Raw genomic sequence first — 49,489 nt, forward strand, 5'->3', positions numbered from 1 at the left:
CCCCCCAGGTCGTAGGCCAACCCTTTGGAAGCTTGCGTCCTACGCCAAGCACTTTCCTCACCGCGATTTCGTCCTCGAAGAGGGCTTCGAACTCCGGATCCATGCAGACGGCGAGTAGGGAGCCTTTGCCTAGACGAGGGGGCGCGAGGCGTTCTGAAGGAGAGGTACGCGCCTCCAGCTCTGCAAGACGCTCGCTCGCTCGCGTACGGAATTCCTCGGGAAGACGGGCCGAGTTCTTCATCGACCGATAAAAGCGCAGCGTCTCCTCCCATCGACAGACCATGGCGTTCGTGTCCCAAGGAGGTAAGAGGTCGAATGCAACGATGCCAGCGTCAAAAGGCTCTCGCGTAACTTCGATGCGGATGAGCTCATCGAGACCGACATTCATCGCAGGTGAACGGCGCAAGCCATCCTTTTGATCCAGCGTTGTTAGTTGACCCTTGTGGAACGGAATCACGCGCACGAACGGCTTCAGGCCGAGAGCGCCAGCTAGCCGGTCGCGCCAGAGAATGTCCAACCAAGGTCGGCCCGACCGATCCTGCTCACCGAGACTGCCCTCCACGAATAGTGCCACCTTGAACGTCATGAGGACTGCTCCAGGTTCACGTACCGAGCCCCGGGGGGGATGTCAGCAGAGAACGCTTTGAACTCCTCCGTGTCGGCTGCTCGGTAGTAGCGAGTTTCGCCCACCTCGCGTTTCACCAGGAGAACATCCGACATGGGCACGTGATCGAGGAGCCAAGGAGAGTGAGTTGTCACAATCACCTGGATGCCATTCAGCGTTGCCGCTCGTAGCTTTCCCAGAACATTGAGGGTCGTCCACGGATCGAGTCCGTTTTCGATTTCCTCGACGCAGAGTAGGCTTGGCGGCGGATCGTGGTTGAGGAGCGCGAATAATGCGGTGATACGGCGAGTTCCTTCCGAAAGCATCCACGCTGGGATCTCGAACGTACCCCGTCCCTTGCGTCCGACGTACGGCATCTCCTCAAGCAACGAAAAGTGAACCCGCTCTTCGCGAGATCTACGAGGTTTCGTGACGCGAAGTCCCTTGATGTCGTGCAGCACCTCGTTGACATCCGCGACCACTCGTTTGAGCTTTGCTGCCGAGAGTTCGGACAGCAGGGCGGGCAGCATGTGGCCCTCTTCATCGAGGAGTGGTTCGAAGGAAGCCCGTCGCGCGAGCGACCCTCCGGCAAGGCTGCTTGGGCTCAATCGGAGGAACACTGCGCGGTCCCAAAAATCCTTGAGCCGTTGGAGTTCTCCTAGCCCCCCTGCCTCGCTCGTCCGCCCGAGACGTCCGAGGACGAGACGGTCCGGATCGTCGAAGACACCCTTTCGCAGCTTGTCCTTCGGTAGAAGTACGCGCTCACCGGGCCGGAGCAACGCCGCATCGCCTTCCCGCGTGGTGTCGATGAGAGGAGTTCGGCGGCCCTGTGCAATGGCCGTTAATTTTTCCCTGTGAATTAACGGAGAGGCATCTTTGCCCTCATCAACTTCCAGGAGGTAACGTAGGGTGTTGGTCGACTCCTCCTGCTTCTCCCATGTCATCTCAAGGCCGAAATATCTGCGCTTCGTCTGAGACCGCACATTGATGATGTCGTGAATGCCTTGGTAGCGCTCACACGCGCGACGTGCGTCTTCTCTTAGCGTGCGATCAACCCACTGGAGCGCTTCCAGAAAGGTGCTCTTGCCAGAGCCGTTCCGCCCGATGACGACCGTGAACGGGGTGAGCGGAATCGGATCTGGCGTGAACGCTGCCTTGAACCGCTCAAGCCGTACCTCGCGAAGGAGGAGCGGCTCGGTTTTCTTCCTAGCCATGAACAAGACCTCATCTGAGCGACAGGGAGGGACACGATAGGCGCGCGCTCTTGCCCGAACAAGAACGCTGTTGTCCTCCTGCGTTCAGATCTAGTTGTTCCCCTTGCGCTGCATATTTGTGCTGCGCTATTGCGAATGGTGGCGCTTGTTGTCATCCAGAACGAACCTGCAGATGGATGATAAACCTGATCGCCTTGTTACTTCTCCATCCTCCCATAGAGCTAATGGGAGGCCCGTTGAGGGGATGGGATGGTTCTGATCCTCCAGCCAGGCGAGCTCTAGCCCACGGCATCCATCGGCGCCAGACTCCGGACTGGGAGAATGCGGTGGTGGAGCTGACGGGCGGGCGCGGCGCGGACCACATCCTGGAGATGGTGGGCGGTGACAACCTCGGGCGCTCGCTCAGCGCGCTGGCACCCGCGGGACGTGTCACGCTCATCGGCGTGCTGGACGGCTTCGACATGCGCTTCCCGGTGCTGCCGTTGTTCCAGACCCAGGGCACCATCCAGGGCGTGACGGTGGGGAACCGGCGCGGGCTGGAGGACTTCGTGCGCGCGGTGGATTCATTGCGCCTGGAGCCCGTGGTCGACGCGACGTACGCGCTCAACGAGTTTCCGAAGGCGCTCGAGCACCTGGACCGCGGGCCCTTCGGCAAGGTGGTGATTCGCGTCCGCGAGTGAGCGCGGCGGTGCGGCGTCTACCGGAACGCGGGCCAGGTGAAGGTCGGTGTTCCCGCCCAGCGCTCCACTAGTTGCTCTTCCAGCGCGGCGAGGGTGCGAGAGAGGGCGGGGACCAACGTCGTGGGCCCGCGCAGGACGCGGGAGCGCGCGAGGTGGCGCAGCAGGGCGGCGCGCTCGGTGTAGCCGGGCGCCCAGTCCCTGTCTCTCTCCAGCGCCTTGGGCGACAGCCACTGGAACATGTTCACCGTGCGCGCCGTGGCAACGAGGGCGCGCGCGTGCGTATAGGTGGCGTCCGTCTGGGCCGCCTCGCAGACGGGGGCCAGGGTGATGCGGTAGGTGAGGTCCGCGCGGGTGACGAGCTCGTCGGGCAGGGGCACCACGAGCAGCCACATCAGCGCGTCGTACAGCGCGTGGCGCATGCCGCAGTACTCGAAGTCGAGCAGGCGCGGGCCGCTGGGAGTGAAGAGGGTGTTGCTCGGGGCCATGTCCCCGTGGGTGAGCGCGAGGAAGGGACCGGGCTCGGCCAGCTCCCGCGCGAGCTGCTCCACGTCTTCCTGCGTGCCGGGGACCAGGGGCGTGCCCACGGCCTCCGTCCAGCGCCGCAGCCGGTCCGCGTGGTCCAGCAGATAGCGGGCGTTGTCGATGCGGACGCGCAGCGGGCGCGGGTTGAGCGAGTGGCGGAGCAGGTCGAAGTCACCTTGCAGGCCCCGGGTGCGCGCGTGGAGCTGGCCGGTGAGGCGGGCCACGGCGAGCAGTCCTCCGGTGGCGGCGCTCGCGTCATCGGCGTTGAAGAGGTCTTCCAGGCTGGGGCCGCTGCCCAGGTCCTGGAGGACGAGCAGGCGGGAGTGGATGTCTCCGGCGATGAGGCCCGGGGCGGTGGTGAGGTTGTGGCGGCCGAGCAGCTCCAGACCGGCCCACTCGTCCAGGCCGAGCACGGGGTCTTCGTGGAAGTGCTTGAGGATGACGGTGGGCACGTCGCCGCCGCGCACGCGGGCGCGCACGACATGGCAGCGGGACTGGGTGCGGAGGACCTGGGGCTCCGCGAGGAGCACGGGGCGTCCCCACGCGGCGGAGAGCGAGCGAGCGCCGTCGGCGAGCAGTTGCTCCAGGTCCAGGGCGCTCAGGGGAGCCGCTCCACGGTGGCGCCCGAGCGTTCCAACAGCTCGCGGTACCACGCGAAGGCGCGCGCGGTGCGGTCGCCCAGGCTCTTCGCGCCCCAGAGAATGGTGAGGGTGCGGCGCGTGTCAGCGTTCGTCTTGGTGCGCTGCGCGTCCTTCACCGCGTTGGCGCAGGGGCCCTCCGCGTCGAAGAGGCACAGCAGGCCCGCGAGGTCGATGCTCTGCCCGGAGGCATTGAAGACGTACTGCGCGCCCTCGGGAGCGATGGCCACGCGGAAGGGAGCCGTGGCGCGGTCCAGGTCGACGACGCTGACGGGCAGCCCGCTGTGCAGGGACACCGCGTTGCACAGATCCACCGCGGTGTTGATGGTGCCGAGCGAGCCGTCGCCCGCGGCGCGCACCAGATACTCGGAGGCGGGCTTGCCTCGGCCGGTGGGCTTGTAGCCGCCGTGGCGGAGCATGTCGCGCACCGCGCTTCGCACGGAGTCGTCGCTGGAGAGCGGCGCGGAGGCCGCCGACTTCAGCAGCGCCACCAGCCACTCCGGCGAGGGAAGTGAGCCCAGCGGTGCGGGGAAGGTGGTGGTGAAGGCCAGGGTGTCCAGGGACGGATGCGGTTCGACGGTCAGCACGGCCGGGCACTCTACGCCACACGGCGCGCCCGTGCTGGCGGTGGTGAGCGCAAACGGTGGTGATGCCGCCTAAGCCACATGCGGAGCCTGTCTGTGCCGGCGGCGGTGCGTGCACATGGCGGTGATGCCGCCTAGGTCACATGCGGAGCCTGTACCGGTGGCGGTGCGCGCAAACGGCGGTGATGCCGCCTGCGCCACATGCGGAGCCTGTGCTGGAGGCGGTGAGTGCAAATGGCGGTGATGCCGCCTGCGCCACATGCGGAGCCTGTGCTGGCAGCGGTGCGTGGCCACGGGCGCGAGGCCCATCCCTAGATGCGTGAGCGACCGGTGTCGCGCCGCCAATGAAGGAGGACTGGCACGGAGCCAGTTTCGCAGTGCGAGTCGTTCCAGACCGCTCGGCGCTGAACCGGTGCGGTGGGAGTGTCGTCCTCGCGCCAGAGTGGAAGGCTCGCGTGGAGGCAACGGGCGCCCTCGGGTGTGCGTGGTACGGTCGCGCCTTCCGAGCTTTGGCGCCCGCTCGTGCCCCACGACGCGTGGCGAGGAGGAACAATCGATGGCAGACGCGAACCAGCGGACGATGCGGGCGGCGCGCTTCGATACGGCCGCGCGGACGTTGACGGTGACCGAGGTCCCCGTCCCCCAGCCGCGTCCGGGCGAGGTGCGAGTGCGAGTGAAGGCGTGCGGCATCTGTCTCTCGGATGCGCATCTGCTTGACGGCTCGCTGCGCTCCCCGCTGCCGATGGTGACGCCGGGACATGAGTCCTCGGGCGTCATCGACGAGGTGGGCGTGGGCGTGCCGCGCTGGCAGGCGGGACAGCGTGTCGCCATGGCGGGTGGCAAGCCCTGCGGTCGCTGCGCGAAGTGCTCCAACGGCCAGCCGACGGACTGCCTCGACTTTCAAATCATGGGTTTCCACTACGACGGCGCGTGGGCCGAGTACGTCGTGGTGCCGTACTTCGTGCTGTCGTCGATTCCGGACCACCTGCCTTTCGAACAGGCGGCCATCCTCGCGGACGCGGTGGCCACGCCGTACGCGGGCCTGCTGGACAGCGCGAAGCTGAAGCCCGCGCAGTCGGTGGGCCTGTGGGGCATCGGTGGGCTCGGCGTCCACGCGGTGCAGATTGCCCGGATGATGGGAGCGACGCCCATCATCGCGTTCGACACGAACGAGGCCGCGCGCAATCGAGCGCTGGAGTTCGGCGCGGACGTGGCGTTGGACCCGCGCTCCCCGGACGTGCGCGCGCAGGTGCTCCAGCACACGCATGGACTGGGCCTGGATGTGGCGGTGGACCTGGTGGGCGCGAACTCGGTGCTGGCGCAGGCGGCGCTGTGCCTCGGGCGCTACGGGCGCGTGGTGATGGTGGGCCTGTCACCGGAGCAGATTCAATTGGGCGCCGGCGTGAACTTCGGCCTGCGCTCCCAGACGCTGCAGGGACACCTGGGCTACGAGAAGAAGCACCTGGACCAGCTCGTGTCGCTGGTGAGCACCAAGCGCCTGGATGTCTCGCGCTCCGTGACGGCGACGCTGCCGCTGGAGGACGTGGCGAAGGGCGTGGAGCGGCTGGTGAAGAAGGACGGCAACCCCATCCGCCTCGTCATCACGCCCTGAGGCACGGCTGGGGAGCGGGCGGCCGGGCACCTGGGACGGTGTCCGCCCCTCGTGTGGATCCGCTCACGGTGGAATGAGGGCGACCCATGTAGGTCTCCCTCCCGGCTGCGAGGCGAACGCCCCCCTGGTGGGCAGCCCTCGGGCATGGGAAGCGGAGGTCGAGGGTTCGGAACAGTCCTCCTTCGGCGTCCCCCATGGCATAAGGGCGCCGCGCCCGCCTTCCGGGCAACCCCCTACGCACATGATTCGTCTCGACAACATCAGCAAGCAGCACGGCCAGCAGATTCTGTTCATCGAGGCTTCGGCCGCTCTCCACAAGGGGGAGAAGGTCGGGCTCGTCGGCCCCAACGGCGCCGGCAAGACGACGCTGTTCCGGATGATTACCGACCAGGAACACCCCGACGAAGGCCAGGTGGCCGTCGACCGTGGCGTCACCATCGGCTACTTCAACCAGGACGTCGGCGAGATGTCCGGCCGCAGCGCCGTGGCCGAGGTCATGGACGGCGCGGGCCCTGTGAGCTCGGTCGCCGGGGAGATGAAGTCGCTCGAAGCGGACATGGCCGACCCGGACAAGGCCGACGACATGGAGAAGCTCGTCGAGCGCTACGGTCTGGTGCAGGCGCGCTTCGAGGAGCTCGGTGGCTACGCGCTGGAGGGCCGCGCGCGGGAGATTCTCGCGGGCCTGGGCTTCAGCGAGGAGATGATGGACGGCGACGTCGGCGCGCTGTCCGGCGGTTGGAAGATGCGCGTGGCCCTGGCGCGCATCCTGCTCATGCGCCCGGACGCGATGCTGCTCGACGAGCCGAGCAACCACCTGGACCTGGAGAGCCTCATCTGGCTGGAGGGCTTCCTCAAGGGGTACGAGGGCGCGCTCCTGATGACGTCGCACGACCGCGAGTTCTTGAACCGCATCGTCACCAAGATGGTGGAGATCGACGGTGGCTCGCTGACGACGTACTCGGGCAACTACGACTTCTACGAGCAGCAGCGCGCGCAGAACGAGAAGCAGCAGCAGGCGCAGTACGAGCGCCAGCAGGCCATGCTCGCCAAGGAGCTGAAGTTCATCGAGCGCTTCAAGGCCCGCGCCTCGCACGCCGCGCAGGTGCAGAGCCGCGTGAAGAAGCTGGAGAAGATTGAGAAGGTGGAGCCGCCCAAGCGCCGCACGACGGTGCTGTTCGAGTTCCAGCCCGCGCCGCGCTCCGGTGACGACGTGGTGAGCCTGAAGGCCGTGCACAAGGCCTACGGCAAGCGGACCATCTACGAGGGCATGGACTTCCTCGTGCGCCGCGGCGAGCGCTGGTGCGTCATGGGCGTCAACGGCGCGGGCAAGTCCACGCTGCTGAAGCTGGTGGTGGGCTCGACGACTCCGGACACGGGCGCGGTGACGGTGGGTGGCAGCGTGAAGCTGGGGTACTTCGCCCAGCACGCCATGGACCTCCTGAACGGCGAGCGCACGGTGTTCGAGTCGCTCGAAGACGCCTTCCCCCGCGCGGGCCAAGGCTCGCTGCGAGCGCTGGCCGGGTGCTTCGGCTTCTCCGGCGACGAGGTGGAGAAGAAGTGCCGCGTGCTGTCGGGTGGTGAGAAGGCGCGCCTGGTCATGGCGAAGATGCTCTTCGACCCGCCCAACTTCCTGGTGCTGGACGAGCCCACCAACCACCTGGACATGGCGACGAAGGAGATGCTGATTACGGCGCTGGCCCGCTACGAGGGGACCATGCTCTTCGTCTCGCACGACCGTCACTTCCTGGGCGCGCTGTCCAACCGCGTGCTGGAGCTGACGCCGGAAGGCATCCACCAGTACGGCGGTGGCTACACCGAGTACGTGGCGCGCACGGGCCACGAGGCGCCGGGCCTGCGCAGCTGAGCGACGGCGAGCGGCCGCGCTCCTTCGGGATGCGCGGCTACTCGAACAGGCGGCTGGCCAGTCGCGCCAGCTTCCGCGCCTTGCCGGTGTACGGCGGGAAGAACAGGTTCGCCAGCGTCGTACGGCCCTGGCGAAGCACCGCGCGCTCGTGGCTGAAGGTCCTGAAGCCCGTCTCGCCGTGGTATGCGCCCACGCCGCTCGCCCCCACGCCGCCGAAGGGCAGGTTCGGGTTCACGTTGTGCAACACCACGGTGTTGATGCACGTGCCGCCCGCGCTCGTCTCCTGGAGCAGCCGCTCCACCGCCGCGTCGTCGTGGCTGAAGACGTAGAGCGCCAGCGGCTTGCCGCCCGCGCGCACGTGCGTCACCACCTCGTCGAGTGACTCGTAGCGCAGCACCGGCAGCACCGGCCCGAAAATCTCCTCCTCCATCAGCGGCGCATCCGGCGCCACGTCCGCCAGCACCGTCGGCGCGATGAAGCGCGTCTCCGCGTCCACGCCGCCGCCCACCACCACCCGCGCCCCCGTCGCCACCGTGCGGTCCAGCAGCCCGCGCACCCGCGCGAAGGCGCCGTCATCCACCATGCGGCAGAGGTCCGTGCTCGCGCGCCGCGCCTCCTCGGAGCGTCCGTAGAAGCGCTCCAGCGCCACCTTCAGGGCCGCGAGGAACGCCTCCTCCTTCGACGCATGCACCCAGACGTGGTCCGGGGCGATGCACGTCTGCCCGCCATTGAGGAACTTGCCCCAGGCCACGCGCTCCGCCGCGGCCTCGATATCCGCCGTCGCGTCGACGATGGCCGGCGACTTGCCGCCCAATTCCAGCGTCACGCTGGCCAGGTGCTTCGCCGCCGCCTCCATCACCCGCCGCCCCACGCGCGGCCCTCCGGTGAAGAAGAAGTGGTCGAAGGGCAGTCGCAAGAGCGCCTCGCCCACCTCCGCGCCGCCCTCCACCAGCGCGACTTCATCCTCGGGGAACACGTCCCGCACCAGCGCCGCCAGGAAGCGCGACGTGTTCGGCGTCTTGTCGCTGGGCTTGCACAGCACGGTGTTGCCCGCCGCCACCGCGCCTATCAGCGGCAGCATCAGCAGGTTGAAGGGGTAGTTCCACGGGGCCAGCACCAGCACCACGCCGCGCGCCTCGTGGCGCACGTGGCTGGAGGTGCCCGTGAGCACCAGCGGCGTCGTCACCTTGCGCGGCTTCATCCACGCCTTGAGGTGCTTGCGCACGTGCTCCAATTCCATGAGCACCGGGAGGATTTCCGTCGCCTCGACCTCCGCGCGGGGCTTGCGGAAGTCCGCGTGGATGGCGTCCGCGAGCGCGTCCCGCCGCTCGATGATGCGCGCCTTGAGCTGCTCCAGCTTCGCCAGTCGCTCGTCGGGGCCACGCCGCGCCACGTCCCAGCGCCGGGCCCGCAGGCGCTCGTACGCCTCCTGCAAGCCCCGGGGAATCAGCTCCTCCTCCTGCTTCACCACGCGCATCCCGGCTCCTCTGGCTGTCTGGCCTACTCCAACAGCCGGCTGGCGCGGGAGGCCCATTCCTGCGCCTTTCCGCGGTACGGCGGGAAGAACACCGCCGCCAGCGACTTCATCCATTGAACCGACACGGCGCGCTCGTGACTGAAGGTCCGGAAGCCGTAGACGCCGTGGTAGTGCCCCAGGCCACTCATTCCCACCCCGCCGAAGGGCAGGTTGGGGTTCGCCACGTGGATGAGGACGTTGTTCACCACCGCCCCTCCGGACGTCGTGTTGCGGAACACGTCCTCGACGGCCCGCTTGTCCTGGCTGAAGACGTAGAGCGCCAGCGGCTTGTCCCCTCCCTGGATGTGCGCGTACACCTCGTCGCGCGAGCGGTACGTCATCACCGGCAACACCGGCCCGAAGATTTCCCCCTCCATGACGGCCATGTCCGGCGTCACGTCCGTCAGCACGGTGGGCGCCAGGTAACGCGAGGGCCCGTCCGCCACCCCGCCCACCTCGACCTTCGCCCCCGCCGCCACCGTCCGGTCCACCAGGTCCTTCACCCGCCGCCACGCCGCCGGGTCCACCAGCCGCGAGAAGTCCGCGCTCGCCTGACGCTCCGGCTCGGTGGCCCCGTAGAAGCGGGCGATGACCGCCTTGAGCGCGTCGATGAAGGCCTGCTGCCGTGACTCGTGCACGAAGACATAGTCCGGCGCGACACAGGTCTGTCCGCCGTTGATGAACTTGCCCCACGCGAGCCGCTCCGCCGCGGCCTGCACGTCCGCCGTCTCGTCGATGATGGCCGGCGACTTGCCGCCCAGCTCCAGCGTCACGCTGGCCAGGTGCTTCGCCGCCGCCTCCATCACCTTGCGGCCGATGCGCGGGTTGCCGGTGAAGAAGAAGTGGTCGAAGGGCAGCTCCAGCAGCGCCTCCGCCGTCTCCGCGCCACCCTCGAACAGCGCGACTTCGTTCTCCGGGAAGACGTCCCGCACCAGCCGGGAGAGGAAGCGCGCGGTGTGCGGCGTCTTCTCGCTGGGCTTGCAGATGACGGTGTTGCCCGCGGCGATGGCGGCGATGAGCGGCGCCATCAGGAGCTGGAAGGGGTAGTTCCACGGGGCCAGCACCAGCACCACGCCGCGCGCCTCGTAGCGCACGTGCGCGGAGGAGCCCGCGAGGAGCAGCGGCGTGCCCACGCGCGTGGGCTTCATCCACGACGACAGGTGCTTCACCGTGTGGTTCAGCTCCTCCAGCGTCGGGTGGATTTCCGTCAGCTCCACCTCCAGCGCGGGCTTGCGGAAGTCCTGGTGGATGGCCTCCGCCAGCTCGTCGCGGCGGGCGATGATGGCCTCGCGCAGGCGCTTGAGCCGGGCGATGCGCTCGGCGGTGGTGGTGCGTGACATCACCCAGCGGTTGGCGCGCTGGGCCTGGAAGGCGGCCTGGATGCGCGCGAGGTCCGCGGCGGGCTTCGACTCGGTGGTGACGGGGACGAGCTCCAGCATGGTTGGCTCCTGGGGTGTGCGGGGTGCTTCAGCGGGCCTCGAGCCCGCGCAAGAGGGTGGTGAGCGCCGCGGTCAGCTCGGCGGTGAAGTCGATTCGCAGGGGGGCCATGTGCGGCGAGGCCAGGACTTCGCGCGCCACGGGCGCCACGTCCGCCATCTGCCGCAGGCCCGTCACCAGTGCGTGCAAGTGCACCAGCACGCGGGGGCCCTCGCCGGGCCGCAGGAAAGACATTCGCGATTCCAAGAGCGCGCCGATGTGCAGCATCGCCTGCAGCAGCCGCTCCTTGAACCGGCGCGCCTGCTCCACCGTCACGTTCTGCTCCAGCACCGTCTGGAGCATCGCGAGCAGCCGCGTGAGCGACGTCTCGCCCTCCAGCGACTCCGCCACGGTGCGCGCCAGCCACGGGCCCGTCCACGGCGCGTCCGGCTGACCCAGCCGCGTGTCCAGCCGGGCGAACCAGGAGAAGAGCAGGTCGTCCAGGAGCGCCAGGAACAGCGCCTCCTTGGTCGGGAAGTAGAGGAACACCGTGCCCTTGGCCAGCCCGGACCGCTCCGCCACGTCCGCCATCTTCACCTCCGCGTAGGAGGTGGCCTCGTAGAGCGCCCGCGCTTCATCCAGCAGCAGGCGCCGCCGCGCTTCCTTGTCCTCGTCCTTGCGCGCCCGCTGCGGCGTCGCCCGTTCCGCCTTCACGCCCGGGTTGCTGACCATGGGTCATCAATAGGTGACCATGGGTCAGTCGTCAAATGACTGGAAGTCAGTTTCCCCGGGTTAACAACGGCCCCCGACTGGAGGGTGGTGGGTATGTGTGTGAGGATGTCTCCATGCGTCCCATCCAGGCGGAACTGCTGTCCGGCAGCGAGCTGTACCGGGAGGTGGTGCTGGAGAAGCTGCTCCACGCGCGCGAGTCGGTGTGGATTGCGACGGCGAACGTGAAGGCGATGTACGTGGAGTCGAAGGGGCGCTTCGTTCCGCTGGTGGAGGTGCTGGATGGGCTGTCGGCGCGGGGGTTGTCGCTGCGGCTCCTGCACGCGGAGCTGCCGAGCCGTCCGTTCCGCGCGGCGTTCGACGAGCGGGCGCGGCTGGTGGCGGGAGGGCTGGAGCTGAAGGTGTGCCCGCGCGTGCACTTCAAGGCGGTGGTGGTGGACGGGGCGTGGGCCTACCTGGGGAGCGCGAATCTCACGGGGGCGGGCCTGGGCGCGAAGGGCGACGCGGTGCGCAACTTCGAGCTGGGGTTCGTGACGGAGGACTTCGACGTCATCGACCGGGTGACGGCGCTCTACGAGGCGGTGTGGAGCGGGGCCGAATGCAGGGGGTGCAAGCTGCGGGCGGTGTGTCCGGACCCGATAATCCCCGCACCCAAGGGGTTGGGGGAGATGCGAAGCTCTCGCGGCGGCGTGCGGCTGGGCAAGACTCGCCGGCTCAAGCGACACACCTCGGAGTCCCGACGACGATGATGAAGCTCTACTTCGCCCAGAAGACGCGCGCCACGCGCCCCCGCTGGCTGCTCGAGGAGCTGGGCGTCCCCTATGAGCTGGTGCCGGTGGATCTGCTCCAGCGAGAGCACAAGAGCCCCGAGTACCTGCGCGTGCACCCCATGGGCTCCATGCCCGCGCTGGAGGATGACGGGCACACCGTCTTCGAGTCGGCCGCGATTCTCCTGCACCTCGCCGACAAGTTTCCGGAAGCGGGCTTCGCGCCGGCGCTCGGCACCGTGGAGCGCGCCGAGTACTACCAGTGGATGATGTTCTGCATGGCCACCATGGAGCCGCCCCTGTCCGCGTACTCCGCGCACAGCCGCTTCCTGCCGGAGCACGAGCGCGTGCCCGCGGAGGCCGAGCGGGGCCAGAAGCGCTTCACGGACATCGCCCGGATGCTGGAGGAGAAGCTCAAGGGGCGCTCGTTCGTGGTGGGCGAGCGCTTCACCGCGGCGGACGTGGTGATGGCATCCATCCTCAACTGGGGTGGGGGCATGGGGCTGCTGGAGGACTTCCCCGCCCTGCGCTCCTACGTGGAGCGGCAGATGTCCCGGCCGGCAGCGCAGCGCGCCCAGCAGTAGGAAGTCCTCCGTGCATCAATCCGTCGTACCCGGTCCTCAAGCCTTCGAGCTCGAAGCCCATCTGCGCTTGAAGCGCCGGGGCTTCGCCGTCTCCGCGGGGGTGCTGCTGCTCTCGCTGGCCACGCACCCGTTGCTGTTCGGCGCGTTCGTCCCGGAGGTGGCCCTGGTCCATGTGGGCTGGGCCGCCATCCTCGTCGCGGCGGCGCTGGTGACGGGCGCGTCGTGGATGCCGCTGCAGCGGGCCAGCACCCTGAGCGGGGTGTTCAGCCTGGCGGCGATTGCGTTGGACATCCACTTCACCGGAGGGCTTTCGAGTCCGCTGTTCCCGCTGCTCTTCGCGATGCCGCTCATCATCGCCGTCTTCACGCCCGGGGACCTCATCACGCTGTGGGCGACCATCGTCCTGACGCTGGTGGGCGTGGTGGCGGCGACCTGGCTGTCGGGAGGTTCGGAGCGGCAGGTCATCGGTCAGGTGACGGTGTTCCTGTTCATGGCGTGGATTGCCGTCTTCGGCGGGAAGCTGTTCCGCCGCATGCGCGACACCGAGCGCGAGGCCGTGCAGGCGCGGTTGTCGGTGCTGGAGCGACTGGCGCACAGCGAGCGACTGCGGGTGGACGCGGAGCGCAGCCGCGCGGAGATGGAGCGGCTGGCGCTGGTGGGACGGCTGGCGGCGGGCGTGGCGCACGAGGTGAACAACCCGCTGGCGTACGTGAAGTCCAACCTGGGCTACCTGGGTGACGTCATCGAGGACGCGGCGCCGGACCTGGAGGAGATTCGGCGCGTGCTGGAGGAGACGCAGCAGGGCGTGCTGCGCATCCAGCAGATTGTCACGGACCTGCGGCGCTTCTCCCGGGACTCGGCGGACGCCGAGGAGGCGTGCGGCGTGGTGGATGCGCTGGATGAGGCGGAGCGGCTGGCGTCGGTGCGGCTGCGGAGCCTGGGGCAGGTGGTGCGCGAGGTGGAACCGGACCTGAGCCGGGTGCGGCTGGGGCAGCGCCAGTTGGTGCAGGTGGTGCTGAACCTGCTGCTCAACGCGGCGGATGCGGTGGACTCGGCGCAGCCGCCGCGTGCCGCGCGCATCGTGCTGCGTGCGCGTGAGGAGCAGGGAGGCGTGAGGCTGGAGGTGGAGGACAACGGCGCGGGCATTCCGGAGGCCGTGCTGGCGCGCCTGTTCGAGCCCTTCTTCACCACCAAGGCGCCCGGCAAGGGCACCGGCCTGGGGCTGGCGCTGTGTCGCGAGTACCTGGCCCGCGTCGGAGGAACGCTGTCTGTGGCGAACCGTCCCGAGGGAGGGGCGTGCTTCACGTTGCACCTGCCCTCGGCGCCCGCGGCCACGGCGCCGGAGACGCATACGAACCCGAGCTGAGCGGGCGGCGCGGTTACTCGCTCTGGGGCCCTTCGCCGCGATTCGCCGTGGCGGCGATGGCGGGCTCCTGGGCCGGGGCGCTCGCCTCGGCGGACGCCTTGCCCTGCTGTCGCTCGCGCCACGAGCTGGGGGAGTCGCCCACCAGCTTGCGGAACAGGCTGCTGAAGTGCTGGAGCGACGCGCAGCCCACCTCCACCGCGACAGCGGTGAGCTTCATGTCCGTCTCCAGCAGCAGCGCCTGCGCCATGCGCACCTGCACCGAGTTCAGCTCCGCCTGGAAGGACGTCCCCGCTTCCTTCAACCGGCGCTGGAGCGTGCGCTCGGACATGCCCATCTCCCGGGCCACGTCCGACAGGTTGATGTCCGGCAGCTTGCCGCGCATCGCCTGGTGCAGCTCGCGCAACAAGGGCGACTGGCCCGTGGCCTCCGCCACCAGGTCATTCAGCTTGGACAACAGCGGCGCCGCCCGGCCCTCCGGCTGGCCCAGCCACGCGAGCGCATTCGCGGGGTCCGTGAACACCTTGCTGGGATAGGCGCCCGTCAACAACGTGTAGAACCCGCCGACCACCGCGCCCGCCACGCCCTCCGGACGCACCAGGGCCTGTCGCTGCACGGAGGTGCTGAACGACTTCTCGCGCGCCTGCATGTACTTCACGAGCACCGCGAAGGCGGCAGGGTCTGCCGCCTCCAGTCGCCGCGCATCCACGAGCGACGCATGCGGCGCCGCGGGGGCCAGCTCCACGTCGAGCACATGCACCAGCCGGCGCACGTGAGCCTCGGCCGGCCGGCCCCACAAGATGAAGCCGCACAGGTCCGCCGAAGCGTACCAATGCAGGAAGCCTTCCCCGACTAGGTAACGGCCGTGGGGGTCCCTGAAGTAATCGTCGACGCCGTCTGCCGATCGCACGGCTCGGCAGAATAGCGCTTCGCCACCTTGGCCACCCAGAAGGGATTGATGGGGGCCAGCGAAGTGACCAACTCCGCCCGGACCAGCGCCGTGCCAGCCAGCTCGGCGGTCACCACCGGCAGCTCCCGCCAGGCCACCTGGGGCTTCACGTGGTGGGCCTGGTGATAACCGGCATTGAAAAAGAACAGGTTGTACAGACGGGAGGTGGACGTGGTGCCCAGGGCCGCCTTCTGGGTGGAGTCCGTCTCGAAGTGGGCCGCCAGGTTGAGCCAGTGGATGCAGACCTGGCCCACCAGCAGCACCCCCCACCACGCCAGCCCCAGGGCCGGGCGCCAGAGGATGACCGCGAGGATGCCCCCGTCCACGACGAGGAAGTCGAGGACGAGCTCCGTGCGCTGGTTGCGCTTCTTGGCCCACCGCCACACGTTGGCCACCGCCTCGAACGGCCAGAACCACGGCGTCAGCGCCGAGCGCAGGCAATAACGCAGGGCGCCTTCACCCGGCCGCCGCTGACCCCAGTCCCCCGGGCCGTCGTTGTACCGGTGATGGTTGAAGTGGTGGATGTAGTAGCCCCGGTAGGGGAACCCACACGCCAGGCCGAGCGTCCGGGACACGACCCAGTGCAGCACCTTGGGGCGCGCCATGGACACGTGCATGTGGTTGTGCAGGACGGCGTAGTTCCAGAACAGCACCGCCCAGCCGATGACGCACATGCCCACGCGGCCCCAGAGGCCCAGGTGGTCCCAACTCAACAGGAAGGAAGGGAACCACACCCACCACAGCGCGTGTACCGCGAGCTGCGGCAAGTCGAGAGCGGGGCCGGGGGAGGGGCGAGTCATGAAGCACGAAGGTAGGCTTGCGCCTGCCTCGCCGCTTCATTCCATGCGCCAAGCGCTTGCGAAAACGCGCAACCTCGAGCGTCGTCCCCCTCAATCCGTTGCAACCCGGGTCCACCCGGCCCCGGTACTGATTCCGCCCGCGCTCGCTGTCTTCCACGGATGAGGAATGGAAGCAGCGCGTCGCGGGCGTGCTGCGGGGTTCACGTCTCGAGCGCGTTGGCGACCTGGCCCAACAGCCGGAGCCGGGGCGCATCCAGCTTGCGCACGGTGCGCAGCAGCCGGCGCACCTCGGGACGCTCGCGGTACTCCGGAGGGTCCTCGGCGAGCGTGGGCGCGCCTTCGACGCCGGACATGCCGAGCAGCACGTCCGACGAGCAGTTGAGAACCAGACACAGCTTCCTCAGCGTGCGGACGCTGGGGAGCATGTGGCCGCGCTCCAGCCGCCCGTACACCTCGGTGGCGATTCCCACGCGCTCGGCCACGTCGGCCTGCGTGAGCTCCAGCCGCTGCCGCGCCGCGCGAACTGCATTTCCAATGATGGTGGCCAATCGTTGTTCCATGGCGTGCGGAAACCTGTCGAAAAGAGGGCTTCACCCCCCGCGCTTCGGCGGAGAGGTACCGGGGAGAAGTGCCTGCGGGCTCCTGACCTCGTGGAACACAGACTACGGGTGGGGTCTGACATTCAGGTGCATCCAGAAGGGCGTGCGAAAGCGCTTGAACGCGAAGGTGTTTCGGACCCTGTCGGGACACGTGTCCGAGGCCCCTCGCGGAGGGCTCCGGAAGTGGGGTTCCGGCGTGCTCGGGAGGCACCGGGCGGGCGGTGGACGCGGAAGGCGTCGGATGCCGCGGGAGGCCGAAAAATCGGCTCCGGGGAGATCGGCGCCTGTCGCGTGTGGATCAACACGGCGCGCGTGCGGGTGGGCCTTCACGCGGAGCGTTTCCAGGACGCGTCGGGCTCACCGCGAACGTCGCTCCGACGTGACGTCCGGTGCTTGACGTCACCCGCCGCGCGGCCGCACTCACGGTGCAGGTGTTCAGCGGGCCTGGCGCGTCCGTTTGCGGGTGGCGCGAAGACGGTGTTCACCGCCGAGGCCGAAAAGTCGGCCTGCGCGGCGTTGTCAATGGAGAGGCCGGGAGTTGCAGGGAAAAGCCCTGGTGTTTCCGTGGTTTACGAAGGCGGGACGTCTGACGTAGGGTGGGCGCCCCCCGGTGGGTCGGGGGTGCACCGCGCTGCCTCGCGGGGAGGGCCGTTGAGGTCGTGAGCGACGAGCGTCCGGACGCGCTGCTCAAGAGCGCACTCGAGAAAATTGTCTACTTCGAGGCGCGCGCGGAGCAACTGCTCAGCGAGCTGGGTTCGACGCGCGAGGAGATGGAGCACCTCAAGCGTGAGCTGGCGGAGGCGCATCAGCGGGAGCTGGAGCTGCGCCGCGAGGTGGCGGCGCTGGAGGTTCGCGCCGGGCGGTTCCAGGCGGAGCGCGAGGAGTCGGTGCGGCTCACGCAGGCGCTGCGCGGCGAGCGCGACCAGCTCATGGACCGGTTGCTGAACGCCAGTCGGTTGCGCACGTCGACCAAGGACGGCGAAGACGAGGATGACGACCTGGGGTTCGACCTGGCGTCGTTCATCTCCCAGCTTCGCAGCGAGGCGCTGCTGCATGGGGAGTCGCAGCGCGGCGTGGCCTCGCCGGTCGTCAAGCTGCCGATGCGCGGGCCGGCCGTGCCGCTCGCGGATGGTTCAGCGAAGGCGCAGGCCGCCGCGGCTTCCGCTCCGAGCACGCCCGTTCGAGCCGCGTTGCTGGAGCCCTTGTTGGAGGGGCTGTCGCCGGTGGCTCGCGAGGCCCAGCGCTTCTTCCAGGCGGGACGGCTCGGCGTCAGCCAGGCGCAGCTCGCGGAGCTGTCCGGACAGGGTGGCGTGGGGGCCGCGACGGACGAGACGCTGTTCGGGTTCTCCGTGCGCGAGCTGTCCGCGCCGGACCCCGCCGCGCGGATTCGTGCCGCCGAGCGACTGAAGGCGCTGTCCCAGCCGGCGGCGGCTCCGGCGCTGGCCAGCGCGCTGCACGCGGAGACGGACTCGGCGGCGCAGGTGGCGCTGCTCCAGGCGTTCGCGGCGCTGTGCCGTGAAGAGGGCGCCCAGGTGGTGTCGCCGCTGCTGGCGTCGCCGGTGCCGGAGGTGCGCATCGCGGCGCTCAAGGCCCTGCTGACGCTGGCGCCTCGGGACGCGGCGCCGCACCTGGCGCAGGCGATGAAGGACCCGGACCGCTCCGTGCGTCGCCGGGCGTCGCTGCTGGCGCTGGGGTTGGAGGGTGAGACGGCGCGGCGGCTGGGCGAAGAGGCCATCCACGACACGGACTCGGAGGTCCGTTCGCTGGCGGCGCTCGCGCTGGGCGCGGGGAGTGGGGAGAACGCTCGCGCGCTGTTGCTGGAGGCGCTGGGCGACCGCGAGCCGCGCGTGCGCAAGGCGGCGGCGCAGAGCCTGTCGCGGATCCTGGGACACGACGTGTCCGCGGTGGTGTCGCTGGATGACACGCACCGGCGCCGCGAGATTCGCCGGCTGGCGACGCTGCCCGTGAAGCCCGTGCGAGCACGGCTGGAGGATGCGACGCGCCCGATGGTCGCGCGGTCCCTGGTGGTTCCGGTGCAGGCGGTGGCTCCCGTGCAGGTGGCTGTGCAGGAGATGGCCTACGCAGGAGCTTCCGTCGCTGCGCCGCAGGCGGTGGCCGTGGTGGGCGCTCGGCAGGGCGCGGCTCCGGCCTTCGTGGGGCAGGGGGGCGTTCCCCTGGCGCAGGGCGTTGCTCGCGCTCCGGTGCAGGCCGGCGGGCCTCCGTCCTCGGCGCTTCCCCCCACCGCGCAGTCCGGCCAGCGCTCGCCGGGCCAGTCCGCGACGGGCACTCCCTCGCAGCCGACGGCCGCGCCGACGTCACAGGCCCGGCCCGCCGCTCCTCGACTCTCCCCTGTCCAGGCGGCCCTCGTGGCCATGGGTGCCCCGGCGCCCGTGCCCGCCGCCGCTCCTGCTCCGCCCGCGCGAGCCGCGGAAGCGCGTCCCCCCTCGGGCCGCCCGGGTGCCTCACCCGTCGAGACCCTCTGTGGGCAGATGCTGATGGAAGTCCGCGTCGCGGTTCGCGGTCGCTCGCTCGCCGAGCTGACGACCGCCCTGGGGGCCCCCGTGGAACTCGCCCAGGAAGCACTCACCCTGCTATCAGCCCGAGGTTCCGTGGTCCGAAGGGGACACAAATACTTCGCCGCTTGAGGCAAGGTCTCCGTCCCGTACGTCTTTCGAAGGGTCGTTCATGGAAGCGCCGACATACAGCTCGAAGCAGGTGGCCGAGATGCTCGGCGTGTCTCCGAAGGCCATTCCGGAGGACGCGAGGAAGGACGTGTACACCCCGGACGACGTCTGGGATTTGCGCACCACGCTCAACCGCTTCCCGGACAAGATTGGCCACCGCCGTCAGCTCTTCCTGAACTTCAAGGGCGGCACCGGCAAGACGTCCCTGTCCACCTCGTACGCGTGGCGAATCGCGGAGCTGGGCTACTCGGTCCTCCTCATCGACCTGGACAGCCAGGGCCACGCCACCAAGTGCCTGGGCTACGAGGGCGAGGACTTCGAGAAGACGCTGCTCGACGTGCTGGTGCGCAAGACGCCCCTGGCCAAGGTCATCCAGAAGTCCTCCCTGCCCAACCTGGACTTCGTCCCGTCCAACCTCAGCATGTCCACCATGGACCTCTCGCTGATGCCCATGGCCGGCCGCGAGTTCAAGCTGCGCAACGCCCTCAAGGACGTGGAGGCCCAGTACGACGTCGTCGTCTTCGACGCGCCCCCGTCCTTCGGCCTGCTCAACCTCAACGCGCTGATGGCGGCGAACGACTTGTTCGTCCCCGTGCTCGCGGACTTCCTCTCCTTCCACGGCCTCAAGCTGCTGTTCGAAACGGTGCAGAGCCTGGAGGAGGACCTGAATCACGTGCTCGACCACGTCTTCATCGTGGTCAACTCCTTCAACGCCACCTTCAAGCTGGCGAAGGAGGCGCTGGAGGCGCTCCAGAAGCACTACCCGGAGTTCCTCCTGCCGACCATCATCCGGCAGTGCACCAAGTTCGCCCAGGCCTCCAGCGAGGGGCGCCCCGTCTTCGTCGCGGACCCCACGTCGAAGGGCGCCAACGACATCCAGGCCATGATTGACAACGTCCTGCCGCGCCTCGTCGCCGCGGCAGCCGCCGCCCCGAAGAAGGGCACCCAGCAGGCCGGCTGAGATTCGCCATGAAGAAAGCCTTCGAACAGAACGTGTCTCGCGCCAAGCCGCGCCTCCGCTTGGGCGCGTTCACCGGCGTCGCCGACCCGGCCGAGTCCTCCCCCTCCGAGTCCCCGGAGCAGGAGCCCTCCGCCTCGGCCCCGCCCGAGCCTCCTTCCGCGGACCTGTCCGCCGAGGTCCGCGCCCGAATCGAGCGCGCCCGCGCCCCGCGCCCCACCGCCGCCGAGGCGATGGAGGTCGCGTTGGGTGCGCAGGAGCCGCCGCGCGCCCGGGAGCCGGTGTTCACCTCGCAGGTCTCCGAGCCCGTGACGTACGCGTCTCCAGCGCCGGAGTCGGCCCGCTTCGACGACGAGCTCGGCGAAGCGCACGTCACCTTCGCGGCGCCCCCCCCCACTGCGTTCCATCTGGACGGCTTCTCTGCCGGGCACTCCCAGGAGGCCCACCCCATGACGCAGGGCTCGTCACACGCTTCGCTTCCCCATGTCACCGCGATGGTCGCCGAGCCGGTGGCGCGCGTCGAAGCTCCGCCCCAGGAGGTGGAGGTGCAGACGCCCGCGCCTCCGCGTGAAGAGGATGACTCCGACGCGCGCCGCGAGCGGCTGAAGGCCCGCCTCAAGGCGGTGCGCGAGAATCCGCGTCCGGAGCCCCTGCCGGCGACGGTGGCCGAGGCGGGTCAGCGCGCGGTGGAGCGCATCACCCACCTCCAGGCGGAGCTGGTGAAGGTGAAGGCCGCCAACCTCTCGCTCACGCAGGAGCTGGAGGTGGCGCGCCGTCAGGCGGAGAAGGCCACCGAGGAGGCCCGCCTGCGCATGGACGAGGCGCGTCGGCTCTCTTCCGAGATGGAAGGCCGCGTGAAGCTGCTGGCGGACCTGGAGCGGGAGCTGGCCGCGCTGGAGGGTGAGCGCGACGAGGCGCTCCTGTCCCTCCAGGAGAACCGTCAGGCGCTCCAGGCCTCCGCGAAGGAGCACGAGGTCCTCGAGGAGGCCGTGGCTCGCGGCAAGCAGGCCCTGGTGGACAGCCTCGCCGAGGAGGAGCGGCTCGCCGGTGAGCTGGAGTCCGCCAAGGACGAGTCGACCTCGCTGCGCCGGGCGGTGGAAGCGCTCCAGGGCGAGCGGGACGTGCTGGCCCAGCAGGTGGCCTCACTCACCGCCGAGCGCGCCGAGCTGCTCGAGGCGCGCAAGGCCCTGGAGGCCGTGCACCGCGCGCTGAGCCAGGCCGCCTCGCGCTGAAGTCGCTCCAACCCGGGGCGCCCTTTTTCGGGCGCCCCGAAGGAGCCCCTACTTCCCGTCCTTCGCCACACCGCCGCGCGAGGCGCTCTTCAGCGCGGCGACGAGCTCCGGCTTGAGCGGCGGGTTGTGCAGTCCCTCCAGCGACAGCTCCGCGAACTGCCCCTGCGTGGGCTTGAGCCCTGCGAGGAACGTGACGAGGCGCTTCTCGCGGTCCGCCTTCTTCGGGTGCCGTGAGCCCAGGCTCGAGCTGTCCGTCGTCTTGCGCAGCAGCACGAGATACGCGTTCGGGTCATAGCCGGCGGAAATCATCATCCGCGCCGCGAGCTGGTCCGCCGCGTACTCCTGCTCCTGGTCGTTCCCGCTCTCCGCGAGCTCGATGACCTTCTCCGTCAGGCTGCCGAGCAGCGCCGAGTCGCCGTCCAGGTCCAGGTTGCCGCCGCTGTCCGTCGAGGCGATGAGCTGGCCGGAGCCCGGAAAGCCGGCCTCCATCGTGACGGCCGTCTTGCAGAGGCTCACCTTGGCGGAGTTGTACTGCTGGATGGAGTGCTTGAGCACGACGTGGGCAATCTCGTGCGCCAGCACGCCCGCGAGCTGCCCCTCGTTGTCCAGCTCCGACAGCAGCTTCCGCGTGACGAAGACGTAGGCCCCGGGCGTGGACACGGCGTTGAAGTTCTGGTCGTCGTTGAGCACGCCGAACGTCCACTCCAGCGTGGGCCGCGAGGACTGCGCACCCAGGTTCTTCCCCACGACGTTGAGGTACGCGTGGAGGTCGTGCACCCCGGTGCCCTTCGCGCCGTCCGTCGGCGCCATCAGCCCGCCGGCCCCCTGCACCCAGTGGATGGCCATGGCGCTGCCGATGGCGTACTCCTCCGTCACGGTGGGCTCCACGTTCAGCTTCTCGCAGGAGGCGCGCTCCTTCGTCGCCGAGGCCGAGTCTTTCGCCACCGTCCCCGCCTTCTGGGCGACCCGCGTCCAGTCCACCCCCTTGCACGACGAGGCCAGCAGGCCCAGGCCCGCCAGGGCCACCGTCTTCCAGTGCGCGCGCATCACGTGCCCCCCTTCGACTTGCCCTTGGACGCACCCGACTTCGCCGTGGCCTCCGCGCCGACGACGGGGAACAGCCCCGCCTCCGTCACGTGCTTCGCGATGTCCGCGGTGGAGACGCCCTTGGCCTTCTTCTCCAGGCTTTGCAGCTGCGCCACCGCCTGCTTGTGGTCGCCGCCCTTCTTGTTGCCGTACTCGACGGCGCCGGGGCTGAGCGCCTTCACCGCCGCGCCGCTGGCGACGAAGCCCGCGGGGTTCACCTTGCGCTTGCCCTTGTCCTCCACGACGAGCTCCATGTCGGGCGCGGTGGTGGACAGGTTCGACTGGAAGACGAAGCCCTTCTTCCCCGTCGCCGTCTTCACCTTGTGCCACTGCTTGTTCTTCGCGTCCGCGCCCTCCCACTTCACCTGCTCCCCCGGCTGGAGGATGACCACCGCGTTCGCCGTGGGCGACGGGCTCTCCATCACCCGGGTGTTCTTCGCCTTCACGTACAGCGAGCCCCCCACCGCCACCGCCGACGCGAGGCTCGGAAAGCCCAGCGCCAGCATCAAGGCCACCCAGGCCGCCCTCGTTCTCATCGTCATGGCTCCGACTCCTTTCCCGCTCACTTGTCCAGGCTCGCCACGCCGTCGAAGTCCGGCGGCGGCGCCTTCGCATACTTGTGACAACGCTCCAGCAGGGCTTTCGTCGGACCGTCGTCCGGGTCCTCGGCCCCGAGTGTCTCCAGCATCGACGAGGCCTCGTCGAACCTCGCCTCGCGATACAGGGCCAGCGCTGCGTGGTAGCGCTCCACCGTCGCCCGCTTGCGCGCATCCAGCCCGCCCTTGAGCGACAGCAGCTCATACACGGTGACGGCCTCCGTCTTCCCGGCCACCCGCACGCGGTCCAGCTCACGCACCTCGATGTGCTCGCGCGCCAGCTCGTACGTGCGCGGGCCAATCATGATGACGGAGCCATACGCCTTGTTCGCGCCCTCCAGCCGCGCGGCCAGGTTCATCCCGTCGCCGATGGCGGTGTAGCTGAAGAGCTGCTCGCTGCCGAAGTTGCCCACGAAGTTCACCGCCGAGTTGACGCCGATGCGCGTGTAGACGTCCGGCAGGCCCTTGGCGCGGAACTCCTCGCGCATCCGGTCCACCTCCGCCTTGGCCGCCAGCGCCCCCCGGCACGCGCGCACCGCATGGTCGTCCTGGCGCATGGGCGCGCCGAACAGGCACACCACCGCGTCGCCGATGTACTTGTCCAGGCACCCGCCCTCCTTCAGCAGCACGCCGCTCACCCGCGTCAGGTACGTGTTGAGGATGCGCACCAGGCTGCGCGGGTCCTCCTTGAAGCGCTCGCTGAAGGTGGAGAAGCCTCGGATGTCGCTGAAGAAGGCGCTGATTTCGACGTTCTCTCCGTCGAGCCTCGGCAGCTTGCGCTCCGAAATCATCTGCTCCACGAGCTTGGGCTCCATGAAGCGACTGAAGGCGGCGCGGACGAACTCCGTCTCCCGGTTGGCCACCAGGTGGTTGAAGGCCACCGCCGTGACGCTGGCCAGCAGGCCCGCCATGGACGGCAGTGCCGTCAGCACGTGCGTCCCGGACGACAGGAAGCGCCCCGTCACCAGGTACATGCCCAAAAGCAGCGCCACCGGCCACGCGATTTCCAGCGGCGTCCAGCGCGTCGTCATCAGCAACACCACCGACACCAGCGCCACCAGCAGCGTGAGCGCCAGGTCCACCGCCAGCGGGGCCCGGGTGATGAAGCGCCCGTTGCCGAGCAGCGTCTCCAGCACCGCCGCCTGCTTCATGACGCCGGGGACCTCCGCCTGGAAGGACGTGGCCTTGATGTCGCTGAGCCCCAGCGCGGTGCCGCCGATGACCACCACCTTGCCCTTGAGCGCCTCCGACGGGAGCCCGGAGGGCAGGCCCTTGTCCCGGCGCACCCAGCCGTCGAGCACGTCGAGCAGGGTCACGGTGCGGAAGCGCTCGTGCAGCTCTCCGCCGCCGTAGTCAATCGCCGCGCCGCCGTCCGGGTCCACCGCGTAGGCCCGCTTGCCCACGCGCAGCCTCCTGTCGGACAGCTTCACCTCGCTCGCGCCCAGCAGGCCCGCGGCCACGCGCACCGGCAGCGTCGGGTACGTGTTGGCGCCATCCGTGTACGCGAAGCGCGTGCGCCGCATGAAGCCGTCGGGGTCCGTCTCCGTGTCCACCAGCCCGAAGCCGTCCACCGCGCCCACGAGCACCGGAATGGGCGGCACGGGGTGGCGCAGCGTGTGCGTGGGGTGCTCGGCGGTGGACTCGGCCGTCTCGCCCGCGAACTCCCGGCCCTCCAGCCTCGGCAGGAGGAGGTCTCCGGTCCGCACGGGGTAGGCGAGCGCGTGCGCCATCTCTTCCGGCGTGACGGAGGCGACGGCGCCGTTGTCAGGTGTGTCGGCGAACTCGCCGCCGGCCGCTTCGGGGAACGTCTCCTCGCCGCCTTCCTTCGGGAAGGTCTCCCCACCCGCAGGCAGCGCCTCCTGGGGAAGCGACTCGCCGGTGGAGGCCACGGGGGACGCCACGGGCTCGGCCGGGAGGGGGGCGAGCGGGGAGGCGGGCGTCTTGTCGAAGTCCGCGCGCGGCAGCGGCTGCGCGTTGGCGTTGGTGGAGACCCCCAGGAAGAACGGGACGCGCGTGTCGCGCAGCATCTGCGCGAAGGCCAGGTCCATGGACTCGTCGGAGGAGCGCTCGTCCATCACCGCGTCGAACACGACGGCGCGCGCGCCCTCCGCCTGGAGCTGCTCCACCACGCGGGCCCACAGGTTGCGGCTGTAGGGCCAGCTGCCGAAGTTGAGGGTGTAGCGCTCATTGGCGCGGATGCCGTCCAGCGACGACTGGTCGATGACCACCACCGACACGGCGGGAGACTTCCCGCGCCCGTCGGTGAACGTGGTGAGCGCCTGGTCGTACGCGCCGCGCTCCAGGTCGTCGAGCCAGCCGCGCCACCACGCCAGCATCGCCAGCGCGGTGGACAACACCGCCACGCCCAGCATCAACCGCCAGTGGTCGCGCCAGCGCAGCCGGATGATTTTCCAGGTGTCCCCTGCCACGGCCCCCTCTTGCGATGTGCGTGGTTCGTGTTTCGTCACACTAGCCCAAGCCTTGTTTCGCGAGGCACCTGCCCTTGAACCCCTGAATTCCCGATGGACGGGGCTGGCGGCCCCGCGCGCTCCGCAGCCTGCCCTCCAGACGCGAAGTCGCGGGCTCTATTCTCTCGAGGCCTCGGCGTTGCAATTCATCGCACCCATCCGGACCTTGTGCGTCATCACGGCAGGCTCGTTGCCTCCCGTCTCACGCACTCCAAAGGAGCCCGACGTGGCCTTGGACATCTTTCAAGAGAAGGGCGTTCCCCTCGACCGACAGGTCTTCACGTGGAAGGACCTGGTGCGCCGCCCCTACAGCAAGCTGGATGACGACGCCTTCACCCGCGTGCGCGTCATCTACATGAACGGCATCATGGCGGACGCGCTCCGCACCAAGCACATGATGGCCCGCATCAACGGCTCCCTGCGCGAGCCGCTGGCGAGGATTCGCCGGGTGGAGCACTTCGAGCAGACGCTCATCAACTGGCTCAACCCCCCGGACCAGAACCCGCTGGAGACGACGCTCGGCTTCGAGCAGGTCGCCATCGAGGTGACGGCCAGCGTGGCGCTGCGCGAGCCCGACCCCTACCTGGCTCAGACGTATCGCTTCGGCCTGCTGGAGGACTTCGACCACCTGTACCGCTACTCGGCGCTCTACGACAGGCTGGAGGGCAAGGACCCGAACACCATCACCCAGTCCTATACGGACATCATTCCGGGACGGGCCACCTCGTTGGAGCACCGCCATCCCCTGGATGACCTGCGCCGTCCCTACGACAAGACCACGGCGCATCCGCTGTCGAAGATTCACGCCATCAGCATCACCGCGGCGGAGAACCAGACGCACGACTACTACATGACGGTGGGGCCGTTCTTCACGGACCCGGCGGCGCGGCAGCTCTACGCGGAAATCGCAGCCATCGAGGAGCAGCACGTCACCCAATACGAGTCGCTCCTGGACCCGAGCGAGACGCTGCTGGAGAAGTGGCTGATGCACGAGGCCGCGGAGGTCTACAACTTCTACTCGTGCCTCGCGTACGAGGGGAACCCGCGCATCAAGGAGGTATGGCAGCGCTTCCTGGACTACGAGCTGGGCCAGCTGCACTTCGTGAAGGACCTCTTCGAGCGCGTGGAGGGCCGTGACGCGGCGTCGGTGCTGCCGCGCACGCTGCCGGAGCCCGTGGAGTACAAGCAGCACCGCGAGTTCGTCCGCAAGACGCTCAACGCGGAGGAGGACCTGGCCACCAACGGTCCGGACTTCGTGCCCAGGGCGGACCTGCCCGCGGACCACCGCTCGCTCGTCTACCGCGACCAGCTCAACTCGGAAGGCTCGCCGTCGGAGACGGTGGCGGCCGGCTACCAATGGACTCCTGGCACGGAGCTCGCCGCGCGCGTGCAGCGCATGGGCTCCACGTCCGCGGGAAGGAAGGTTCACTGACATGAAGAAGACCACCAGCGACATGGGCCCCAATCGCACGGGCATCGCCATGTCACCCATCGACAGCGCTGACATCTTCCAGGCCGCCCAGAAGCGGGCCCCCACGTCACCGGGCGACGGCTCGCTCCTGCTGGAGGTGCGCAAGCAGTACGCCCTGGAGTCGGGTGGCGTGGGCCACGTCCCGCCTCCCGCCAACCTCAAGGGCGTGGCGAAGACGGCGGTGGAGTTGCTCAAGGGCGCCAAGCCCACCGTCTTCCTCGACAAGCTGGGGGAGCGGCTCGCCTTCGAGCGCTCCGGCTCCCGGCTCTACGAGGGCGCGCTCGCCAAGCTCGACGTCCACGGCTCCTGGGAGGATGGCCCCACCCAGGAGGGACTGGAGCGCATCCTCAACGACGAGCTGTCCCACTTCGCCCTCCTCTCCGAATCGCTGACGAAGCTCGGCGCGGACCCGACGGCGGTGACGCCCTGCGCGGACCTGGTGGGCGTCATGTCCATGGGCCTGCCCGCCGTGCTCGCCGACCCGCGCACCAACCTGCGGCAGTCCCTGGAGGCGCTGCTGGTGGCGGAGCTGACCGACAACGCGAGCTGGGAGCTGCTCATCGAGCTGGCGCGCGGCCTGGGCCATGACACCCTGGCGGACCGCTTCCAGCTCGCCCTGGACGCGGAGAGCGAGCACCTGGTGCTGGTGCGCGGCTGGCTGGCCTCCGGCATCACCCTGGAGGCCCGCGCCGCCAGTCCCGAGGAGCTCGGCGCCCCGGCCTAGCCTCGCCGTCCGCGCCCGTCCTCAGAAGGATGAACCCGGCTCCTGGAGGAAGCGCGCTTCCTCCGGGGTCGTGGGCCGGCCCAGCGCATCGTTGCGGTGCGGGAAGCGGCCGAAGCGCTCGATGACATCCAGGTGCCGCTTCGCGTAGTCGAGCGGCTCGTGGCTGCCGGAGTGATGCAGCGTCAGCATCTCGAACAGCGAGACGGACAGCCGCTGGTCGTGGAGCTCCTCGCTGTGCTCGAAGGGCAGGTACATGAACCACCGCCACACGGACGGCAGCGTGAGGTCCAGGCCCCGCGCCAGCGCGTGACGCGCCACCGAGCGCGCGTGGCCATCCGTGGCGAACGCGCGGGGCGTGCCTCGGAAGATGTTGCGGGGCACCTGGTCCAGGAGCAGCACCAGCGCCAGGCTGGTGCGGGGCTCGTCCCGCCAGGTGCTCAGCTCCCCGGCCGCCGCCCGCTCGTGCGTGTCCAGGAAGCGGTCCCGGCACTCCGCATCGAAGGCCGCGTCGCGCTGGAACCACTCGGCGCGAGGACGAATACAGGCCGGGTTTCGAGCCGGGTCCGCCGGTAGACCGAACCAGAAGTCGAGCACTTCGTCCGCGCTCACCATGTCGTTCCTCCCCAGGGTCTCGATAGAGCGCCCACCCGCCGACAGTCAACAGGGGTGGCGGGTGATGCGGGCCATCACCACCTTGCATCGAACACTGGCGCGCGATGCGCACTGGGAGACAGTCCATGCAGCAGACTTCGTGGGAGCCCTCGACGCGAACGGTTCCGGGTCCGGTGAAGCGCACCGCCCTCAACCCCACGCTGCGCACCGAGTCCGTCATCGCGCTGGGGGCCTTCAGCGCGCTCACGCTGGGCGCGGCGGTCCTGGGCGCGCGGCAGAGCTCCGCCGACACCCGCTGGTACCGTCACCTGCGCAAGCCTCCCTTCCAGCCGCCACCCAAGGCCTTCGCGCCCGTGTGGACCGCGCTCTATGCCCTCATCGCCATCTCCGGCTGGCGGGTGTGGACGGCGCCCGCGGGGCCCTCGCGCTCCCAGGCCCTGGGGTGGTGGGGCGTGCAGCTGGGCCTGAACGCCGCCTGGTCCTGGCTCTTCTTCGGCCGCCATCAGCCCCGCCGGGCCCTGGCGGACAACGTGGCCCTCTTGGGAAGCATTGGTGCCTACATCGCCGCCACGCGAGAGGTGGACCGGCCGGCCGCGTGGCTGGTGGCGCCGTACCTGGCGTGGGTGGGCTTCGCCAACGTCCTCAATGGCGAAATCGTCCGGCGCAACCCCCGGGCGGAGCACTGACGACCGCCCCTCCAAGGGGGGCCCCGGCGTGGGCTGGAAAATCCGCCGATAATTCGTTCGGGAAGATGGCGGGAGGGCGGCGTTGGGTAGGGCGACCGCCATGGATGCTTTCGCCCTGCAATCACCTGCCTTGCTGACCCGCCGAGCCCGGTCTCGGGGCTTGACGGGCCATGACGCGGCGGTCCAGCCTGCACCCCCCGTGGAAAGCAGGCCCCTCTCAACGCCGACCCTCGACAGCCGCTGGTTCGCGGCGTTCATCCGGGAGCATGAGGCGGCACTGCGCGCCACCGCGCTCCGGCTGTGTGGCAACCCGACGGACGCCAGGGATCTGGTCCAGGACACCTACGAGCGCGGACTGCTCAACCTGGCCCGCTACCGTCCCGGCACCGACGGGCGCGCGTGGCTCTTCACCATCCTCCACCACCTCTTCATCGACCGGTGCCGCTCCAAGGCGCGTGAGCGCCGCTCGGATGTGTCGGCGGAGGAGCTGGAGGAGCGCATCGCCGCGCCGGAGCCTGAGGCCGCTCCCGCGTGGGCCGCCATTGGCCCGGAGCAGCTTCGCGAGGCCCTGGAGCGCATCCCCCAGGAGTTCGCCATGGTGTACCGCCTCCATGCGCTGGAGGGGCGCCCCTATACGGAAATCGCGGAGCGCCTGGGCATCCCCAAGGCCACCGTGGGCACGCGCCTCATCCGCGCTCGCCGCAAGCTGAAGGAGCTGTTGATGCCCGCTGGCACCGACAAGGTGGAGACGCCATGAGTGCTCCAGAGCCCATGGAGGTCCACGACCTGGTGCATGCCTTCGCGGACGGCGAGCTGTCCGGCGAGGAGGCCGACACGTTCCGCGAGCACCTGGGCACGTGCGAGGCGTGCCAGGCGGAGCTGGACGACATCCTCCAGCTCCAGGCGCTCGGGGGGCAGCTGGCGCAAGTGGAGGCGAAGTCCGCCGTGCAGGGCGTGGTGACGCCGCCGGCCCAGCGCCAGGCCTCGGAGACCGCGCCCGTGAGGGCCTTCCGTCCCGCGTGGAGCCGCCGTCGCAACTGGGTGGCCGCCGCGGCGCTGTCCGGCTCGCTGGCCGCCGTCTTCGCGGTGGTGGTGCTGCGCACCCGGAACCCGGGCGGTGATGAGACGCAGATGCTCGCCCTGGCGCCCACGCGCTCCCTGGAGGCCCGGCTGAGCTGGGCGGGCGCGAGCGCGCACCGTCCCTACGGCGTGCTGCGCTCCGGCGACGAGCGGCCCCGGGAGATGGTGCCGCTGCAGGCGCTGGCGAAGCTGGAGGCGGAGGGCGACCTCCAGGGCCTGGCGGTGGGACACCTGCTGCGCGGCGAGCGCGAGCAGGCGGCGGACTACCTGCAGCGCGCCTCCGCGTCTCCGGACGTGGACAGCGACCGGGCGGTGGTGGCGCTGACGAAGGGCGAGCTGGAGGCGGCCCTCACCCTGCTGGATGGCGTGCTGGAGAAGCACCCCCGACACCCGCAGGCGCTGTGGAACCGCGCGCTGGTGCTGCGCGAGCTGGGCCTGGACGCGCTGGCTGCGGAGGCCTTCGACACGGTGGCGCTGCTCGGCGAGCCGGGCTGGTCGGACGAGGCGAAGGAGCGCGCGGCGGTGCTGCGTCGGCAGCTCGACGGACGCAAGGGCGCGTGGGACTCCGCGCAGAAGGCCGGCAAGGCGCTGGCCCTGGAGGGCACGCCCTTCCCCGAGGACGTCGCTCGCGCGGTGCCGGGCACGGCGCGCAACTGGTTCAACATCGCGGTGTGGTCCGCCCCGTCCGCCGAGCGCGTGAAGGCGCTCCTGCCCCTCGCCCACGTGCTGGATGCGCACTACGGCGGAGAGACGATGGCGCGCTACGCCGAGCGCGTGGCCGGGCTGGACTTCCAGCGCCGCGCGCCGCTGGCCGCCCGGTTCCGCGAGGTGCTGCTGGGGACGTTCGACCGCGCGACGCTGGCGCCGCTCGCGAAGCAGCTGGCCGGCACGGAGCACCAGGACATCCTCCTGGGCGTGCTGCCCCTGGCGGGCGGACTGCCGGCGCGCCTGGACACGTATGAGCAGGCGGCGAAGTCGCTCGGCGATTCGTGGCTGACGCTCAACGTGGAGCGCGAGCGCGCCCTGGCGGAGTATGCGCGGGGCGACCTGGCCGGCGCCGAGGCGCGGCTCCTGCGCGCCGTGGCGGCCTGCGGGAGCGCGAAGGCGGACTACCGCTGCGGTCAGCTGGAGCACCTGCTGGCGCACATCTACAAGGACGAGCACCGGCTGGTGGAGTCGCGCGAGCACGCCCTGGCGGGCCTGCAGTGGGCGCGGCAGTCGCAGGAGTGGAAGCTCCAGGCGGACCTGCTGCTGGTGCTGGGTGACCTGGCGCGCTTCCGCAACGCCTTCGCCCTGACGCGCGCCTACCTGGGCGAGCAGGCCCTGCGTGACAGGAGCTGCGCGGCCACCCGGCATGTCCACGAGAGCCTGGCGTCGCTGCATGTCTTCGCGCTCCAGCCGCAAGCGGCGCGCGCGGAGCTCCAGAAGGCGCCGGCCTGCGAGGTGCCCATCTTCCTCAACGGCGCCTTCGTGCTGGCGGACCTGGCGCGCCTGGACCCGAAGCCCGGGGACGTGGAGCAGGTGCGCGACGGCCTGAAGAAGCTGGATGCGGCTGGCTGGCTGCGTCCGGGCGAGCGGGTCGTGGCCACGCACATCGAGGGACGCGCCGTCATCGGCTCGGACCGCGAGGCGGGCCGCGTGCTGCTGCGCCAGGCCATCACCGACGGCACGCGGCTGGGTGCCGGAGACCCGGTGGCGGCGAAGGCCCGCGCCTACAGCTACTCCTCCCTCATCCTGGACGCGGGCTCCACGGGCGACTGGGCGGGTGCGCTGGCCCTCTTCGCGGAGGAGAGCGGAGTCGCCGCGCCCACCCGCTGCGCCCTGGGCGTGGAGGTGCATGACGAGCGCATCCTGGTCGCCGCGCGCGGCCCCGGTGGAGAGCTGCTTGGCCACCAGGACGCGAGCCGACGCTCCCCCGACTTCGACATCACCGCGCTGGTGCCTCCGGCGATGTCCGCCGCGCTCAAGCCCTGCGAGCACGTGCATGTGTTCGCGCGCTACCCGGTGCATGGCCAGGCGGGCCTGCTGCCGCCGGAGCTGGCCTGGAGCTACGACACGGGCCGGAAGGCCCAGGCGCCCGCGCTGTCCGCGCCGCGTCCGCTGGTCGTCTATGACGTGGAGGCGCCGGCCGCGCTGAACCTGCCCCGGCTGCGCAGCTGGGAGCTGTCCGGTGGCCCGTCCCCGCGCCGCGTGGAGCTGACGGGCGCCGCCGCCACGCCGTCGCGACTCCTGGCCGAGCTGGCCGAGGCCACCGAGGTGGAAATCCACGCGCACGGCCTGGTGAACCTGGGCGTGTCGGACGCCTCGCTGCTGGTGATGGCGCCCGAGGCCGGTGGTCGCTACGCGCTCACCGCGGGCGAGGTGCGCAAGCAGAAGCTCAAGGGCGCGCCGGTGGTGCTCCTCGGTGCGTGCCAGGCCGCGCGCTCGGCGCCGTACCTCCACTCGCCGTGGAGCCTCCCGGTGGCCTTCGCCGAGGCGGGCGCGCGCGCCGTCATCGCCTCACCCATCGACATCCCGGACGCGGAAGCCGGGCCCTTCTTCGCGCGGGTCATGGAGCGAATCCGCGCCGGCGCCAGCGCCGCCACCGCGCTCCGAGATGAACGCCTGCGCGAGCTGTCCGCGCGGCCCGACAGCTGGGTGAAGACGGTCGTCGTCTTCGAGTAGCCCGGCTCCCCACCGCTTCACCTTCACCGCAGTCGCCGTACAGGCGACCTCGGCTCCCCAGGGCCGTGGACGCTCGACGTGTCACTTCACACCGAGGCACACACCATGAAGAACCTCCGCTCCGCGCTGCTCTGCATCCTCTCGCTGTCCACCGCCGCTTGCGGTGGTGACCCCTCCGAAGTGTTGGCCTCCGAGGACCTGTCGTCCCAGGGCTCCGCCGAGCAGCGCGCGCTCCCCGCGCCTCCGTCGCTCTCCAACTACTGCCCGGGCCTCATCCCCGGGACGCCGTACGCGATGCCCACCGCGCCCACGCCCCTGTCGAGCATCCCCACCGGCACGCCGCTGTACCCGCACAGCCCCTACCTGCTCAGCGCGCACACCGTCATCGTCACGGACCCGACCAACGCGGGCGCCTTCTACGCGTTCGGCTTCGACGTGCGCGCCCACCGCATCATCTTCTGGGTGTCCGGTACCAACGCGGAGATTCGCCGGTTCAACACCCAGCTCGCCACGGACATCACCCTGATGGAGACGTCCACGGGCGTGGACATGGGCTTCACGTGGGGCACCAGCGGCCAGATTGGTGGCCCCCTCATCCCCCTGCCCGGTGTCCACGATGGTGCGTGGAAGGTCGCGTACAACAACTGGTACCAGCTGGACGCGTACCTGGTCAGCCCCCCCACGGGCCCCCTCGGCGTTGCTCAGTGACGCAGCTTCGAAGCGGGAGGCGGTGGATTGAAGGCCAGCACGCCCGCGATGTAGCGCGCCTGGCCTTCGGTGGTGCAACGCACCTCCTGGATGCGCCCGCCCACCTTCACGCGCACCAGCCAGCCGTCATTGTCGCGAGTCCAAGCAGCCGTTTCCGTCGTCATGTGCCTGCTCCTCTCGGGTTGCTTCTCTGACTTCCGGTAGAGCAGCCCGCGTGCCAGCGCCTGGGACGTGCGAATCCAGGCGATTGGGGCCCTGGGATGCAAAGAGGTGGACAGACGGGCCTGTAGTTCTTTCGGAAGCGGGGGTGGCGGAGCTTCAGTGAACGTGCTGGTCCGGCTGGGTGGCGGGCGGGTGGGCGGAGGTGCCACTGAGCAGTGGCAGGGCGATGTGGAAGGTGGACCCCTGGCCCACCTGGCTCTCCACCCAGATGCGGCCGCCGTGGCGCTCGACGATGTCGCGGCTGATGTACAGGCCCAGGCCCAGGCCGCCGTACGAGCGCGAGGAGACGTTGCGCGCGCGGAAGTAGCGCTCGAAGAGCATCTGCTGCTGGTCCTCGGGGATGCCGATGCCCGGGTCCTTCACCGACAGCAGCGCCAGCTCTCCACGCGTCTCCAACGTCACCTGGATGACGCCGCCGTCGGGGCTGTACTTGAACGCGTTCTCGACCAGGTTGGAGATGACCTGCTCCAGCCGGTACGGGTCCGCGAACACCTGCACGGCGTGCTCGGGGCGCACGTAGCGCAGTTCGTGGCCGGCGCGCTGCGCGTCCATGGCCTGGAGGACATGCTCCACCAGGCTGTCCATGCGCGTGGCCTGCGGGTGCAGCGCGAGCCGGCCGGCTTCGATGCGCGACGCATCCAGCAAGTCATTGATGAGCCCCGTCATCCGCAGGAGGTGCTGACGCGCGTGGCGCAGGGTGGTGAGGTCCACGCTCTCGCCCCGCTCCAGCTTGCGCTCCAGGGTCGCCAGCCGGAGGCTCAGCGGCGTGAGGGGGGTCTTCAGCTCGTGCGAGGCGATGGACAGGAAGTCGTCGCGTACGCGGATGGCTTGCTGGGCCTCGTGAAACATCTTCTCGCGCTCCTCCTCGGCCAGCTTGCGCAGGGTGACGTCCTCCACCAGCACGCCCACGCCCAGCACGTGCCCGTCCGGGGCTCGCACCGGATAGCAGTTCCCCGCGAGCAGCCGACGGGGGCCCGGCAGGTTCATGGCCTCGGTGTCCACCTCCTGGTCCACCACGGGCTCGCCCGTCTCGAGCACGTGCCGCAGCATGAGCTCGACGGGAGGGCCGCCAGCCCCCAGCACCTCGTGGGGATTCTTTCCCAGGTGCTCCGCGGGGGACCTGCCGTTGATGTCCGCCAGCCGCTCGTTGACGCGCACGTAGCGCAGCCGCGTGTCCAGGAAGCCCAGGCCCACGGGCGCGCTGTCGAAGAGCGTGGTGAGCAGGGCCAGGCTCTCGTCGCGCTCCCGCTCCACGCGCCGCCGCTGGGAGACGTCCTCGACGATGCCCACGCCGCCCTCGACGACCCCCGCATCGTTGTAGCAGGGCGCGAAGCGCACGTGGACGGGCGTCACCTTGTGGCCGGTGACGGAGGCGTAGTTGCCCTCGTAGTCCGCGCCCCGGCCCGCGAGCGACTCGCGCACGCAGCGCATCATCTCCTCATCGCGCAGGGACAGGAGGTTGAGTCCGACGATGATGCGCTTGGTCGACCCGAGGATGGTGACCAGGCGCTCGTTGCAGGCGGTGATGACGGGTGAGGTGTCGTAGTGGAAGATGCCCAGGGGCGCGTTCTCCACCACCAGTCGGTAGAGGTCATCGCCACGGGCCCGCGTCTCGACGAGCGTCGCCGCCCCTTCGTGGCGAGGGTGCTCCAGCGGCTCGCGGAGGGTGTCGATGACTTCGTGCAGGCGGCGGAGGCTGATGACGATGCGCTCGTCGTCCCCCTGGCCTGACGTGCCCACGGTGAGCTCGACGAGGACCTCCGCGCCGTCGCGTCGTTGCGCGAAGACCCGGGTGGGGCGGCCTTCCAGGGCGTCCCTGCGCGATAGCAGGTAGCGCACCAGGCTCTGGCCTTCATGGTGGCTGATGCGCTCCGGGAAGAGGCGGGAGACGGGCTGGCCCTGGAGGTCCTCGCGCTTCCAGGCGAACAGCCGCTCGGCCGCGCGGTTGAGGAGGTACACATGTTCGTGCGAGTCGCAGGCGACCATCGGGTCGACGGCGGCATCCAGCCAGGCGCTGAGCTCCTCGTTGGCTCTGGCCATGTGTTCCCCTGGGGCCCTCGTGGGGCCCGTCCCGCTTCCGTCACGGGTTCCCACGACGTGTCTCCCGCGAGGGATTGCTTTCTCTTTTCCTACAGGTAGCCATCAGACGAGGCGGGCGCGCCCAGGACCTGCCCGGGAAGCACACGCCCGGCATGTCCGTGTGCCGGGCGGCCGTCGGACGGGTGAAGGAGCTCGACGTGCGATGGCGGCCGGAGTGCGACGGCGAGAACTCGACGGCGGCCAACGTGTGACGGCGGCTGGCGTGCGACGGCGGCTGACGTGTGACGGCGGCTGACGTGTGACGACAGCCGCTGTGCGACTGCGGCTGACGTGACTGCGACGGCGGCCGACGTGCGTGAATCCTAGCGTCGTCGCCCCCCGGCGCCGGGCTTGCCCGCCTTCTTGCGAGCCGAGGCCTGCTCGCTCGTGCGTGACGAGGCTTGCTTGCCGCGGGGAGAGGACTGCTTGCTCGTGCGCGGCGAAGCCTGCTTGCCACGGGGAGTGGCCTGCTGGCTTCTGGGCGCCGGAGCCTGCTTCTTCGCGCGGCCGTGCGCCTTCGGGCCCGCCATGTCACGCGCGGGAGACAGCACCTCCAGTCGCTCCCGCAGCGCACGCGTCACGTCCTTCAGCGCGTCCACCTCCTCGCGCAGGGCGGCCAGTTCGCGCGCTTGAGGCTCACCCTCGCGCAGCGCGCGCACCGTCTCCCGGGCGGCACGGCGGGCGCGGGCGTCGCTCAGCGGCGTGCCCTCCAGGGCCGGGACGAGGCGCCGGTCTCCGAGCGTCCTCGCGGCCTCGAAGACGCCCATCTGCACGCGGAACATCGAATCCCGCAGCAACTCCGTGAGCAGGTCCACGGCCTCGCGCTGTCGGCCCGCGACCTCCGCGAGCTTCGCCACGGCCTGGGTCGCGGCGCGGCGCAGGAAGGCGGGCTGACCGTACGCGGTGCGAGCCTCCACCAGCGTGAAGGCGGCGGGGTCCTGTGACTCGGCGAGCCCGTCCATGGCGCCCACCGCGATGACGTCCTGGAACGACGCGCGCGTGGAGGCCGTCTCCAGCACCGTCAGCGCATCCGCGGCGCGCAGCTTGCCGTAGCTGCGCGCGGCCTCTGCCTCCACGAAGTAGCTGGTGTCTCCAGATTGCAGGAGCGCGCGGAGGAGCGCGATGACCTCCGCGTCGCGGCGGAACTCGCCCAGCGCGGCCACCACGGCGCGGCGCACGCGGGGGTGCTCGGCGCGCAGGGCTCGGAGCAGTCGCGCCCGTGCCTCGGGCGTGCGGATGCGGCCCAGGGCCCTGGCGCTGGCGGCGCGGGTGCCCCAGAACAGACGCGGGTCCGTGAGCGCCGCGCCCAGGGCCTCCACGGCGCGGAAGCCTCCATCGCGACCCAGCGCATGCGCGGCCTCGGTGCGCGCGCGGGACTCCGGCGCGGCGCGCAGCTCCTCCAGCCAGAGGCCCACGGACTTGTCCACGTCCAGCGTGCCGAGCACGTCGCGGCGCGGGTCCACGCGCACCTGTGAGGGAGCGGCGGCGCACGGCAGGTGGAAGAAGTGCTCCGCGTCCGTCACATCCAGGCGGTGCAGGGTGTCCTGGCCGTCGGCGGTGACGCGAACATCCAGCGGCAGGCGGAACAAGGGCGTGCCGGCGTCGGTGCGCTGCGTCTGCCGCACCTTGAGGCGCAGGCGCCGGTCCTCGGCCTCGTAGCGCACCTCCACCTTGAGCTCCGGGTGGCCGGGGGCGAAGACGTACTGGTCGAAGAACGCGTCCAGGTTGTGGCCGGTGGCCTGCTCGAAGGCGCGCGCCAGGTCCACCGTCTCCACCGAGCCGTGGCGGTGGCGGGAGACGTAGTGGCGCAGGCCCCGGAAGAACAAGTCATCGCCCAGGCGGCGGCGCAGCTCGTGGAGGACCAGGCCGCCCTTCTCGTAGAGATGCCGGTCGAAGACATCCAGCGGCGCGTGGAAGCGGCGCGAGACGATGGGACGCGCGTAGCGCTCCTTCACCTCGCCCAGGTACGCCTCCAGGTCCGAGAGGCGGTGCTGGTCGGCCTCGTCCTGGCTGTCGGCGCGCTCCTTCCAGAGCACCTCGAACCAGGTGGCGAAGCCCTCGTTGAGCCAGCCGTGGGGCCAGTCGCGGCAGGTGAGCAAATCACCGAACCACTGGTGCGCCAGCTCGTGGGAGATGAGCGGCTCCGCGTTGTAGTCGGCGTGGGCGCGCGCGTCGTGGAGGACGGAGTCGGTGAGGCTGGTGGCGGTGGTGTTCTCCATGCCGCCGAAGATGAACTCGGTGAGGAACACCTGCGCGTAGCCGCTCCAGGGGTAGGGCTCGCCGGTGGCCTCCTGGAACACGCGAATCATCTCCGGGGTGCGGCGCACACAGCGCAGCGCGTCCTCGCGCCGGCCGCGCGGGAAGAGGTAGCGCAGCGGCACCGTGCCCGACGTGTCGGTGAGCTCCTCGAAGTCACCCACGGCGAGCGTGACGAGGTAGGGCGCGTGCGGCTGCTCCATGCGGAAGTGCTGCGTGCGCCGTCCGTCCTGGACACCGTCACTCACGAGCACGCCGTTGGACAGCGCCGTCAGTCCCTCGGGGAAGGTGGCGATGAGCTCCGAGGTGGACTTCTGCGCGGGCGTGTCCAGGCAGGGAAACCAGCAGCGCGCGTCGGTGTCCTGGTTCTGCGTCCACGCCTGCCGGGGCCGGTCCGGATAGGCGGCTTCGGGTCCCCAGAAGTAGAGGCCCCGGCGCGGGCGGGCGGCGTAGTGCACGGCCACCTCCACGGCGTGGCCCGGCTCCAGCGGCGAGGGCAGGTCCACGCGCACGTGCGTGCCGGAGTTGGAGAAGCGCGCGGTGCGCCCGTCGACGAGGACGCTCGACACCTCCAGGTCCACGGCGTCGAAGGTGAGGGTGGACAGCGAGCGGACGGCGGAGACGCGGGTGGTGCAGACGCCCGTGATGGAGCCTTGCTCGAAGTCGAGCTCCAGCTCGATGCGGACGTGCTCGGCGCGGATGGGACGCTCCGCGGCATAGTGCTCGGCGGCGCCAGGGAGGCCAAAGGCGCGGGACTGAGGGAGGGCGGGCTCGGAGGAGTGACGGTGGCAGCAGCGCATAAGCAGCCCGACTCTTTCCCAAGCGCGAGCCACCGTCGAGACGGTGTTTCGTCGCACTGTTCCACCCTGCACCCTCTCGCGAGGACGCCGGACGTATCGCCTGCCGGCAGGGGGCGCTTCGGACTACGTTGTCCACCGTGCAGTTCGTTCTCTTCTTCTCAGACAAGCAGGTGCGCGAGCAGCTCTTCGCCCATGTGGACGGGACGCGAGGGTTGTTGCTCGTCACCGGGGTGCGTCATGGACCGGCCATGCGCTCCCCGGAGGCGCGCGAGCCCTTCGCCACCCTGGAGTTCCTCCACGGCCGCGTCTTGACGCAGGTGCTCGTGGCCGACGAGGGGACAGCGGACGGCATGTGGAGGGACCCGCTGGGCGACCTGGGCGACAGGCTCTACCCGGAGAGTCGGGACGACGCGTACGCCGTCACCAGTGGTTACCTGCTGCTGGAGGACGGCCGGCCGCGCACGGTGGTGCGCAAGCACGGCCTGCCCGCGAACGACTTGTGGTTCCTGGAGGACGCGCTCAGCCAGCTCACCTCGCGAGTCCCTCCGCCGGACCCGGCGAGGAAGCCCGGCACGAAGCGTCCCGAGCGCGCCCCCCGGTCTCCCCGGCGCCCGGCGAGCACCGGAGCTCCCTCTGACTCCGACGCGTCAAGAGGGCCACCGGACGACGGAGGCTGGAGCCAGCGCGCGCGGGGCGCACGCGCCCCGGGAGGCAGCCGGCGCGTCAGGCCCGAGCAGGCGTCCGCCTCGGAGTCGTCGAAGCCCTGGGATGATGCATCGGGTCATGACCCGCGAGAGGCGCACGCGGAGGACTCGGAGGCGACACCGCCTCGCGGCACCCGCGCCCCCTTGCCGCGCAAGGACGCGTGGGCGGTGCTGGGGCTCGCGAGGGACATGACGCTGGACGAGGCGCGCAAGGCGTTCCGCGCGCTCATCGCCGGGTACCACCCGGACAAGGTCTCCCACCTGGCGCCGGAGTTCCAGGAGCTGGCGGAGCGCCGCACGCGCGAAATCCTGGCGGCGTGGGAAGAGGTGGAGGACGAGCTGAAGTCCGGCCTGTGAGCGCGCGCGTCAGCCCACGTCGGACGCGGGCGCGCCGGGCAGGGCGAGGATGGCGGGCGCGGACTCCAGGGCGAAGCGCGCGACGATGGGCATGTGGTCCGACAGCCCGTGGAAGCGGCTCTTGAGGTCCCCGAAGGGGCTCGTCTCGTGGGTGTCCAGCCAGCGCACGCCGCCCCCGGAGAACATGTGGTCCAGGTGCATGCGCATGTGCATGAAGCCCGCGGTGGGAAAGCCCCGCGACACGGTGGGGTCAATCTGCCCGACGGCGGCCTGGGCGCAGGTGAGGCGCACGTCGCCGGTGAGGTAGCGGAACACGGGCGTGGCCGGCGGCGAGTTGAAGTCCCCGCAGACGACGAAGGGCTCGTTGGCGGAGAGGATGCCCACGAAGTCAGCCAGCTTGCGCGCCTCGTGGAGCTGGTTGACGCCGCAGCCCATCTTGTCCTTGGTGGACCAGAACTCCCGGGCGAAGGGCGTGGGCAGGCTCAGGTGCGTGTTGAAGACGTGGAAGGGACGGTTGTCCTCGCGTCGCAGCAGGCGCATGTGCGCGCAGATGCGGCTCTGCTTGCGGTCCTTGAGGCGCTGCACGTGGTGGTGGGTGATGGACTGGGGCGCGTCCACGTTGTGCTTGTCCACCAGGAGGGTGCGCTTGTTGACGAGCACCGCGAGCCCCGTGGTGTAGAGCGACACCTCGCCCAGCTTGTAGTGGTGCGCGCGGAAGTAGAACGCCTCGTAGGGCATCTCCCGGCCCTGGGCCGTGAAGATCTCCTCCATGCGCCCCATGAAGGCCATGAGCTGCGTCTCGCCGGGCAGCTTGGGCCGGTGGGCGATGGTGCTGCGCAAGGACGTCGTCTCCACCTCTTGAAGGCACACGACGTCCGGCAGCGGCTCCAGCGCCGCCAGCGCGGCGGCCACGCGGCGCTTGGGCCCCATGGTGCTCGCCAGGCCCCGGAGCATGTGCCCGAAATAGCGGACGTTGTACGTGACGATTCGCAGCGAGGAGTCGGGCATACGCGGGTCCGTGCCCGTCCCGGGCACAGGCAGAAGGTACTCACATCCTGGCGTTCGCGCCCCCCATTCCTTGCTGGCGGGCCTCCCGTCAGACAGTCGACCCTTCGGCTCGCGCCCCGTGAATTCCCCCGCCGCCGACGCCGTGCTTTCCTGCCCCCGAGACGATGACGATGAAGGCGCCCGCCTGCCCGACAAGGTGGCGGACATCCCACGCGCGCAGGGCCGGCACGGGTGACGTGGGGCATCCCTCCAGGAGGACCATCGATGTTCAAGGCCGTGGGGACGTGGGGCTTGCCGCTGGTGCTGGTGCTGACCGGCTGCGGCTCGTTCGAGCAGGAGCAGTACGACATCACGCTGGACCAGGCCCAGGCCGAGGCCGTCCCCTACGCGTGCACCGACAAGACGCTGGAGGACCCCGAGCCTGTGCCGGGCACCGGGGGGCCCTCGGGGCTGGCCCTCCAGCAGCGCTGGATTGTGCGCGCGGAGCGGTACGGCGCCACGAGCCTGGAGGTGCCCGACTTCGCCTTCACCCTGCCGGGAGGAGACCTCGCCACCCTCGACGATGATGGCGGGCCGGACGTCCTCGGCGGGACGACCTCCGACAGCGGGCCATTCCAATACATCAGCATCTTCACCCGTCCGTTGGAGGGGGAGGAGGCGACGTCGGTGAACTACGTGGTGCGCTTCTACATCGCCAACGACTCGCTGGAGGACGACTCCATCGAGGGCTTCATCGACGTGCGACGGACGACCTCCACGGGCGCCGGCACTGACGCGGTGGACCTGGAGGAGTGCACCTCCAAGGTCCAGTTCACCGGGCGCCGCGTGAAGTAGGCACCCCGCGTGCGTGTCACGGCGCGCGCTTCACGCGCACCATGGTGTCCAGCAGGTGCTCCAGGGCCTGCTGGGGCTCCTGGCTGAGCCCCGAGTGCACCGGCCCCGTCTGGAGGATGGTGCTGCGCGGGGCCACCAGCCAGTGCCAGCGCTCCTTCTGCGGGAGCTGGCCGATGGGGCCCGCGTGCTTGCCGCCCTCGCAGACGCGGCGGAAGCTGTCCAGGTGGCAGCGCACCGTGTCCACGTCCACGTCGGGCGAGAGCGCCTTCAGGCGGGCCTCGTCCAGCTCCACGCGGGCGCCGAGGAAGCGCTGCGTGGTGCAGAAGAGGACGACGCCCACGTTGATGAACTCCCCCCGCTCCACGCGAGGGACGACGCGGATGATGGCGTAGTCAAACGAGCTGTGCGCGGGCACGGGTCGCCTCCTCGATGAAGGCCGGCAGGGCCTCGATGCGCTTGCTCAGCCAGGTGACGTAGCCCGCGCGGTGCGCGTCCACGGTGGGGAAGGGGGACTCGGCGGCCTGGAGCCAGCCTTCGGGGATTGCCGCGACGGTGGCCTCCATCAGCTCGCGCGTGAGGCGGGCCTTCAGCGCGGCCTGGGCCTCAGGTAGCGCGTTCGCCCACGGCAGCAGCACGTGGTCCTTGATGGGGGCGAAGCGGCCCTGGCTGCGCTCCTCCCAGTCCACCCACGCGTGGTGGAAGTAGAGCGAGGCGCCATGGTCGATGAGCCACAGCTCCCGGTGCCAGCACAGGAGGTTGGGGTTCTTCGGCGTGCGGTCCACGTTGGTGATGAAGGCGTCGAACGCGACCAGGGCGGACGCCACGGCCGGGTCCGGCGCCGGGCCCGCCACCGGGTCGAACGTCACCGAGCCCGGCAGGTAGTCCAGCGCCAGGTTCAGCCCCGCGCTCGCCTTGAGCAGCTCCCGAATCTCGCTGTCCGGCTCGTTGCGGCCCAGCGCCGGGTCCAGGTCCACCAGCACCATCTCCGGCACGCGCAGGCCCGCCGCCTTCGCCAGCTCCGCGGCGATGAACTCCGCGATGAGCGCCTTGGCGCCCTGTCCGGCCCCCCGGAACTTCACGACGTACAGCCCCGCGTCGTCCGCCTCGACGATGGCGGGCAGCGAGCCCCCCTCGCGCAGGGGCGTCACATAACGCGTGGCGACGATGGTCCTCGGCATCCTCCGCTCCCGTCCTCACTCGGGTCGGCCTTCCAACCCGGGCCCGAGGGCCGCCCTCTACCACGCCACCACGTCCCTGAAGGGTTTCACCGATAGTGGAAAAAGCAATCCCGAGGAAACTGCCCCTGACGAGGTGAGACAATGGGTGACAGGCCGTTCGATTCAGATCCCCCACGGAGCCTCATCATGACCGTCACCCGCAAGCCCTCGTCGCTCCCGTCGCCCATCACCCGTACCGGGGAGGCCACCCGTCCGGAGACTCCCGCGACGACCGAGTCCCGCGTGGTGGCCCGGCCCGGAAAGAACGGCACGGACGGCTTCGACTCCGGGAAGACGGCGGCGCGTCCCACCAACTTCGTGGACCGCCCCAAGGGCCAGCGTCCGGACCCGAGCGCCCCGGTGCTGCCGGCCACGGCCTTCGCCTTCGGCCCCGGCAAGCTCGCCCTCGCGGGCCGCGAGGCATCCACGCCCGTCACGCTGACGGCCTCCGCCACGCCGAACGCGGCGGTGAAGGACCTCCAGACGGTGACGTCCACGGTCAGCTTCGACCAGGACGTGGCGCTGGACTCGCTGAAGCTGAACCTGGACCTGGCGCACACGTACAAGGGCGACCTGGTGGTGAAGCTGACCAGCCCGTCCGGCAAGACGGCGACGGTGTCGGACCGCCAGGGTGGCAGCGCGGACGACGTGAAGGGCTCGTTCGACTTGAGCACCGCCTTCAAGGGCGAGTCGGCCAAGGGCACCTGGACGCTGTCGGTGGAGGACAAGGCGCGCGCTGACACGGGCACGCTGAAGAGCTGGGGCCTGGATGTCGCTGGCAAGACGGCGGGCCCGGGCCCGGTGGACCCCAAGCCCCCGAAGCCCACGGGTGAGCCGATTGTCGCGGTGTTCGACGGCGGCGTGGACTTCAAGCACGCCGACCTGGACAGCGCCATGTGGACCAACCCGGGCGAGGTCGCCGGCGACGGAATCGACAACGACGGCAACGGCGTGAAGGACGACATCCACGGCTACAACGTCGGCTTCAACAGCGGCGACGTGATGAAGGGCCAGGGGACGGACCACGGCACGCACGTGGCGGGCATCATCGCCGCCGAGGACAACGGCCAGGGCAACACGGGCATCGCCGCGGGCAAGGCGAAGGTGATGAGCATCGGCGGCCTGTATGACGGGGCCGACCTGCTCACCAACTTCGAGCGCGGCGTGGACTACATCGTGAACATGAAGCAGAACCACGGCGCCAACATCCGCGCCCTCAACGCCAGCTTCGGTGACGAGTACCGCGACGCGGCCTCGCAGAAGCGCTGGACGGCGGCGGTGCAGAAGTTGGCGGACGCGGACATCCTGCTCGTCGCGGCGACGGCCAACGGCAACGGCAGCAACATGAACAACGTGGCGGACATGCCCGCCAACCTGGACCTGCCCAACGTCATCACCGTGGCGTCCATGGACCGCAACAACGACAAGCTGGCGCGCTTCTCCTCGCACGGCGACAAGGTGGTGGAGCTGGCCGCCGTGGGTGAGGACGTGCTGAGCACCGTGCCCGGCGGCGACTGGGAGAAGATGAGCGGCACCTCCATGGCCACCCCCACGGTGGCGGCCGCCGCGGCCCTGATGTTCGCCGCGAACCCGGACCTGACGGCCGCGCAGGTGCGTGACCTGCTGGTGAAGACGGTGGAGGTCGACCCGGACCTCAAGGGCAAGGTGAGCACCAGCGGCAAGCTGGACATCGCCGCCGCGGTGAAGGCCGCCACGGAGTTCGTCGCCACGCCGCCCACGACGGTCGCCGAGCGCTGATTCCCGGCGCGCCTCGCCCCAGAGGGTGAGCCCAAGGTCCCCGGTCGCCGCCAGCTTCGCGGCCCCGGGGACTTTTTTTGGGTCCGATTTGATTGCGCGCAATTTAATTGAGCCCTAATCATAGGGCATGGCGCAGGACGCGGTGGCTGTCGGGGACGGGGTGGCCCGGTTGTTGGGGGTTGAACGGAGCGGGCCGGAAGTCGCGGCGAAGTGGCTCCCGCCGTTCCGTGTCGCCGCTATCTGAGTCCGCCGTTTCGCTTTTTCGAACCCGAGCAGGAATTCCAGGAGAGAGAACCATGGCCCCGGTCACGATTTCGCCGCTGTACACCGCCCACGCCACCACCCACGGAGGCCGCAACGGCAAGGTCCAGTCATCGGACAAGGTCATCGACCTGCCCCTGTCGATGCCCAAGGAGCTCGGCGGCGCGGGTGGCGCGTCCACCAACCCCGAGCAGCTCTTCGCGGCGGGCTACTCGGCCTGCTTCGAGAGCGCGCTGCGGCTGGTAGCGGGCAAGGGCGGCAAGAAGCTGGGGCCCGAGGTGGGCATCACCGCGAACGTCACCATCGGCAAGACGCCGGACGGCGGCTTCGGGCTGGCGGTGGAGCTCCAGGGCATCCTCCCGGGCATTCCCCGCGACGAGGCGGAGAAGCTGATGCACGCGGCGCACGAGGTGTGCCCGTACTCGCGCGCCACGCGCGGCAACATCGACGTGAAGCTCTCCGTCGCGGAGTAGTGGAGGGTCCGTGCCGCCGCGGTGCGTGAGTGCACCGTGACGCGGCGGTGCGTGAGAGCTTTATCGTGCCGCCGCGACGCGTGAGTGCGCCGTGACGCGGCGGTACGTGCGTGCTTCATCGTGTCGCCGTGGTGCGTGAGTCCGACCGTGCCGCGGCGGCACGTGCGTGCGCAGTTACGCAGCGGCGCCTGCGTGTGCCGTTACGCAGCGGCACGTGCGTGCGCCGTTACGCAGCGGCGCGTGAGTCCACGGTGACGCAGTGGCACGTGAGTGCTCCATCGTGGTGCAGGGTGCTCCACTCTGATGCGGGAGTGCTCCAGGCTGGCGCGGGCGCATGCGCCCCCGTGTCGCGGCGGCCACGATGTGCACCGTGGTACTCGCGGGGTTTCCCCTAGAGAGGCCCTGGTGTCCGCGTGCTGGTGACACGCGAATGCGTCACGCCTCGACGCGCCCCCTCTGGGCGACCCACCTGGCGCGCCCCGCACTGGCTCTCTGGCATGCCCCTTGAAGTCGGGTAGTGCTCGAAGGGGGGAAGTCAGCATGCGTGAGCGACAGCTCATTCCGATGGAAGTGGCAGGGGCAGCTGTGTCGGGGGCAGCGCGGATGTTGTTGGAGGAGCCCGACATCGAGGAGTTCTTCGGCTGGCTGCGACCGGAGGCAGGAGGCAATCCTCCTGGCCGGTGGAGCGCGGCGGAGGGCACACGGTTGTTCGCGGTGGCGGAGCGAGGCTCGGGAATCATCGGGCTCGCGGCGCTGACGAACATCCGCCGGGAGGAGCGCTACGCGCGGGTGAGCTGCGCCATCGCACCGGAGTATCGCCGGGAGGGAGTGGGGCGCTGGACGATGACGGAGCTCATCCGTCAGGGCGTGCGGCTGGATGGGCTGCGCCACCTGGAGACCTGCGTGCGCGCGGGGCGGGGGACGTCGCTCCAGCTCATGGAGTCCCTGGGCTTCCGCGCGCTCGAGGTGCCTGGCTTTCCGCCGATGGAGGCCCAGCCCGGTGGCTACGTGTACCTGCGTCTGGATCTACCGGCCGAGTCCCGGGGACAGGTTCCGCAGGTACTCCTGCGCAATCTTTGCGCGTGACGTGCAAAAGGCCCCTGAGTTGAGCAACCGGTTTGTCAGGCTGTCATCTTGATGGGCTGGTGTGTCATTCGGGCGCGGCCTCCCGTGAACGAATCTTCAGCATTTTCATTCTCCCTAGACGTAGCCCTTGGCTCATCTCAACCTCAGGGGGGCGACCGAGGATTGTTGATGGCGGGTGGTTGATGGGCTCGCCTGTGAAGCCCGGGTCACAGGGGCCCAGCGTCCATCGACTGAACCGCGACGCGCGGATGCTCCCGTGAAGGACTTGGAGTGAAGCCGGCTTGCCTGATTGAGAAGGATTGGGCGCGCATGCTATACACGGCTGTCTTCCATCGTACAGTTGCTGCTGGATGGTTTCGCGAAGAGAGGGATAGTGACGTTCCTGGATCGATGCATGGAAGCCTGTGTCGTCGTGGTGGTTCTGATGTTGGGGTGCAGCGTGGAGGAACCAGCGCGTTCCGTGGAGTCGCGTCGTGGAAATGCCCCCGCTGTTTTCGGTGAGCACCGCTTCAACGGAGCGACCCAAAAGGGCCTCGGAGAGGTGGGCACGGACTGTGAAACAGGTGGGCAGGCCGAGTGCTCCTCCGGTCTATGCCTGCACACGGGCACAGCGCCAAGTAAAGGCTACGTATGCAGCAAGGTTTGTGTGGCGGCGGCCGACTGCCCCTCGGATTGGCGTTGCATCCAGGTGGGGGCCGGTTCCTCTTCGCGGGTGTGCATCCCTCCCGCGCGCTGAGTGTCGTCCAGTGCCTTTCTGCAATAGAGTTTCCTTCTTCAATTCCTATCTCTAGCTGAATCCATAGGTCGATCTTCCAATGCCATTGGCTTTCATCAGGAGCTTGCTGCTCCTCGTCATTCTCTTTTCCGCCGAGTCCGCGCATGCCCAGCGTTGCTCTGGCACAGGCATGCGCTCGTGCGTCACCGATGGTCTTTGTGTTGGACAACAATTCTGCATACAGGACCCTGATAGCCCCGGTCAGGGGGAATGGAGTGACTGTTCTCCGACCTATGCCCATCAGCCTTGTGGAGAGTGCGGCGCAGGTGGGTATGCCGTCTGTAACCAGGAGGGAGTCCTGGATCCATGTCGGCCGGTGACGCCCCTGGGGGGAGAGATCTGCGGCAATACCTGTGACGACAACAGCAGTGGTGACGCGGACGAGGGGTGCGCGGGCTCAGAGACCTTCGACTACTGTGAGCCGAAGTCTGGAGGCGGCTATACGCGCTGGACGTGTGCGTGTGGTGACGGTCTCAATGTCGGTTATTGCCTGGGCTCGGCGGACTCCCAATATTCGTGTGGCGGTGCGGAGGGATGCATGAAGGCGCCGGCCTTCGGGAGTAGTGGAGCCTCGCAGGTAGGTGGCAACTTCCAGTGCTGTGTCTCCAGCCTGCCATGCACCAACTCGGGCTATGTCTCGGAAGAATTCCATTGCGGCTACGGCGGTAGCCAGTTGCTTCGCTATGAGTGTGAGCCCAGAGCCTCCTGCGCTGATGGCAACCAGTGTGGTAATACTTGTGAGGGACTGGTTCCCACATTTAATACAACGACGGGAAAAGCCACGGGGCATGGGGCGGTGTGTCGCCCGGGCGACCATCTGAACGACTGTACTGCCGCGCAGGGCGGGCTGGGTTCAGCCAGTACTTCGGGGGGCGTCCAGGCTCAGAGAGATGATCAAGCCTGTGTCGAGACCCTCCTGGAGGGAGAGTTTCAGAGCAATGCTTGCTCCGACATGCCCTCCTCCACGTTGCCCGCGCCCGGCTATACCCTGCACTACAACCGACCTCGGGGCGGCGCTGGACCCCGCTCCAGAGGAGGAGGAGGAGGAGGAGGAGGAGGAGGTCGTTCTGTAAGCAGGGCTGTTCCGTCTCCGAACCAATGTGCGGCGATGGCCGGAGGTGTCACGGGCTCCGCGCTGGCACAGGCGCAAGCGCCGGGAATCGCACTGAGCGACTTGACCACCCGATACTCGCAAGTGGATGTCAGCCTTCAGGGCTCCGTCGGTGGTCTTAGCTTCGTGCGCAAATACATCTCGAGTGACTCGACATGGAAATACATGTCCATGCTGAGTGCTGGTAAGGCCCCCTTCCTGCCCAGTCCATTCGGTGCCAGTCCGACCTTCCGCAACTCCCTGCGCTGGTGGCATGGCTTCTACAGCTTCGTTCGTCCCAGAAGCTTCATTCCAGGACTGAGTACCTGGGCTGTCCGGGATACCGACGGCGCCATCCTCGAATACACCGCATGTGACCCAGGCTCGACTGGCTGCTTCGCCACCCCGCGCCCCACGACGCAGTGGTCCGGTTCGCAGCTATTCTGGACTGGAGGCACGCCCGGGAGCTTCATCCTCACCCAACCTGGGCTGGGCCGCTTCGTCTATGCGGCTATCTGGCAATCCCCTCTTTCCCACTATCCGGCTCGGTACTTCCTGACACGTGTCGAGGACGAGGTCCTTTCCGGCTCAGGCGCTCCTCGGGTGCGCTTGACGCTTCAGTACGCCGTACCACCGGTCGCCGACTGTCCTGGGCTGAGTGTCCTAGGCAATGGGGTGCCCTATCTTGACACGGTGACGACGGCGGATGGGGCTCGACTCAAGCTCTATTACAAACAGGTGAAGAGTCACCACAAGGACCAACTGGACACGGCGGTGGGGCCGCAAGGCAAGGAGTGTGTACTGGACAGGCTCGCGCTGCGCAATGACCCAAACTCGGGCAGCACGGCTGAAACCGTCGTGGCGAGCTTCAACTATGTCAAGATTGGAGGTAAGCGTTCAGGGGGGATGGGCGGCTGCAGAAGGAGCAGGCCAGCAGCCGGCGGGAGGCTTGTCGCTCGCTGACGCGGCGTGAGGCATGGGACACGACACGTCGTGGCAAAGGTCGACCCCAAGGATGCGCGCATCGCGGAACTCGAGCGACAGGTCGAGGAGCTGACTCGACTGGTGCGGGAGTTGCGGGAGCAGTTGCGGCGCAACTCGGGCAACTCGAACCGGCCGCCGTCGAGCGATACACCGGGGCAGAAGGCCGAGCGGCGCA

General features: G+C 69.5%; 42 protein-coding genes (1 of these 42 only partly in view). 22 read left to right on the forward strand and 20 right to left on the reverse strand.

Going from position 1 to position 49,489, the window contains the following annotated elements:
- Both LZ199_RS11905 and LZ199_RS11910 read right to left on the reverse strand, forming a co-directional pair.
- Positions 1–586: the 5' portion of a hypothetical protein gene (locus LZ199_RS11905; RefSeq protein WP_253993773.1), read on the reverse strand. The gene continues 218 nt to the left of window position 1, outside the view; the window shows 586 of its 804 coding nt (coding positions 1–586); its start codon is at positions 584–586; its stop codon lies beyond the left edge, outside the window.
- A complete protein-coding gene (locus tag LZ199_RS11910) occupies positions 583–1,818 on the reverse strand; it encodes an AAA family ATPase (protein ID WP_253993774.1) in 1,236 nt (411 codons plus the stop codon). The genes LZ199_RS11905 and LZ199_RS11910 overlap by 4 nt, the downstream gene beginning before the upstream one ends.
- A gap of 224 nt (positions 1,819–2,042) precedes the next feature.
- Here LZ199_RS11910 and LZ199_RS11915 point away from each other — a divergent pair, with 224 nt between their 5' ends.
- Positions 2,043–2,498 carry a zinc-binding dehydrogenase gene (locus tag LZ199_RS11915; protein ID WP_256569005.1) on the forward strand — a complete coding sequence of 152 codons (456 nt, stop codon included), beginning with the start codon at positions 2,043–2,045 and terminating at the stop codon, positions 2,496–2,498.
- A 17-nt stretch (positions 2,499–2,515) separates the two neighbouring features.
- Here LZ199_RS11915 and LZ199_RS11920 read toward each other — a convergent pair whose 3' ends face one another.
- Positions 2,516–3,550 carry a phosphotransferase gene (locus LZ199_RS11920; RefSeq protein WP_253993776.1) on the reverse strand — a complete coding sequence of 345 codons (1,035 nt, stop codon included), beginning with the start codon at positions 3,548–3,550 and terminating at the stop codon, positions 2,516–2,518.
- 68 nt (positions 3,551–3,618) lie between these two features.
- Positions 3,619–4,245 carry a phenylalanine--tRNA ligase beta subunit-related protein gene (locus tag LZ199_RS11925; RefSeq protein ID WP_253993777.1) on the reverse strand — a complete coding sequence of 209 codons (627 nt, stop codon included), beginning with the start codon at positions 4,243–4,245 and terminating at the stop codon, positions 3,619–3,621.
- Positions 4,246–4,798: 553 nt separating this feature from the next.
- Here LZ199_RS11925 and LZ199_RS11930 point away from each other — a divergent pair.
- Entirely contained in the window at positions 4,799–5,854 is a 1,056-nt protein-coding gene (locus LZ199_RS11930; protein WP_253993778.1) for a zinc-binding dehydrogenase, read from the forward strand.
- Positions 5,855–6,095: 241 nt separating this feature from the next.
- A complete protein-coding gene (locus tag LZ199_RS11935; RefSeq protein ID WP_253993779.1) occupies positions 6,096–7,718 on the forward strand; it encodes an ABC-F family ATP-binding cassette domain-containing protein in 1,623 nt (540 codons plus the stop codon).
- A gap of 37 nt (positions 7,719–7,755) precedes the next feature.
- Here LZ199_RS11935 and LZ199_RS11940 read toward each other — a convergent pair whose 3' ends face one another.
- The 3 genes from LZ199_RS11940 to LZ199_RS11950 are packed head-to-tail and all read right to left on the reverse strand — an operon-like array spanning position 7,756 to position 11,382.
- Entirely contained in the window at positions 7,756–9,195 is a 1,440-nt protein-coding gene (locus tag LZ199_RS11940; RefSeq protein ID WP_253993780.1) for an aldehyde dehydrogenase family protein, read from the reverse strand.
- Positions 9,196–9,218: 23 nt separating this feature from the next.
- A complete protein-coding gene (locus LZ199_RS11945) occupies positions 9,219–10,673 on the reverse strand; it encodes an aldehyde dehydrogenase family protein (RefSeq protein ID WP_253993781.1) in 1,455 nt (484 codons plus the stop codon).
- A gap of 28 nt (positions 10,674–10,701) precedes the next feature.
- On the reverse strand, positions 10,702–11,382 hold the full coding sequence (locus LZ199_RS11950) for a TetR/AcrR family transcriptional regulator (RefSeq protein WP_253993782.1): 681 nt from the start codon (positions 11,380–11,382) through the stop codon (positions 10,702–10,704).
- Between the two features lie 113 nt (positions 11,383–11,495).
- On the opposite strand from LZ199_RS11950, the gene LZ199_RS11955 reads away from it, so the two are divergent.
- Genes LZ199_RS11955 through LZ199_RS11965 form a run of 3 tightly spaced genes read left to right on the forward strand, consistent with a single transcriptional unit; the run spans position 11,496 to position 14,096 of the window.
- Positions 11,496–12,128, forward strand: coding sequence for a phospholipase D-like domain-containing protein (locus LZ199_RS11955; protein ID WP_253993783.1), 633 nt, complete (start codon positions 11,496–11,498; stop codon positions 12,126–12,128).
- Positions 12,125–12,730, forward strand: coding sequence for a glutathione S-transferase family protein (locus tag LZ199_RS11960; RefSeq protein WP_253993784.1), 606 nt, complete (start codon positions 12,125–12,127; stop codon positions 12,728–12,730). Before LZ199_RS11955 ends, LZ199_RS11960 begins: the two co-directional genes overlap by 4 nt.
- A 10-nt stretch (positions 12,731–12,740) precedes the next feature.
- Positions 12,741–14,096: a sensor histidine kinase gene (locus LZ199_RS11965; protein ID WP_253993785.1), complete on the forward strand. Its 1,356-nt coding sequence runs from the start codon at positions 12,741–12,743 to the stop codon at positions 14,094–14,096.
- A 13-nt stretch (positions 14,097–14,109) separates the two neighbouring features.
- Here LZ199_RS11965 and LZ199_RS11970 read toward each other — a convergent pair whose 3' ends face one another.
- The 3 genes from LZ199_RS11970 to LZ199_RS11980 all read right to left on the reverse strand — a co-directional run bounded on the left by LZ199_RS11970 (position 14,110) and on the right by LZ199_RS11980 (position 16,402).
- The gene (locus LZ199_RS11970; RefSeq protein WP_253993786.1) at positions 14,110–14,865 is read right to left on the reverse strand and encodes a helix-turn-helix domain-containing protein; all 756 of its coding nucleotides are present in this window, start codon (positions 14,863–14,865) and stop codon (positions 14,110–14,112) included.
- Between the two features lie 80 nt (positions 14,866–14,945).
- The gene (locus LZ199_RS11975; RefSeq protein WP_253993787.1) at positions 14,946–15,842 is read right to left on the reverse strand and encodes a fatty acid desaturase family protein; all 897 of its coding nucleotides are present in this window, start codon (positions 15,840–15,842) and stop codon (positions 14,946–14,948) included.
- Positions 15,843–16,042: 200 nt separating this feature from the next.
- Entirely contained in the window at positions 16,043–16,402 is a 360-nt protein-coding gene (locus LZ199_RS11980) for a helix-turn-helix transcriptional regulator (protein WP_141643418.1), read from the reverse strand.
- A 698-nt stretch (positions 16,403–17,100) separates the two neighbouring features.
- Here LZ199_RS11980 and LZ199_RS11985 point away from each other — a divergent pair.
- Genes LZ199_RS11985 through LZ199_RS11995 form a run of 3 tightly spaced genes read left to right on the forward strand, consistent with a single transcriptional unit; the run spans position 17,101 to position 21,315 of the window.
- The gene (locus LZ199_RS11985) at positions 17,101–19,086 is read left to right on the forward strand and encodes a HEAT repeat domain-containing protein (RefSeq protein WP_253993788.1); all 1,986 of its coding nucleotides are present in this window, start codon (positions 17,101–17,103) and stop codon (positions 19,084–19,086) included.
- A gap of 40 nt (positions 19,087–19,126) precedes the next feature.
- Positions 19,127–20,086, forward strand: a complete 960-nt coding sequence (locus LZ199_RS11990; protein WP_253993789.1) for a ParA family protein — start codon at positions 19,127–19,129, stop codon at positions 20,084–20,086.
- 8 nt (positions 20,087–20,094) lie between these two features.
- Entirely contained in the window at positions 20,095–21,315 is a 1,221-nt protein-coding gene (locus LZ199_RS11995) for an extensin-like protein (protein ID WP_253993790.1), read from the forward strand.
- 48 nt (positions 21,316–21,363) lie between these two features.
- Here LZ199_RS11995 and LZ199_RS12000 read toward each other — a convergent pair whose 3' ends face one another.
- From LZ199_RS12000 to LZ199_RS12010, 3 genes are read right to left on the reverse strand one after another with little or no spacing between them, the layout of a single operon-like run.
- Entirely contained in the window at positions 21,364–22,362 is a 999-nt protein-coding gene (locus LZ199_RS12000; protein WP_253993791.1) for a M48 family metalloprotease, read from the reverse strand.
- Positions 22,362–22,943: an SH3 domain-containing protein gene (locus tag LZ199_RS12005; RefSeq protein WP_253993792.1), complete on the reverse strand. Its 582-nt coding sequence runs from the start codon at positions 22,941–22,943 to the stop codon at positions 22,362–22,364. The genes LZ199_RS12000 and LZ199_RS12005 overlap by 1 nt, the downstream gene beginning before the upstream one ends.
- A gap of 20 nt (positions 22,944–22,963) precedes the next feature.
- Entirely contained in the window at positions 22,964–25,426 is a 2,463-nt protein-coding gene (locus LZ199_RS12010; protein ID WP_253993793.1) for a CHASE2 domain-containing protein, read from the reverse strand.
- Between the two features lie 265 nt (positions 25,427–25,691).
- On the opposite strand from LZ199_RS12010, the gene LZ199_RS12015 reads away from it, so the two are divergent.
- Complete coding sequence (locus LZ199_RS12015; RefSeq protein WP_253993794.1) at positions 25,692–26,897, forward strand: hypothetical protein; 1,206 nt, start codon at positions 25,692–25,694, stop codon at positions 26,895–26,897.
- A 1-nt stretch (position 26,898) separates the two neighbouring features.
- Complete coding sequence (locus tag LZ199_RS12020; protein ID WP_253993795.1) at positions 26,899–27,660, forward strand: ferritin-like domain-containing protein; 762 nt, start codon at positions 26,899–26,901, stop codon at positions 27,658–27,660.
- Between the two features lie 21 nt (positions 27,661–27,681).
- Here LZ199_RS12020 and LZ199_RS12025 read toward each other — a convergent pair whose 3' ends face one another.
- A complete protein-coding gene (locus tag LZ199_RS12025; protein ID WP_253993796.1) occupies positions 27,682–28,272 on the reverse strand; it encodes a DUF924 family protein in 591 nt (196 codons plus the stop codon).
- 125 nt (positions 28,273–28,397) lie between these two features.
- Between LZ199_RS12025 and LZ199_RS12030 the strand changes: the two genes are divergently transcribed.
- The 4 genes from LZ199_RS12030 (at position 28,398) to LZ199_RS12045 (ending at position 33,410) form a co-directional block, all read left to right on the forward strand.
- Positions 28,398–28,958 carry a TspO/MBR family protein gene (locus LZ199_RS12030; protein ID WP_253993797.1) on the forward strand — a complete coding sequence of 187 codons (561 nt, stop codon included), beginning with the start codon at positions 28,398–28,400 and terminating at the stop codon, positions 28,956–28,958.
- A gap of 199 nt (positions 28,959–29,157) precedes the next feature.
- Positions 29,158–29,715 (forward strand): RNA polymerase sigma factor, encoded by a 558-nt coding sequence (locus LZ199_RS12035; RefSeq protein WP_253993798.1) that lies wholly within the window; start codon positions 29,158–29,160, stop codon positions 29,713–29,715.
- Positions 29,712–32,702 (forward strand): CHAT domain-containing protein, encoded by a 2,991-nt coding sequence (locus tag LZ199_RS12040; protein ID WP_253993799.1) that lies wholly within the window; start codon positions 29,712–29,714, stop codon positions 32,700–32,702. Before LZ199_RS12035 ends, LZ199_RS12040 begins: the two co-directional genes overlap by 4 nt.
- 105 nt (positions 32,703–32,807) lie before the next feature.
- On the forward strand, positions 32,808–33,410 hold the full coding sequence (locus tag LZ199_RS12045; protein WP_253993800.1) for a hypothetical protein: 603 nt from the start codon (positions 32,808–32,810) through the stop codon (positions 33,408–33,410).
- Here the strand turns inward: LZ199_RS12045 and LZ199_RS12050 are convergent.
- From LZ199_RS12050 to LZ199_RS12060, 3 genes are all read right to left on the reverse strand, one after another.
- Positions 33,404–33,574: a hypothetical protein gene (locus LZ199_RS12050; protein WP_253993801.1), complete on the reverse strand. Its 171-nt coding sequence runs from the start codon at positions 33,572–33,574 to the stop codon at positions 33,404–33,406. The genes LZ199_RS12045 and LZ199_RS12050 overlap by 7 nt on opposite strands.
- 154 nt (positions 33,575–33,728) lie before the next feature.
- Complete coding sequence (locus LZ199_RS12055) at positions 33,729–35,672, reverse strand: PAS domain S-box protein (RefSeq protein WP_253993802.1); 1,944 nt, start codon at positions 35,670–35,672, stop codon at positions 33,729–33,731.
- Positions 35,673–36,034: 362 nt separating this feature from the next.
- Entirely contained in the window at positions 36,035–38,767 is a 2,733-nt protein-coding gene (locus LZ199_RS12060; RefSeq protein WP_253993803.1) for a M1 family aminopeptidase, read from the reverse strand.
- 137 nt (positions 38,768–38,904) lie between these two features.
- On the opposite strand from LZ199_RS12060, the gene LZ199_RS12065 reads away from it, so the two are divergent.
- Entirely contained in the window at positions 38,905–39,828 is a 924-nt protein-coding gene (locus LZ199_RS12065; protein WP_253993804.1) for a DnaJ domain-containing protein, read from the forward strand.
- Positions 39,829–39,837: 9 nt separating this feature from the next.
- Here the strand turns inward: LZ199_RS12065 and LZ199_RS12070 are convergent, their stop codons facing one another.
- Positions 39,838–40,836 carry an endonuclease/exonuclease/phosphatase family protein gene (locus LZ199_RS12070; RefSeq protein WP_253993805.1) on the reverse strand — a complete coding sequence of 333 codons (999 nt, stop codon included), beginning with the start codon at positions 40,834–40,836 and terminating at the stop codon, positions 39,838–39,840.
- Between the two features lie 264 nt (positions 40,837–41,100).
- Here LZ199_RS12070 and LZ199_RS12075 point away from each other — a divergent pair, with 264 nt between their 5' ends.
- Entirely contained in the window at positions 41,101–41,670 is a 570-nt protein-coding gene (locus LZ199_RS12075; protein ID WP_253993806.1) for a hypothetical protein, read from the forward strand.
- Positions 41,671–41,686: 16 nt separating this feature from the next.
- Here the strand turns inward: LZ199_RS12075 and LZ199_RS12080 are convergent, their stop codons facing one another.
- Positions 41,687–42,085 carry a DUF3037 domain-containing protein gene (locus LZ199_RS12080; RefSeq protein ID WP_253993807.1) on the reverse strand — a complete coding sequence of 133 codons (399 nt, stop codon included), beginning with the start codon at positions 42,083–42,085 and terminating at the stop codon, positions 41,687–41,689.
- Positions 42,063–42,848: a HipA family kinase gene (locus LZ199_RS12085; RefSeq protein ID WP_253993808.1), complete on the reverse strand. Its 786-nt coding sequence runs from the start codon at positions 42,846–42,848 to the stop codon at positions 42,063–42,065. The genes LZ199_RS12080 and LZ199_RS12085 overlap by 23 nt, the downstream gene beginning before the upstream one ends.
- Before the next feature lie 186 nt (positions 42,849–43,034).
- On the opposite strand from LZ199_RS12085, the gene LZ199_RS12090 reads away from it, so the two are divergent.
- From LZ199_RS12090 to LZ199_RS12110, 5 genes are all read left to right on the forward strand, one after another.
- On the forward strand, positions 43,035–44,645 hold the full coding sequence (locus LZ199_RS12090) for a S8 family serine peptidase (RefSeq protein ID WP_253993809.1): 1,611 nt from the start codon (positions 43,035–43,037) through the stop codon (positions 44,643–44,645).
- A 296-nt stretch (positions 44,646–44,941) separates the two neighbouring features.
- A complete protein-coding gene (locus LZ199_RS12095; RefSeq protein ID WP_253993810.1) occupies positions 44,942–45,379 on the forward strand; it encodes an organic hydroperoxide resistance protein in 438 nt (145 codons plus the stop codon).
- A 540-nt stretch (positions 45,380–45,919) separates the two neighbouring features.
- The gene (locus LZ199_RS12100) at positions 45,920–46,465 is read left to right on the forward strand and encodes a GNAT family N-acetyltransferase (protein WP_253993811.1); all 546 of its coding nucleotides are present in this window, start codon (positions 45,920–45,922) and stop codon (positions 46,463–46,465) included.
- A gap of 1,883 nt (positions 46,466–48,348) precedes the next feature.
- The gene (locus LZ199_RS12105) at positions 48,349–49,293 is read left to right on the forward strand and encodes a hypothetical protein (RefSeq protein ID WP_253993812.1); all 945 of its coding nucleotides are present in this window, start codon (positions 48,349–48,351) and stop codon (positions 49,291–49,293) included.
- Positions 49,294–49,299: 6 nt separating this feature from the next.
- On the forward strand, positions 49,300–49,489 hold a 190-nt coding region (locus LZ199_RS12110), incomplete at its 3' end, for a DUF6444 domain-containing protein (RefSeq protein WP_253993813.1).

The organism is Myxococcus qinghaiensis (assembly GCF_024198215.1).
Lineage (GTDB): Bacteria > Myxococcota > Myxococcia > Myxococcales > Myxococcaceae > Myxococcus > Myxococcus qinghaiensis.

Excerpts from the sequence above, each read along its gene's own strand:
- LZ199_RS11910 (WP_253993774.1), bottom strand. The coding sequence starts at position 1,818 with ATGGCTAGGAAGAAAACCGAGCCGCTCCTCCTTCGCGAGGTACGGCTT.
- LZ199_RS11915 (WP_256569005.1), top strand. The coding sequence starts at position 2,043 with ATGGGAGGCCCGTTGAGGGGATGGGATGGTTCTGATCCTCCAGCCAGG.
- LZ199_RS11930 (WP_253993778.1), top strand. The coding sequence starts at position 4,799 with ATGGCAGACGCGAACCAGCGGACGATGCGGGCGGCGCGCTTCGATACG.
- LZ199_RS11935 (WP_253993779.1), top strand. The coding sequence starts at position 6,096 with ATGATTCGTCTCGACAACATCAGCAAGCAGCACGGCCAGCAGATTCTG.
- LZ199_RS11940 (WP_253993780.1), bottom strand. The coding sequence starts at position 9,195 with ATGCGCGTGGTGAAGCAGGAGGAGGAGCTGATTCCCCGGGGCTTGCAG.
- LZ199_RS11945 (WP_253993781.1), bottom strand. The coding sequence starts at position 10,673 with ATGCTGGAGCTCGTCCCCGTCACCACCGAGTCGAAGCCCGCCGCGGAC.
- LZ199_RS11950 (WP_253993782.1), bottom strand. The coding sequence starts at position 11,382 with ATGGTCAGCAACCCGGGCGTGAAGGCGGAACGGGCGACGCCGCAGCGG.
- LZ199_RS11955 (WP_253993783.1), top strand. The coding sequence starts at position 11,496 with ATGCGTCCCATCCAGGCGGAACTGCTGTCCGGCAGCGAGCTGTACCGG.
- LZ199_RS11960 (WP_253993784.1), top strand. The coding sequence starts at position 12,125 with ATGATGAAGCTCTACTTCGCCCAGAAGACGCGCGCCACGCGCCCCCGC.
- LZ199_RS11975 (WP_253993787.1), bottom strand. The coding sequence starts at position 15,842 with ATGACTCGCCCCTCCCCCGGCCCCGCTCTCGACTTGCCGCAGCTCGCG.
- LZ199_RS11980 (WP_141643418.1), bottom strand. The coding sequence starts at position 16,402 with ATGGAACAACGATTGGCCACCATCATTGGAAATGCAGTTCGCGCGGCG.
- LZ199_RS11990 (WP_253993789.1), top strand. The coding sequence starts at position 19,127 with ATGGAAGCGCCGACATACAGCTCGAAGCAGGTGGCCGAGATGCTCGGC.
- LZ199_RS11995 (WP_253993790.1), top strand. The coding sequence starts at position 20,095 with ATGAAGAAAGCCTTCGAACAGAACGTGTCTCGCGCCAAGCCGCGCCTC.
- LZ199_RS12000 (WP_253993791.1), bottom strand. The coding sequence starts at position 22,362 with ATGCGCGCGCACTGGAAGACGGTGGCCCTGGCGGGCCTGGGCCTGCTG.
- LZ199_RS12005 (WP_253993792.1), bottom strand. The coding sequence starts at position 22,943 with ATGACGATGAGAACGAGGGCGGCCTGGGTGGCCTTGATGCTGGCGCTG.
- LZ199_RS12020 (WP_253993795.1), top strand. The coding sequence starts at position 26,899 with ATGAAGAAGACCACCAGCGACATGGGCCCCAATCGCACGGGCATCGCC.
- LZ199_RS12025 (WP_253993796.1), bottom strand. The coding sequence starts at position 28,272 with ATGGTGAGCGCGGACGAAGTGCTCGACTTCTGGTTCGGTCTACCGGCG.
- LZ199_RS12030 (WP_253993797.1), top strand. The coding sequence starts at position 28,398 with ATGCAGCAGACTTCGTGGGAGCCCTCGACGCGAACGGTTCCGGGTCCG.
- LZ199_RS12040 (WP_253993799.1), top strand. The coding sequence starts at position 29,712 with ATGAGTGCTCCAGAGCCCATGGAGGTCCACGACCTGGTGCATGCCTTC.
- LZ199_RS12045 (WP_253993800.1), top strand. The coding sequence starts at position 32,808 with ATGAAGAACCTCCGCTCCGCGCTGCTCTGCATCCTCTCGCTGTCCACC.
- LZ199_RS12050 (WP_253993801.1), bottom strand. The coding sequence starts at position 33,574 with ATGACGACGGAAACGGCTGCTTGGACTCGCGACAATGACGGCTGGCTG.
- LZ199_RS12055 (WP_253993802.1), bottom strand. The coding sequence starts at position 35,672 with ATGGCCAGAGCCAACGAGGAGCTCAGCGCCTGGCTGGATGCCGCCGTC.
- LZ199_RS12060 (WP_253993803.1), bottom strand. The coding sequence starts at position 38,767 with ATGCGCTGCTGCCACCGTCACTCCTCCGAGCCCGCCCTCCCTCAGTCC.
- LZ199_RS12070 (WP_253993805.1), bottom strand. The coding sequence starts at position 40,836 with ATGCCCGACTCCTCGCTGCGAATCGTCACGTACAACGTCCGCTATTTC.
- LZ199_RS12075 (WP_253993806.1), top strand. The coding sequence starts at position 41,101 with ATGTTCAAGGCCGTGGGGACGTGGGGCTTGCCGCTGGTGCTGGTGCTG.
- LZ199_RS12085 (WP_253993808.1), bottom strand. The coding sequence starts at position 42,848 with ATGCCGAGGACCATCGTCGCCACGCGTTATGTGACGCCCCTGCGCGAG.
- LZ199_RS12090 (WP_253993809.1), top strand. The coding sequence starts at position 43,035 with ATGACCGTCACCCGCAAGCCCTCGTCGCTCCCGTCGCCCATCACCCGT.
- LZ199_RS12095 (WP_253993810.1), top strand. The coding sequence starts at position 44,942 with ATGGCCCCGGTCACGATTTCGCCGCTGTACACCGCCCACGCCACCACC.
- LZ199_RS12100 (WP_253993811.1), top strand. The coding sequence starts at position 45,920 with ATGCGTGAGCGACAGCTCATTCCGATGGAAGTGGCAGGGGCAGCTGTG.
- LZ199_RS12105 (WP_253993812.1), top strand. The coding sequence starts at position 48,349 with ATGGCCGGAGGTGTCACGGGCTCCGCGCTGGCACAGGCGCAAGCGCCG.